This window comes from Streptomyces sp. NPDC058637, assembly GCF_042717325.1.
In the GTDB taxonomy this organism is placed as follows: domain Bacteria; phylum Actinomycetota; class Actinomycetes; order Streptomycetales; family Streptomycetaceae; genus Streptomyces.
Map to the genome: position 1 here is coordinate 92,175 of NZ_JBHXRD010000017.1, position 56,539 is coordinate 148,713.

A 56,539-nucleotide genomic window follows, 5' to 3' on the forward strand; every position below is an offset into this window, starting at 1 on the left:
CCTTGGGGTGTTTTTTGGGGGGGTTGTTTTTTGTTTATATTCGACTGGAGTAGACCGGTCGGGGGGCGGGGCCCGGGGGACTCTTGACCCCCGGGCCCCCTGACCGGACAGCGAGGGGTTGTCAGCCGGCGGAGGTGCGGAGCCGTCCGCTCAGTGACGTCAGCGCGCCCAGAGCCGCACCGAGGGCATCGAGCTCGCCGTCGGTGAGGGTGTGCAGCGCGCCCGCCACATGGCCTTCCTGGAGCAGCCGCGCCTCGGCGAGCCGTCCCCGGGCGGTGGCCGTGGGGTACAGGTGGGCGACCCGCTTGTCGGCCGTGTCCCGCCTGCGCTCCAGCAGCCCCGCCTCGGTGAGCTGGGAGACGAGGGCGCTGACGTTGTTCGGCTTCATCAGCAGCGCCTCGGCGGACTCCCGGACCGTGATGCCCGCACGTTCCTCGACGAGGAACAGCAGGGCGAGCTGGCCCTCCGGGAGCCGCGGATGCGGGAACTCGCGGCCGACGTGCCGCTCAAGACTCCGCTGCAGCACGGGCAGGACGGCCACGAGCGCGGAGGCTACGCGGTCGACGTCCTGGGAGGGTGCGGTGGAGTCGGGCATGCCCAGCAGTATAGGTATGTCGAGATACCTATGTCAAAGTACATAAATGTGCTGTGGGGCCGCCGCCGACCGGATCTCGGCGTCCGGGTGACCGGGAGGCTGACGCGGGGCATTTCGCCGTGATGGTATATCTGCAGTTGAGAGACCCGGCGCACGGTGAAGGCGGTCGAGAGAAGGACCATGGACAAGCCCACGCACTTGATCGAGTTCGAGACCATGCTGCTCGGGCGGCACATACAGCTGAGCGCACCCCGGCTGAGGCGGAACAACCAGAACCTGGACCGCAGCGCCTACACCCTGCTCAGCCGCATCCGGATGGAGGGGCCGATGTCCATCGGGCAGCTCAGCGACGCCTTCGGGCTGGACGCCTCCACCCTGAACAGGCAGACCGCCGCCATGCTGCGCGCCGGACTCGTCGAGCGCATCCCGGACCCCGACGGCGGGATCGCCCGCAAGTTCCGCATCACCGAGGAGGGCGGGCGCAGCCTCGACGCCGAGCGCTCCGCGAACGTCCACGGCCTGGAGAAGGTCCTGGCCGCGTGGGACCCGGAGGAGGTCGCCGCCTTCGCCGCGTACCTCAAGCGCTTCAACACCGACATCGAGCACCTCGACGGGCGCCCCTGGCCCCGCCCCTGAGCGCGCGGAACCCGCTTCGTCACACCCGTGTCCCGCTTGTCGCACCGGCGCAACAGTTCGCCGGATCGTCGTGCGGGGCGGACGGCTGCTCCTATGATCTGAGCGGCGTCCTGGAGACGGGGACCCGACGACGAGGGACTCGAAGATGGGGGACATCGACTCGTGAGGCAGCCAAGGCCGTTACACCGGTACGGCATGACGCTTCTGGCCCCGCTGGCGCTCCTGGCGGCCTGTTCGAGCGGGGGCGACAGCACCTCGGCCGACAGGAGGGCGGACGCCTCGCCAGCAGCGTTACCGGGCGAGGACACCGCGTCCCCGACTCCGGTCCTCGACGCCGATCCCGCCAAGCTCCCCAAGGACCGGGAGGCCGCGCTCGACCTCATCGGCCGGGTCATCGCGGACCCCGAGAGCTTCGGCCCGGGAGTGGTGAAGCGCAGCCCGTACGAGAGCGATCCGGCCACCTGGCCGGTCCTCGGCAGCGACTGCGCCTGGCACCAGGAGAAGCCCGCGAGCAACGTCCTCGCCACCCTCACCCGGTCCTTCGAACTGCCCGCCGCGCAGGGCAAGGGGCCGGTGCGGCTCTCGGCGGTCGTCACCGTCCACCGCACCCGTGACGACGCGCGGTGGGAGATGGCCGAGTCGATCGAGGAGACGATGCGCTGCCCCACCCAGCAGTTGCAGGAGGGTGAGCGGATCGGCTCGATGATCTCGGGCGCGATGCTGGGCGGGGAGGGCGGACAGTCCACGTCGGAGGACTCGCTGAGCGAGGTCGGTCAGTACACCAGCACCGAGCTGGGCGGCCCCCACACCTACGACTGGCAGCAGGCGCAGAGCCTGCAGTTCACCATGGCCGCGACGGGCAAGGGCGCCGAGGGGCGCACCGATGCGGAGATCTCCGGCCTGGTGGCCCAGGGGCTGAGCACCATGCTGGTGCGGATCGAGTCCGCCGTCGAGAAGCAGAGCTGAGGACATCCGATGGACGAGCTCCGGCCCACCGACCCCGCGCGCATCGGCGCCCACCGGCTGCTCGGACGCCTCGGCGCCGGCGGCATGGGGGTCGTCTACCTCGGCCGTACGGACGCGGGGGCGACCGCCGCGATCAAGGTGATCCTCCCTGAGTACGCCGGGGACGACGCGTTCAGGACCCGGTTCCGCCGCGAGGTCGAGGCCGCCCGCAAGGTGCGCAGCCCCTGGGCCGTCGCGGTCATCGATGCCGAGACCGAGGGCGAACGCCCCTGGCTGGCCACCGCGTTCGTCCCCGGCCCCTCGCTCGCCGAGGCGGTCGCCCGCTGCGGCCCACTGCCCCTGCGCGGCGTGCGGGTGCTCGGGAGGCTGCTCTCCCGCGCCCTGACCGCCGTACACGCGGCCGGACTCGTCCACCGGGACGTCAAGCCCGGCAACGTGCTGCTCACCGCCGACGGCCCCCGGCTCATCGACTTCGGGATCGCGCGGGCGGGGGACGCCACCGCGCTCACCGCCACCGGTCTCGTCGTCGGAACCCCCGGCTTCCTGTCACCGGAGCAGGCCTCCGGAGGCGTTACGGCGCCGGGGCCCGCGAGCGACGTGTTCTCCCTCGGCTGCCTCCTCGCGTACGCCGCCACCGGCCGGCCGCCCTACGGCAGCGGGGCCGTGGACGCGTTGCTGTACCGCACCGTGCACGACGAACCCGACCTCGACGGGATCGACGACGCCGAACTGCGCACCCTGCTCGCCGACTGCCTGGTCAAGAACCCCGCCGACCGGCCGACGGCGCGGCAGTTGGACGAGCGCATCGTCGAGGACGCCTCGCCCGGGTCCGTCGAGTGGCTGCCCGAGGACGTCGTACGGCTGATCGCGGACCGGTCCGCCGCGATGCTCACCCTGCCCGGCATCGAGCCCACCATCGCCGACGAGCCCGCGCACGCACCGCCGGGCAGACGCCGGTTCCTCTCGCTGGCGGCCGCCGGAGTGGTCGTCGTGGCGGGCGGCGGCGCCTTCGCCGCCTGGGAGGCGCTGCGCGACGACGAGGGCGCCGGCGCGGCGAAGTCCGGCGAACGCTCCTGGACCATCGGGGTGCAGGCCGATCTGTCCGGGGCACGGAAGGCGGCGGGCAAGGCCCAGGAGCGCGGGGTGCGCGTCGCGGTCGAGCGCTTCAACTCCCGTAAGGACAAGCCCTACACGCTTCAGGTCAAGGTGCTCGACGACGCAGGTGACCCCGCGCGCGCGGTGAGGGCCGCCGAGGAGTTCACCCGCGACCGTGACGTGCTCGCCGTCATCGGTCCGACCGGCGACGCGGAGACCGGCGCCGTCCTGGGCGTCTACGACGAGGCGATGCTGCCCGTGATCACGGTGTCGTCCCTGGCGGTCGCCTACGCCCCCCGGTCCAGGAAGTCCTTCTTCCAGGCGTCCCCTTCGTACCTCGTCCTGACCCAGCCGATCATCACCAGGCTCGTGCTGCGGCCCGACGTCGAACGCCTCGGCGTGCTGCTCGACCGCGCCGGGGGACCGGCCGCCTACACGGGTGGCTACGGCACCAACCTCATGACCCCGGTCCTCACCACCGGGACCACCTATCCGAGGGTCGTGCCGGCCGGCGTGCGGGATCTGGGGCCGGTCATCACCGACATGCTCGCCAACCGGAGCGACGCCCTCTTCTACGCCGGGGACGAGGCCGGTGCCGCGCGCGCCGCACGGGCACTCGCGGCCACCCCGTTCAAAGGGCCCAGGATGGCCATGCACACGGCCATGGGCCCCGGATTCATCGAGGAGGCGGGCGACGCGGCCACCGGGTGGGAGTTCACCGCCCCGTACACCGACGCGACCGCACCCGCCGCGAAGGAGTTCGCCGCCGCGCACCGCGAGACCTTCGGCTCCGCGCCCGCACACTGGGCCGCAGAGGCCTACGACGCGGCCGGGCTCGTCATCGACGCCCTCGCGGCCTTCCCGGAGCGGCCCTCACGCACCGCACTCGTGGCACGGATCGCCAAGTCGACGTACAAGGGGGTCTCCCGGACGTACGCCTTCGACGAGAAGCAGATCCTCGTGGGCAAGGACGCGTATCTGTACCGGGTCGAGAACGGCCGCTACCGCTTCGTCGGTCCGGCGCCGAAGACCGGGAGCTGACGTGCGGCCGCTCACCTCCGAGGACCCCCGGGCCGTCGGCGGGTTCCGCACACTGGTCAGGCTCGGGGCGGGCGGCATGGGCGTCGTGTACCTGGCGCGTTCGCCCGGCGGCGGACTGGCCGCCGTGAAGGTGATCCGCGCCGAACACGCCGCCGACCCCGGATTCCGCGCCCGTTTCCGGCGCGAGGCCGAGGCGGCCCGGCGGATCTCAGGACCCTGGGTGGTCCCCGTGACCGGCGCGGACACCGAGGCCCGTGAGCCGTGGCTCGCCACCGCGTTCGTCCCCGGCCCCTCGCTCGCCGAATCCGTCGACGCGCAGGGGCCGTTGCCCGCCGGCACCGTGCGGGCCCTCGGCGCCCGGCTGGCGGTCGCCCTCGCGGCGGTCCATGAGGCGGGTCTCGTCCACCGCGACGTCAAGCCCGGCAACGTGCTCCTGGCGCTCGACGGACCACGGCTCATCGACTTCGGCATCGCACGCCACGACGGGGCCACCGCCCTCACCGCGACCGGCGCGGTCATCGGCACACCCGGCTTCCTGGCCCCCGAACAGGCGTCGGCGGGAGAGTCGGGACCGGCCGGGGACGTCTTCTCGCTCGGCTGCGTCCTCGTGTACGCGGCGACCGGACAGCGCCCCTTCGGCCACGGCCCGGCCGCGGGCGTCCTCTTCCGGACCGTTCACGAGGACCCGGACCTGGACGGACTGCCCGGTGAACTGCTCGGCACCGTGACCGCCTGCCTGGCCAAGGACCCGGCGGACCGACCCACCGCCGCACAGGTCGCGGAGCGGCTCGCGGACCCGGGGGAGACGGCGTGGTGGGTCCCCGGACTCCCCGCGCTGATCGCCGAACGCTCCTCCGCCGCGCTCACCCTGCCGGACCCCGACCCCCTCCCCACGGTCGTCGACACGGCGCCCGCCCGGCAGCCCTCCCGGCGCCGCGTGCTCGCCGCCGGAGCCGCCGGGGCCGTCCTGCTGACCGGCGGCGGCACCGCCGCGTGGCTGGCGGGCCGGCGTACGGACGCGCCGGGCGGCCGGTCGCCCGCATCCGGCACCCGGCCCACGCACACCATCGGCCTGCACGCCGACATGAGCGGACCCGGCAGGGCCACCGGCCTCGCCCACCAGCGGGGCGCCCAGCTCGCCGTCGCGGCCCACAACGCGCGTACCGACGCGCCCTTCCGGCTGGCCCTGCGCACCGAGGACGACGCGGGGACCGCCGAAGGCGCCCTCCGGGTCGCCGGCCGGCTGGCCGCGGACCCGAAGGTGCTGGCCGTCGTGGGCCCCACCACGGACCGCACACCCGAAGCCGTCGCCACCCGCTACGGCGAGAGCCGCCTCGCCGCGGTCGTCGTCGCGGCCCGCTCCTTCACCGGCCTGGGCACCTCCCGGTCCGTGTGTGTGATCCGGCCGCTCGACAACGCGCTCCCCACGGGCCTGATCCACTACGTCGCCCACGTGAGGCCGGCCCGGCGGATCCACGTCGTCGAGGACGGGGCCGACCCGGCCGGCAGCTGGCCGATCACGGACGCGTTCCGTGGCGCCGCCCCGACCGGAGCCACCCTCACCGTGCACACCGTCGAGGCCGGCGACGGTTTCGGCCCCGCCGCCCGGTCGGCCGTCTCCGCCCGCGCGGACGCCGTCGTCTACGCGGGCGTGTCACCCACCCAGGGCGCCCGCTGCGCCCGCGCCCTGGCCGACGCCGGATTCACCGGGACACCACTGTCCACCGGCCCCGTCCTGGCTCCCGGCTTCCTCCGGGACGCCGGGGACGCCGGAGAGGGCTGGGTGTTCTCGGAGGCCTACACCGACCCCTCGGCCGCCCCGGCCGCCAAGGCGTTCACCGCGGCCCACCGCGCCCGGTTCGACGCCCCGCCCGCCCGCTGGTCCGCCGAGGCGTACGACGCGGTCGCCCTGATCGCCCGCGCCGCCGAGACGACCAGCGCGACGGGCGCGGAGCGTGGCGGCGTCACCCAGCGGCTGTTCCTGCTCGACCACCAGGGCATCAGCAGGCCCATCTCGTTCCGCGGCACCCGCCTGGTGCGGAGCGAAACGGGGATGTTCCTCTACCGGATCGAGGACGGCAGGGCCCGCTGGCTGGGGCCGTACGCGAAGGTCTGAAGTAGATCTACGGTCGCGCTTAAGAAATCCTCGATGGACCTGGAGGGCCGGGGTGCGGCACAGTCTCCGTGACGGCGGAAAAGGACCAGCGGGCCGTGCGCGGAGCCGATCCGAGCCACCCCCGTCCCGTCCGCCGTACCCCCAGTCACCCCGGGCCGCAGGCCGCCTTCGGCATGCCCCCGGCCCGGGGTGTCCACCCGGACCAGGTACAGGGAGCCGCAGCCGTGAAGGCACTCGTGAAGCAGAAGGCCGAGCCGGGACTCTGGCTGATGGACGTGCCGGAGCCCGAGATCGGCCCCGCAGACGTCCTGATCAAGGTCCTGCGCACCGGAATCTGCGGCACCGACCTCCACATCCGTGACTACGACGGCTGGGCGCGGCAGGCCGTCCGCACCCCGCTCGTCCTCGGCCACGAGTTCGTCGGCGAGGTCGCCGGCCTCGGCTCCGACGTCGTCGACATCAAGGTCGGCGACCTGGTCAGCGGCGAGGGCCACCTGGTCTGCGGGAAGTGCCGCAACTGCCTCGCCGGACGACGCCACCTCTGCCGCTCCACCCTCGGACTCGGCGTCGGCCGGGACGGGGCGTTCGCCGAATACCTGGCACTGCCCGCGTCGAACGTCTGGGTGCACCGGGACCAGGTCGACCTCGACGTCGCCGCGATCTTCGACCCGTTCGGCAACGCCGTGCACACCGCCCTGTCGTTCCCCCTGGTCGGCGAGGACGTCCTGATCACCGGCGCCGGCCCGATCGGCATCATGGCCGCCGCCGTCGCCCGACACGCCGGTGCCCGCAGCGTCGTCATCACCGACGTCAGCGAAGCCCGCCTGGAGCTGGCCAGGAAGGTCGGCGTCAGCCTCGCCCTGAACGTCGGCGAGGAGACCATCGCCGACGGCCAGCGCCACCTCGGCCTGCGCGAGGGCTTCGACATCGGCCTGGAGATGTCAGGCCGCCCCGAGGCGATGCGGGACATGATCGCGAACATGACGCACGGCGGCCGGATCGCGATGCTCGGACTCCCGGCCGGTGAGTTCCCCGTCGACTGGTCGCGCGTCGTGACCTCGATGCTCACGATCAAGGGCATCTACGGCCGTGAGATGTACGAGACTTGGTACGCCATGTCCGTGCTGCTGGAGGGCGGCCTCGACCTCGCCCCCGTGATCACCGGACGGTACGGATACCGCGACTTCGAGGCCGCGTTCGACGACGCCGCGAGCGGCCTCGGCGGCAAGGTCCTGCTCGACTGGTCCGCCTGACCCGCACCCCCGGCCCGTACCCACCTGGGAGACATCCTTCATGTTCGACTCCGTACGCGACGACCTGCGCACCACCCTCGACGAGATCCGCGACGCCGGACTCCAGAAGCCCGAGCGGGTCATCGGCACCCCGCAGTCCGCCACTGTCGGCGTCACCTCCGGGGGCCGCGCCGGCGAGGTCCTCAACTTCTGCGCCAACAACTACCTGGGCCTCGCCGACCACCCCGAGGTCGTCGCCGCCGCACACGAGGCACTCGACCGCTGGGGCTACGGCCTCGCGTCCGTCCGCTTCATCTGCGGCACCCAGGAGGTCCACAAGGAGCTGGAGCAGCGGCTCTCGGCCTTCCTCGGCCAGGAGGACACGATCCTCTACTCCTCCTGCTTCGACGCCAACGGCGGAGTCTTCGAGACCCTCCTCGGCCCCGAGGACGCGGTGATCTCCGACGCCCTCAACCACGCCTCCATCATCGACGGCATCCGCCTCTCCAAGGCGAAGCGCCACCGCTACGCCAACCGCGACATGGCCGACCTGGAGCAGCAGCTCAAGGAGGCCTCCGGGGCCCGCCGACGGCTCGTCGTCACCGACGGCGTCTTCTCCATGGACGGCTACGTCGCGCCGCTCGCCGAGATCTGCGACCTGGCCGACCGCTACGACGCCATGGTCATGGTCGACGACTCGCACGCCGTCGGCTTCGTCGGCCCCGGCGGCCGGGGCACCCCCGAGCTGCACGGCGTCATGGACCGCGTCGACATCATCACCGGCACGCTCGGCAAGGCGCTGGGCGGCGCGTCCGGCGGCTACGTCGCGGCGCGCGCCGAGATCGTCGCCCTGCTGCGCCAGCGCTCGCGCCCGTACCTGTTCTCCAACTCGCTCGCCCCGGTCATCGCCGCCGCCTCCCTCAAGGTCATCGACCTGCTGGAAGCCGCGGGCGACCTGCGCGAGCGGCTCGCCGCCAACACCGCGCTCTTCCGCTCCCGGATGACCCAGGAGGGCTTCGACATCCTGCCCGGCGACCACGCCATCGCCCCCGTCATGATCGGGGACGCGGCGAAGGCAGGCCGGATGGCGGAGCTGCTCCTGGAGCGCGGTGTGTACGTCATCGGGTTCTCGTACCCCGTCGTCCCGCAGGGCGCCGCGCGCATCCGCGTCCAGCTCTCCGCAGCGCACTCCACCGACGACGTCGACCGCGCCGTGGACGCGTTCGTCGACGCGCGGGCCGCCCTGGAGGCGCAGGACGCCGTCCTGGAGGTGTAGGCGCGGCCTTGGAGGCGTAGGGCCGTCTCACGATCTGGGACACTGGGCGCATGATCGATGCTCGGCGGCTGCGTATCCTCCGTGCGGTGGCGGACCACCGCACGGTGACCGCCGCAGCCGCCGCGCTCTACCTCACCCCGTCCGCGGTCTCCCAGCAGCTCGCCGCCCTGGAGCAGGAGACCGGCCACCGGCTGGTCGAGCGCGGCGCGCGGGGCGCCCGGCTCACCGCGGCGGGGGAGATCCTGCTGACCCACGCCAACGTGGTGCTCGCCCAGCTGGAGCGGGCCGAGGCGGAGCTCGCCGACTACGGCGCGGGCGTCGCGGGGACGGTCACCGTCGCCGCGTTCGCCACCGGCATCGGCCTCGTCCTCGCCCCCGCCATCGCCGAACTGACCCGCACCGCCCCCGGCATCCGGGTCCGGGTGCAGGACGCCGAGGGCGACGCGAGCGTGCCCATGGTGCTGGACCGGCAGGTCGATGTCGCGGTCGCCGTCGAATACCGTGGCGCGCCCGGTGACGACGACCGGCGGCTGACCCGGGTGCCGCTGTACTCCGAGCCCTTCGACGCGGTGCTGCCGGTCGGCCACCGCCTCGCGGGCCGGGAACACGTCGCCGTCGCCGATCTCGCGGGGGACCCGTGGATCGGCCCGTACCCCGGCAACCCCTGCCATGACGTGGTCGTCCTGGCCTGCGAGTACGCCGGATTCGCACCCCGCCTGGAGCACTCCTCGGACGACTTCCACGCGGTGGTCGCCCTGGCCGGCGCGGGCGCCGGGGTCGCGCTGGTCCCCCGCTCGGCGCTCCGCGGCACGGAGCTCGGGGGCGTCGTCGTACGCCCCGTGGAGGGCAGCGCCCCGACCCGGCGGGTGTTCGCCGCGGTACGGCAGGGAGCCGAGGGGCACCCGCTGATCAAGCCGGTGCTGGACGCGCTGGCGGCGGCGGCCGGACCGGCGTAGGGGCCGCGCCCCCGTCCTCGTGCGGGGGCTGTCGGACCCAGGCGCCCGGGCGCACGCGCCTCACCCCGCGCCGGCCACCCGCACGTCCGGGGCGAAGTGCGCGACCGCGGCGGCCGGCGCGTCCCGGTCGAGGTGGCGGACATTGACGGCCCGTGAGGCCCAGGGCCGCGTCGGCGGCGACGCCCGGTGCCGCACCGTGACCCGACAGCGGGCCCGCGTCCGGGCGGCGGGCGACCACCACTCGGGGGAGGCCCGCGGCCGAATGCCGGCGCCACAGGACGACGGCCGTGATGTCCTCCCAGGGAGCATGCGCCGTGGTCGCCAGGTGGCGCTCGGGCGACCCGCCGAGCAGCACCCCGGTCCCGTCCACCCGGAACGCCGCCTCGCGGCTCGTGGCCGTGAACGCCATGGGTACTCCGTCACCGCCGGACAGGACGAGCCCCGGGCTAGGGCGCGTCCGGGACCGCTTCCACGGCCGCCTCGGCGATCCTCACCGCCTCCCGCTCGCATCCGGAGGCCGGATGCCGCTCGCCGGCGAGGGTGACGTACACGACGAGGTTCGCCGTACGGACGGACAGGGCGCAGGAGCCGCCGACGGGCAAGGGCTCCCAGAACGCCTCGTCGGCGAAGGCGAGACCGGTCGCGGGGCGCCCGGACCGCACGCCGTCCGCGAAGTCCTCCCGCTGGACCTCCGTGGCGTTCTCGGAGCCCCTGGAACGGCGTAGATGCCAGCGGACGTCGGCGTGGGAGGCGACCTCCCAGCCGCTCGCCAGCAGCTCGTTCCTGTCGTACCAGTAGCAACGGGTCTCGGCCGAGGAAGAGCTGTCGCCGGTGGTGTCCAAGTCTTTCCGCCGTTCCGGCAGAGGCAGCCGTGCCGTCGCCTCGGCGCAGGTCGGCATCGTCAGGTACCGGTCCGGCGGCCCGGCGTCGTCGTCCCGGACGTACCACCAGGCCCCGGCGCCCAGCAGGCACAGGGCGACCGCGGCCGAGACCGTGGCCGGAATCCAGCGGCTCCGCCGCTGCGGGACCGGGGCGGACAGCTGGGTGACGACGGCGGTGGCGCCGCCCGGCGGCGGCAGGACCACCGTCCGTTCGGGATCGGGGCCCCCGGCCAGGAGCCCGTCGACGCCCGCTCGCTGTTCGGCGATCGCCGTCCGGACGGCCGGCGGCCACTGCCGGGTGACGGGCGCCGCCGGTCCCAGGGCGGCGAGGAGCTGCGCGGGGGTCGGGCGGGCAGCCGGGTCCTTCGCCAGGCAGGCGGCGACGAGACCGCGTAGTCCGGCCGGTACGGCGTCGAGCGCGGGCTCGGCGTGCACGACGGCGTAGAGCTCCTGGAGTGTCGAGGGCCCGGCGAACGGGCTCGTCCCGGTCGAGGCCAGTACCAGGACCGAGCCGAGCGAGAACACGTCGCTCGCCGGGGTGAGTTCCCGACCCTCCGCCTGCTCGGGCGACATGAACGCGGGGGAGCCGACGACCAGCCCGGTCCCGGTCAGCTCGGTGAGGTTCCCGCTCTCGGCGGCCCGCGCGATGCCGAAGTCGATGACCCGCACCCCGTCCTCCGACAGGAGGACGTTCTCCGGCTTCAGATCGCGGTGGATCAGCCCGGCCCGGTGGATCTCGTCCAGTGCCGTCACCAGGCCCACGGCGAGCCGCCGCACGGTCTCGGCGGGCAGCGTGCCCGAGCGCTCCACGGCCGCGCCCAGCGAGGGGCCGGCCACGAACACGGAGGCGAGCCAGGGCGTGGCCGCCTCCGTATCGGCGTCCAAAACGGCCGCCGTGCAGGCCCCGGACACCAGCCGCGACGCCTCGACCTCGCGCCGGAACCGGGCGCGGAAGCCCTCGTCGGCCGCGAGGCGGGCGTGCACCTGTTTCACGGCGGCGAGCCGCCCGTCCGGCGCGACGCCGAGGAACACCCGCCCCATGCCGCCCCGGCCCAGTTCGGTGAGGAGCCGGTAGGGGCCGGCCCGGCGCGGGTCCGTGGGACCGAGTGGGCGGGTCACCGGGCCTCCACCGCCGCCATGGCCTGCCGCCCGGTGTCCCCGGTGACGGTCTCACAGCGGCCCACCGGGTAGGCGGGGCCCTCGACCACCACGAAGATGTTCATGTTCCCGTCCCGTCCGCGCAGGACGCAGGACCGGCCGAGGTACTTCTCCCGGAGGGCCTCCTCGGCGAACCCGGGCGCGGAGTCGCGCGAGGTGACGCCGCGCCGGTAGAACTCCTCGTAGTGCTCCTTCGCCCGCTCGGCACCGGTCCGGCCCGCGGTGCTGTCGTACTGGTCCCACGTGATGTTGATCCGGTCCCCGGAGCGGGTGATCCACGTGCACTGTGTGGACCGCTGCCCGTTGTGCGGGGTGACGCGGCTCGGCGGGTCCAGGGTGCGCTCCGGGGCGAATCCCGTGGGTGTCCTCACCCGGGCGAACACGTGGTCGCAGGCGGGCAGCGCCCCGGTGTGCCGGTCGGCGACCTGGTCCAGCGGCACGTTCCCCGGCGTCGGGACGGGCTCCGGCACCGCCAGGTAGTACAGGTCCGCCGCCCAGCCCGTCGCCGCGCCCACCGCTCCGGCGACTGTGAGGACGCCGCCCGTGACGATCGTGGCGATCCACTGCCGACGGCGCCGGGACGCCGGTACGGGAGCGGACGGGGGCACGGACGGGGGAGCGGTGGCCGGTGCCGTACGGACGAGTCGGTCGACCTCCGCCCGCTGGGCTGCGATCAGGGCGTGCACGGCCTCCGGCCAGGGCCGGGCGGCGGCGGGCACGGACCCGAGGAGGGCCGACACCTCCTGCGGCGAGGGCCGCAGTGCCGGGTTCTTGACGAGGCAGGCGCCGATGAGTCCCCGCAGACCCCGCGGTACGCCCGTGAGGTCGGGCTCCTCGTGGACGACGGCGTGCAGGACCGCGGGGACCGAACCACCGTCGAAGGGCGGCCTTCCCATGCAGGCCACGGCCAGGGTGGCGCCGAGCGCGAACACGTCGGCGGCGGGCCCGGGGAGCCCTCCCTCGATCTGCTCGGGAGCCATGAAGGCGGGGGAGCCGATGAGGGCGCCGGTGTGGGTGATCCTGGTCGCGTGGTCGGCGGGTCGCGCGATGCCGAAGTCGATGACCCGCACCCCGTCCTCGGTGAGCAGGACGTTCGACGGCTTCAGGTCCCGGTGGACGAGCTCGGCCCGGTGGACGTCGGTCAGCGCCCGGGCGAGCCCGGCGGCGAGTCGCCGCACCGTCTCCTCGGGCAGGACGCCGACCGCACTCAGGGCCTCGCTCAGGGTGGGGCCGGGCAGGAACAGGGAAGCGAGCCAGGGTGCGGGGGCGTCCGCGTCGGCGTCGACAACCGGTGCCGTGTAGGCCCCGGAGACCCGGCGGGACGAATTCACCTCGCGCCGGAACCGGGCGCGGAAGCCCTCGTCGTCGGCGAGGTCGGCGTGCACGCGTTTGACGGCGACGAGCCGCCCGTCCGCAGCCGCCCCCAGCAGGACCCGGCCCATGCCGCCCTGGCCGAGCACGGCGATCGTCCTGAACGGCCCGACATGTGACGGATCGTCGAGTCCCACTGCCTGCATGCCGTCGCCCCCGAGAAGCTTGCCCGAACCAGGACGCGATCCTAAGCGGTGCCCCGCCGATCCTGTCAGGCTCGCGGGGCCCGTCACGCACGCTCGCCGCGCGGTCGTCGGTCGCCGACGCTCCGAGTCGGGGAGATCGCGCGGCGGCCGGCCGAGTACGAGGAGTGCGTGGAGGCCCTCCGGCACCGCAAGGCCGGGGCGGCGCCGCGTGCCCTTGGGCCGGCGGGCAACTCCTGCCCGGAGGAGAAAGCTTCCTGGTCGGAGGGCGTGACCGGCCCGGAGGGAGCGGCCCTGGGTGACGGTCGACCGGTCCACCTGAACCATCAGGCCGGCACGTCGTGAGTAACGCCGCGCCTCGGACGAACGAGAGCGGCCGGGGGCCGGTCGACGAAGACCAGCCTGTGTTTCGCGCCCGCTCCGACCGCACACCGACGCGGTCGGTCAAGCAGCCCGGTATCCTTCCGGGCCTGCCACGCCGGCCCCCCGACTCGCTGTCGGATCGGCGATCACAGCCCCTGAAAACCCGTGACCCGGCGCCGAACCGGCCCTGCGGGGCGGCACCCCGGATTACGCGACTTGCCCCGCAGCCGCTGCGGCGGCGGCAGACTTGATCACTGGTGGTGCCGGGCCACCGAGTACCGTCCCCAGGCAGCCTCGAACTCGTCCGTCCAGTCGAGGGCCTTGGGCGGCCGACAGTTGTCCGCCGGTACGTGCTCGACGAACTCGGCGGGTGTCTCCAGCGGTTGGTGCGTAAGGTACTCGCGGGAGTCGACCCGCCAGATCCAGACGCCGTCCGAGGTCAACGAGGGACCGCCCGGTGTTCTGGGTGGAGTGCTTCGAGCCGGATAGGGTGCCCCCGAAGTCACGCGTGAGGGGGATCGCGGTGGAGCGACGGAAGGTGGTCGGGATCGGGGTGGCGCTGGCTGCCGTTCCCGCCGTGTGGGCCCTGCGGTCGGTGGCGAACGAGGCCGAGGGGGACTGGCACACCGACACCGACACCGCACCGCTGGAGCGGGCGTTCCCGCTGTTGGGTCCGCTCACCGACGCCAAGTGGGTGAGCAGCCGGGACAACGACCGGGACATACCGTCGCCGGAGCTCGTGATCTCGGGCTTCGTCCGGCTGGCACCGGGGAAACTCGTCGAGCTCGCCGCGGCCCACACCTTCGTCTCCGAGGGGCCGGCCGAAGGCTTCTCCTCGTGGTTCGAGCAGCCGCTCGAGGGCGAGGGGCCGAAGAATCCGCGCTGGGTCCGGTCGCACGAACTCGACCGCGACGGCAGTAACTACTCCACCAACCTGTGGTTCGACCGTCGCAGCGACACCGTTCGATTCTGGGCACGCAACCCGTACGGCTGAAGGGCTGCCCCCTGCCGGCGGGTGTCTTCGCAGGTGCATCCGGTCCGCCGAGCGGATCCACCCCGCGCACTCACCGCCGAATCACCCCCGATGGGCGCAGTGCATGAACGGCACATAATCCAGCGATTCCGGATGAAGCAACCGGATGAAATGCCCTCTCGGGCCAGGTTTCCCGCCCGGGTGTCCATTTCGGTGCCGTCTCGGCATGCTGGGGCCGGGCCGCGAGGGTTGTTCGAAAGCCCCTCGACGTCACGCGGGCTGCAGCAGGTCCCAACGGTTGCCGTACAGGTCCTCGAAGACCGCGACCGAGCCGTACACCTCGTGCCTCGGCTCCTCAAGGAAGCGCACCCCCGCGGCCCGCATCCGCGCGTGGTCGCCCGCGAAGTCCTCCGTGTGCAGGAAGAATCCGACCCGGCCGCCCGTCTGCGCACCGACGCTCCCCGACTGGGCCGCGTCCTTGGCCCGGGCCAGCAGCAGCCCCGTGCCCTCCGTGCCGCGCGGACGCACGACGACCCAGCGCGAACCGTCACCCCGGTCGGTGTCCTCCACCAGCTCGAACCCGAGGGCGTCCGTGTAGAAGGAGAGGGCCTCGTCGTAGTCGTGGACGACCAGGGTGACCAGGGCGATGCGGGACATGGTGATCCTTCGGCACGGGGAGAGGACGACGAAGCGTCCGGCGAGGGCTGGTTATACGTAACACTACCCGGCACCGAACCAACACCGCCCGGTGCGCGCAGGGACACTGTGCGCGCCGGGGACAATGCCCTGCATGGACACGACCGATCTCACCGAGCTGACGGCCCGCGCCCGCCGCCTCGCCGTTCCCGGCACCCGCCGCGTCCTCGGCATCGCGGGAGCGCCCGGAGCCGGGAAGTCCACTCTGGCCGCCCGGCTCGTCGACTCCCTGGAGGGACGCGCGGCCCTCGTCCCGATGGACGGCTTCCACCTGGCCGGCGCCGAGCTGGACCGCCTCGGCCGGTCAGGCCGCAAGGGCGCCCCGGACACCTTCGACGCCGCCGGATACGTGGCCCTGCTCCGGCGGCTGCGGAACCCCGAGGGACCCGGTCCGGTGTACGCGCCGGCGTTCGACCGGAGCCTGGAGGAGCCGATCGCCGGGGCCGTGCCCGTCCCCGGCGACATCCCGCTCGTCGTGACCGAGGGCAACTACCTCCTCCTGGACGAGGATCCGTGGACGGCGGTGCGCGGACTGCTCGACGAGGTGTGGTTCCTCGACCCCGATCCGGGCCTCCGGGTGCGCAGGCTCGTGGAACGCCATGTGCGGTTCGGCAAGCCACGTCCGCAGGCCGAGGACTGGGTCGCCGTCTCCGACGAACCCAACGCCCGGCTGGTCGAGCGCGGCCGTGACCGGGCTGATCTCGTCGTACGGGTCGGCGACATGCCCTGAACCTGGTCGCGTCCGGCGGGCCGTACGGGCAGGATGCTGTGTGCCGCTCCGCCCTGCCAGGAGGTCCACATGCCCAGCCCCGGCCAGCCCGTACCCTTCACCGCCGACGACTACCGGGCCCGGATGGTCCGCGCGGCCGAATCGGCCGACGCCGCGGGGCTCGCGGGCGTCCTCGTGGCGCCGGGCCCCGACCTGGTCCACCTCACCGGCTACCGGCCGACCGCGGACACCGAGCGCCTCACCCTCCTCGTCCTGCGGGCCGGCCACGACCCCGTCCTCGTCGTCCCGGCCCTGGAGGCCCCGGACGCCGAACGCGCCACCGGAGCCCCCGCCCTCACCCTGCGGGACTGGACCGACGCCTCGGATCCGTACGCCCTGACCGCCGGACTGCTCGACGGCGAGGGGCGGTTCGGGGTCAGCGACAACACCTGGGCGCTGCACCTGCTCGCGCTGCAACAGCGCCTCCCCGACACCTCCTACGCCTCGCTGACCGCCGCCCTGCCGATGCTGCGCGCCGTCAAGGACGCGGCCGAGCTGGAGCGGCTCGCGGCGGCGGGGGCCGCCGCCGACGCCACGTACGACGAGATCGTCAAGGTCCGCTTCTCCGGCCGCAGGGAGACCGAGGTCGCCGCCGATCTGGCCGGCCTTCTGAGGGAGTTCGGCCACTCGCAGGTCGACTTCACCGTGGTCGGCTCCGGCCCGAACGGCGCCAGCCCGCACCACGAGGCCGGTGACCGGACCATCGAGCGGGGCGACATGGTCGTCCTCGACTTCGGCGGCCTGAAGCACGGTTACGGCTCGGACACCTCCCGCACGGTCCACGTCGGCGAACCCACCGCCGAGGAGCAGCGGGTGCACGACGTCGTACGGGAGGCACAGGAGGCGGGATGCCGCGCGGTGCGGCCCGGGGTGGCCTGCCAGGACATCGACCGGGCGGCGCGGGCAGTGATCACCGAGTTCGGCTACGGCGAGCGATTCATCCACCGCACCGGACACGGCATCGGCGTCACCACCCACGAACCGCCCTACATGATCGAGGGCGAGGAGCAGCCGCTGGTGCCCGGGATGTGCTTCTCGGTGGAGCCCGGTATCTATCTTCCGGGCCGCTTCGGCGTCCGCATCGAGGACATCGTCACGGTCACCGAGGACGGCGGCCGGCGGCTGAACACCACGTCGCGCGAGATGGCGATCGTGGACTAGCGAGGGCCACCGGTCCCGCGGCCCGCGGTCACGGAGGGCGGCGGGACCCTCAGTCCCGCGGTCACGGAAGCGGTGCAGCACGTCGTACGGGTAGGGCAGCGGGCGCGCACCCGCCTCGTCCAGGCGCGTCACCTGATCCGCGTCAGTTGCCGGCCGACCGCACCCGGACTGTCGGTCAGCCGCGGGGCCGTGCGGGCCCCGCCGATCGGCGCCGTCACCCCGGGCCGGCCCAGGAGCCGGCGCGGCGCGGCGCCACCTGCGCGGGGGCGCGCTCCGCCTCCTCGGCCACCCTGACCAGCGCCTCGACGACCCGACGGGTCTCCTCGTTGTCCCCCTCCCGCCAGGCCTCACGGCCCAGCTCCTCCTGGTGGCGGGCCTCACGGGTGCAGGGCGCCACGGCCGTCATGCCCCGCCGGTACTTCCCGGTTCAGCCGGCCGCCCCGAGGTAGCGCACCAGCCGCACGCACCCAGCCCCGCTCCTCCGCCCGCCCCCATCTGCCGGTCGGTCCAGCTCAGTCGTCGGCAAGCACCACGCACGACTCCGGCGGCAGGTGCAGCAGCCCGTCGCCGTCCGGTGCGTCGACCGGATCCCAGGCGGCCAGCACCCGGCCCCCGCCGGTGCGGTGCCGGCCGCCGCCCAGCGCGATGGTGGCCGGCTTCCCGGACAGGTTGACCGCGATCCGCAGATCGCCCCTGCGGAACGCCAGCCAGCGGGCCTCCTCGTCGTACGCCGTCCTGACCGAGGCCAGGTCGGGGTCCGAGAGGTCGGGCATGGCCCGGCGCAGCGTGATCAGCTCGCGGTACCAGGCATGGAGGCGGGCGTGCGGCTCGCGCGCGGGCTCGCTCCAGTCGAGGCAGGAACGGGCCCGGGTGCCGGGGTCCTGCGGATCGGGGATGTCCTCCTCGGCCCAGCCGTGCGCCGCGAACTCCCTTCGCCTGCCCTCGCGTACGGCCCGGGCGAGCGCCGGGTCGGTGTGGTCGGTGAAGAACTGCCAGGGGGTACGGGCGCCCCACTCCTCGCCCATGAAGAGCATCGGGGTGAAGGGACCGGTGAGCACGAGGGCCGCCGCGCAGGCCTGGAGCCCGGGGGAGAGGCCGGCGGCGAGCCGGTCGCCGAGCGCCCGGTTGCCGATCTGGTCGTGGGTCTGGGCGTACCCGACGAAGCGGTGGGCCGGGGTGCGGGTGACGTCGACGGGACGGCCGTGCGTACGGCCCCGGAAGGCGGAGTACGTCCCGTCGTGGAAGAACCCGCCGGTCACGGTCTTGGCCAGGGCGGCCAGCGGGGCGACGGCGAAATCGGCGTAGTAGCCCTGGGACTCACCGGTCAGCGCGGTGTGCAGGCAGTGGTGGAAGTCGTCGTTCCACTGGGCGTGCAGCCCGAGGCCGCCCTTTTCGCGTGGCGTGGTCGTACGCGGGTCGCAGAGGTCGGACTCGGCGATCAGGGAGAGCGGGCGGTCCACCTCCGCCGCGAGGGCGTCGACGGACGTGGAGAGCTCCTCCAGGAAGGTGAGCGCCCTGCCGTCGGCCAGCGCGTGGACGGCGTCCAGGCGCAGCCCGTCCAGCCGGTAGTCCCGCAGCCAGGCGAGCGCGCTGCCCAGGAGGTAGGCGCGCACCTCGTCCGAACCGGGGGCGTCGAGGTTGACCGCCGATCCCCACGGGGTGTGATGCGTGTCCGTGAAGTACGGGCCGAAGGCGGGGAGGTAGTTCCCGGACGGGCCGAGGTGGTTGTGGACCACGTCCAGGACGACCGCGAGACCCAGCCCGTGCGCGGCGTCGACGAAGCGCTTCAGGCCCGCCGGACCGCCGTACGGTTCGTGCACGGCCCACAGCGACACCCCCTCGTACCCCCACCCGTGCGTGCCGGGGAAGGGACAGACGGGCATCAGCGACACATGGGTGATGCCGAGCGCGACGAGATGCCCGAGGCGTTCGGCCGCGGCGTCGAAGGTGCCCGCGTCCGTGAACGTACCGATGTGCAGCTCGTACAGGACGGCGCCCGGCAGTCCGCGCCCCGTCCACGGGTTGCGCCAGGCGTACGCCGTCTGGTCCACGACCGCGCTCTCGCCGTCGGGGCCGTCCGGCTGCCGGCGCGAACGCGGGTCGGGGAGCATGGGGCCGCCGTCGAGCGCGAAGCCGTAGCGGTCACCGTCGGCCGCCTCCGCCTCGGCCGTCCACCAGCCCTCCCGCAGCGGATCGCGCACCATCGGCCGGTGCCCGTCCGCCGTCCGCAGCACGGCCGAACCGGCCTCCGGCGCCCACACCTCGAACTGCATCCACCACTCCTCGTCCATGAACCGGAAGCCCGTCAACGGGCCCATGCCCGGCGGAAGTCGCACTCGGGGCCCCCGAAGACTGGAGCGGCCCGCTACTGGCGATTAGGGTCTGGTCCTGATCATTGCCCTACCGGGTTCTGCTCATACGTAGCGAAGCCGGGCAGTAATCCAAGGTCCCCCTTACGGCTGCTGGAGTCCTAGATGACCGTGCCGACCTTCCCACCCGGTTTCCTCTGGGGAGCCTCCGCCTCCGCCTTCCAGACCGAAGGGGCGATCGACGCCGACGGCAAGGGGCCCTCCGGCTGGGACGCCTTCGCCGCACAGCCGGGCCGGATCAAGGACGGCACCGACACCACCCGGGGCACCGGCTTCCACGAGCACTACCGCGAGGACGTCGCCCTCCTCGCCGGACTCGGCGCGGACGCCTTCCGCTTCTCCGTCAGCTGGCCCCGGGTCGTCCCCGGCGGCAGCGGCGCGCTCAACCCCGCCGGACTGGACTTCTACGACCGGCTCGTCGACGAACTCTGCGCCCACGGCATCACACCGGCCCCCACCCTCTACCACTGGGACACCCCGCTCCCGCTGGACGAGGCGGGCGGCTGGCTCAACCGGGACACCGCCTACCGCTTCGCCGAGTACGCGGGCATCGTCGCGGAGCGCCTCGCCGACCGGGTGCCGATGTGGATCACCATCAACGAACCGGCCGAGGTGACGATGCTCGGCTACGCACTCGGCGAGCACGCACCGGGCCGCGCCCTCCTCTTCGACGCGCTGCCCGCCGCCCACCACCAGCTGCTCGCCCACGGCCTGGCCGTGCGGGCGCTGCGCGCCGCCGGCGCCGACAACATCGGCATGGCGCTCTCCCACAGCCCCGTCTGGACGGCCGGGGACACCGAGGAGGACCGGCAGGGCGCGGAGCTCTACGACCTCCTGACCAACTGGCTGTTCGCCGACCCGGTCCTGAACGGCCGCTACCCCGACGAGGGCTTCGCCGCCCTGATGCCGGGACCGGTCGAGGACGACCTGAAGGTGATCTCCACCCCACTCGACTGGTACGGCGTCAACTACTACAACCCCACCCTCGTCGGCGCACCGAGACCCGAAGCCCTCGGCTCCTTCTCCGGCTACACGATGCCCGCCGAACTCCCCTTCGGGATTCGGGAGATCGAGGGCTACGAGACGACCGACTTCGGCTGGCCCGTCGTCCCCGAGGGCCTCTCCGAGACGCTCGTCGGGCTGAAGGACCGCTTCGGCGACCGGCTGCCGCCCGTCTACATCACGGAGAACGGCTGCGCGGTCGACGAGCCCGTCGCCGACGGCCGCCGCATCGCCTACCTGGAAGGACACCTGGAGGCACTGCGGACGGCCATCGACGCGGGCGTCGACGTGCGCGGCTACTTCACCTGGTCACTCACCGACAACGTGGAGTGGACCGAAGGCGCCAGCAAGCGCTTCGGCCTCGTCCACATCGACTACGAGACCCTGCGGCGCACCCCGAAGGACTCGTACGCCTGGTACCGCGACGTGATCCGCGCCCAGCGGACCGGCGGCACGGACTGACGGGCGCTCACGGCACCGGCGGCACGGACTGACGGGCGCTCACACGCTCACACGAGGTGGACGCGCTCCTGCACGATGCGGTGACCGGCGCGGGCGAACGCGCGGGCCATCGGCGTGTTGCCCCGGTCGGTCGCACCCGCGATCGAGGTCGCGCCCCGCTCGGCGAGGAAGTGCGTGCTCTCGATCAGCAGGTCGTAGCCGTAGCCGTGACCACGGGCCTCCGGGACGACCCCGATGAAGCCGACGCACGGCCCGCCCGGATTCCGGGCGGGCACGTGGATCCCGGCCAGGGCACCGTCCGGGGTGTACGCCAGCTGCCACCAGGAGCGCGGCGAGGGGCACCAGTGGAAGAAGTCGAGCTCCTCCCGGGCGGCCTGCTCCAGACCGCCCGGACCCTCGACGGCCCGCCGGGCATGGGCGTCCAGCGTCACGGTATGGACGCGGCGCAGGACCTCCAGGATCACCTCGTCGTCCGGCTCCGGCCGGAAGACCAGCCGGCCGGGCCGCTCGGGCAGACCGTCAGCGGGCGTCCACTCGTAGCGGTAGCGCTCGACCAGCAGCTCCAGGCCGGCCGCCTCCGCCGCGGCGACCCGGGCCGCGGCGGCGGCCCGCACCTCGGGCAGCTCCCGCCAGCCGGCCGGCACGATCAGCTCGTACTCGACGGACCACGGTGCCCGGCGCAGCAGTTCGGCACCGGCCGCGTCCTCGCCCGGGGCGAAGTCGAAGTAGTTGAACAGCACGGGCTCGGTGTCCTGGGGCCCGCCCCACCAGGCGGCCCTGGCGACGACGACGCCGTCGCGCAGCGCGACCCAGGTCCACTCGGGGCGGTACTCACCGCCGTCCCGCACGGTGGCGTAGCGGTGGCCGAACGCGCCACGGCCCACCAGGCAGGGGTCCTGCAGGGAATCAAAGAGATGTGCGTCGCTCTGGGTGAGCGCGCGAATGACCGTATCGGTCATGGGTGTGTCCTCCGGGACTCGTGACAAGAAGCGTGGCGCTCCCGGTCAGACCGAGTCCGACACCGCCCTGCGGACGGAACGGGAGCGCGGGAAGCATGCGGAACGCATCTCTCTCGCCTCCTTCCGGGTCCGGGGCCTGGCTGTCACACCGACCCTACGGCCTCCGGATCCGGCCGTCCACCGAATAATCCCGGGCCGGGAGGGACCGGCCGCCGCATGACGTACCGAGCCGGCCGGCCCGCTCGAAGCCGAGCGGACCGGCCGGCCCCGTGTACGCGATTCAGTCCCACACCATGTCGAACGAGCGCTCGAAGTTGACGTACCCCAGGCGTGCGAACGACTTCGCCATCGGGACGTTGCCCAGATCGGTCGAGGCCCTGATCCGCTCCACGCCCTGCGCGGCGAGCACCCTGGTGCCCTCGGTGAGGATGTCGTCGATGTAGCCGTTGCCCCGGTGCGCGGGCAGCACCCCGATGTACGCGATCATCGGGTGGTAGTTGTTGCGTGCGGGGACGACGAAACCGACCGGCGAACCGTCCGGCAGTTCCGCTATCCGCCACCACTCCTGAGGCGTCGACAGGTCCGCGAACTCCTCCTCGTACTGCTTCTCCGCCGCCTCGCGGGCGGTGAGCCCCGACGCCAGGTCCGCCTGACCGTGCGCGTCCAGGGTGCCCTCCATCACCGGGGCCATCAGAGCGACCAGGTCCTCACGGCCGGTGACCGGACGGAACGCCAGCCGGCCCGAGTCCCCTGGCACGGGTGTGCCCGCACGCCACTCCAGGCGCAGCCGCTCGACCAGCAGCCGGGCGCCGTTCGCCTCCATCACCCGCATCCGGGCCTCGACGACCTCGCGCGCCGCCGGGTCCTCACGCCAGTCGGGCGGGATGAACCGGCCGTACTCGGGCCGCTCCGCCCCGGCGGGCAGGACCGTGGCGCTCGCCGTCTCCAGCAGCCGGAGCCCGATCGCGCCGCGCTCCGGCTCCGGCAGCGTGTCGTCCAGGTCGAAGAAGTCCAGCAGCTGCGGCGCGGAGCCTTCCTGGCCCGTCCACCAGGCGAGACGGGCCACGACCCGGTCACCGAGCAGCGCCACCCACATCCACTCCGGGCGACGGCGGCCGGTGGCCAGGTCGTCCGCCAGCTCGTGGTCCAGGACGTAGGAAAGACGGCAGAAGAGACCCAGTTCGTCCGCTCCGGCGAGCGGACGAACGGTCAGTTCCGTTGGTGCAGGGGTCACGAAGGCTCCTAGGTGCCATGGGTGCCGGCAAGGGCCGACGGCGGGCGACCCTAACAACACGGCGCTTCCGGCCGCTCGGAATTACGCGCTGCCGCGCAGGTCAGGAGGGGCGAAAGCGCAGTTGTTCTGGACACCCCGGCCCTGTCGGGCCGACAATCGCACTGTGACGTCCTCCTTCGAGTCCCACACGTACCCCGCGCGGCCGTCCGACGCCCAGCGCGACCGTGTCCTCGGTGTGCTCAGAGACGGCGCGGCGCAGGGAAAGCTCTCCCACGACACGTTCCTGCGACGTATGGAACTGGCCCTGACGGCCCGGCGCTCCGAGGAGCTGGCGGCGCTCACCTCCGACCTGGAGAGCCGGGGACGCTGGTCCCGCCGGCTGTACCGCGCGGTGGGCGGCGTCTCCGCCTTTCCCGCGGGGGTGCGAAGGGCCTGGCAGTCCGAACGGCTGCCCAGGCTCCTGCTGCCCGTGCCCGGGCCGCACCCGCTGCGCATCGGCCGCGACCCGGGCAACGGACTGCGGCTCAGCCATGAGACGGTGTCCCGGCTGCACGCCGAGCTGACCGCGCACGGCAGCCGATGGATCCTGCGCGACCTCGGCTCGACCAACGGCACCTGCGTCAACGGCCAGCGGGTCATCGGCGCCGCCGCGGTCCGCGACGGCGACCAGGTGAGCTTCGGCCGGATGGTCTTCCGGCTCTCCGCACCCCTCCCGGCGCCCCCGGCCTGAGCGGCCCCGGGGTCCGGGCGGCTCACCCGTGGTCCGTGCCCCCTCCTCCCGCCGTCCTCACCAGCAGCGCCACCGGCCGCTCCGCGAAGAGCTCCACCACCGCGACCGCCGGACCGGTGAACTCTCGCCCCGGGGACAGGAGATCCCGCCACGGACCCGCGTCCGGCAGCGTCAGCTCCGTATCGCCCCAGCCGCCCTCCTCGGCGAGCCGCAGCGACAGCCGGGTCACCGCGGTGACCGCCTCGCCCGACCGGCAGAACGCCACACAATGGGCCGCCGCACGGCCCCGGGCGGCCAGCGGGGCGTACGTCCCCGACTCGCCGAACACCTCAGGGCGCTCCCGCCGCAGACGCAGCGCCGCGGCCGTGAGGTCCGTCTTCTCGTCGGGGCCCCCGGCGGGCCGGGCGAAGGGCCGCCGGTTGTCCGGGTCGACCAGCGCGATGTACTCCCGCTCCGTGCCCTGGTACAGATCGGGCACGCCCGGCATCGTCAGGTGCACCAGCGCGGCCCCCAGCACATTGGCCCGCACGAACGGGGCGAGCGTCTCCGCGAACCGGGTCAGCGTCGTCCGCGCCTCGCCCGCGTCGCTGCCGGGACCGGCCGCCACGAAGTCCGTCACCGCCCGCTCGTACGCCGGATCCCGCTCGGTCCAGCTGGTGGACAGGCCCGCCTCCCGCACGGCCTTCAGCATGGCCGGCTCCAGGCGCCCCGCCATCTCCCCGGCCGGCACGCCCGCACAGCCGTACGCCGACTGCCAGGCCTGCCAGGCCAGTTGGGGATCCGGGGCGGCGGCGGACGTCGCCCGGGTCAGCTGCGCCACCAGAGAGGACCACCGCTCGGGGCACTCGGACAGCACCGCGATCCTGGCCCGCACGTCCCCGCTGCGCTTGGTGTCGTGCGTGGTCAGCACCGTGCCGGTGGCCGGCCAGTCACGGGCGATCCGCGCGCAGAAGGCGTGGAACTCCTCCGGGCTCACCGCCGGCCGCCCCGGATCACCGCCCACCTCCGTCGCCGAGATCAGCGGGACGTAACGGTAGAACGCCGCGTCCTCCACCGACTTGGCGTGCAGCGCCGACGCCGTCTGCGCGAACCGGGCACAGAAGGCCGTGTGTTCCGGCCCGTCACCGAGCAGGCCCAGCGCCAGCCCGCGCACCACGTCCACGGCCGACGCCTCCTCCGGCACCGGGAACACCGCCTTGGCGTCCCGCACCGCCTCGGGCGGCAGCGCCGACTCCGCGGTCTCCGTGAGCGGACCGCCCGCGGTGACGTACGGACGGTAGACCGGGACCCGGACCAGCAGCTCGCGCACCGCCGTGCGCAGCACCCACGGCGCGTGGTCACGGAGGGCGGGGTCCCCGGCACAGGCCCGGACGGCGAGACGGGTCAGCCAGTCGGTCTCGGCGGCCAGCTCATGGGTGACCACGTGGTACGCCGCCCGGCGGACCGTCGCCGTCCAGTACCCGCCCCGGTCTCCGGGCGGACCCGCGAAGTCCCGGTACCGGCCGAGCAGGTCCGCCGCGCCCATCGGGTCGGTGAACAGCCCGTCGATCCGGTGCAGCGCGTCGTACCCGGTCGTCCCCGCGACCGCCCAGCCGGCCGGCAGCACCTCGGAGCCGGTGAGGATCTTCTCGACCACGGTCCACCGCCCGTCGGTGGCCGCCGCCAGCCGCTCCAGATACCCGGCGGGGTCCGCCAGCCCGTCCGGATGATCGATGCGGAGCCCGTCCGCGACCCCCTCCATGACCAGCCCGAGGATCTTGTCGTGGGTGGCGGCGAAGACCTCCAGGCGCTCCACCCGGACGCCGATCAGATCGGAGACGGTGAAGAACCGCCGGTAGTTCAGCTCCGTACGGGCCAGACGCCACCAGCCGAGCCGGTAGTGCTGGGCGTCGAGCAGCTCCGGCAGCGGCAGGTGCGCCGTGCCCTCGCGCAGCGGGAACACCAGATCGCCGTAGCGCAGCACCGGAGAGCCGTCGTCCCCGGAGCCGGTCCCGAAGCGGCCGAGCTCCTCACCGATCCGCCCGGCGAGGACCGGCAGGAGCACCCTGCCGCCGCCCGCCTCCCAGTCGATGTCGAACCACCGGGCGTACGGGGACTCCGGCCCCTCGCGCAGCACCTCCCACAGCGGCAGGTTGTGCCGGGGCACGGCGGCCATGTGATTGGGCACCAGGTCCAGGACCAGCCCGAGGCCGTGCGCCCGGGCCGTCGCGGAGAGCAGCCGCAACCCCTCCTCGCCACCTAGCTCGGCCCGCACCCGGCTGTGGTCGACGACGTCGTAGCCGTGCCCGGAGCCCGGCACGGCCTCCAGGACGGGGGACAGGTGCAGATGGGAGACGCCGAGCTCGGCGAGATACGGCACGGCATCCGCCGCGGCGGCGAAGGGGAAGTCCGGCTGGAGCTGCAGCCGGTACGTGGCGGTGGGCGTCATGGGGACGTACGTACCCACACCGGCGGCTTCTGTGTCACCGAACGGGTCACCGGGGCACCTGCGCCGCCCCGGTGACCCGTTCGGCCCAAGAGCCCGCCCGGGTGCCCTCACGTCCGGCCCCCTACGCCGGGCGCTGGAGCACCGTCAGGCTGCGCCCGACCAGCGTCACCCGGTCGCCCGCCGACACCTTCGGGCCCGCACCCGGCGGCACCCCGTCCGGAATCGCCGTGTCCACGACGACCCGCCACTGCCGCCCGTGGTGCACCGGGACCGTGAACACCAGGGATTCGGCGCCCGCGTTGAACATAAGGAGGAACGAGTCGTCGGAGATCCGCTCGCCGCGCGGCCCCGGTTCCGAGATCGCGTGCCCGTTCAGGAAGACCGTCATCGCCTTGGCGTGCGCGGCCTGCCAGTCCCGCTGCGTCATCTCCTCACCCCTGGGGGTGAACCAGGCGATGTCGGAGAGCTCGTCGTGGGTGCCCTCCACCGGGCGGCCGTGGAAGAAGCGCCTGCGCCGGAATACGGGGTGGTCACGGCGCAGCCAGACCATCGACCGGGTGAACTCCAGCAGGCTCCGGTCGGAACCGCCGCCCTCCGTACCCTCGGCCTCCGGGTCGCGGGTCGCGACCGGATCGGGCCAGTGGACCCAGGAGAGCTCGTTGTCCTGGCAGTACCCGTTGTTGTTGCCCCGCTGGGTCCGGGCGAACTCGTCGCCGTGGCTCAGCATGGGCACGCCCTGGGAGAGCATCAGCGTGGCGATGAAGTTGCGCATCTGACGGCTGCGCAGCTCCAGCACCTCCTTGTCGTCGGTCTCCCCCTCCGCGCCGCAGTTCCAGGAACGGTTGTGGCTCTCGCCGTCCCTGTTGCCCTCGCCGTTGGCGTCGTTGCGCTTGTCGTTGTAGGAGACCAGGTCGTGCAGGGTGAAGCCGTCGTGGCAGGTGGTGAAGTTGATCGAGGCCAGCGGGCGCCGGCCGTCGTCCTGGTAGAGGTCGGAGGAGCCCGTGAGCCGCCCCGCGAACTCCGCCAGCGTCCGGGGTTCGCCCCGCCACAGGTCGCGCACCGTGTCCCGGTACTTGCCGTTCCACTCGGTCCACAGCGGCGGGAAGTTGCCCACCTGGTAACCGCCCTCGCCCACGTCCCACGGCTCGGCGATCAGCTTCACCTGGCTCACCACCGGGTCCTGCTGCACCAGGTCGAAGAACGACGAGAGCCGGTCGACCTCGTGGAACTGCCGCGCGAGCGTCGCCGCCAGATCGAAGCGGAAGCCGTCCACATGCATCTCGGTCACCCAGTACCGCAGCGAGTCCATGATGAGCTGCAGGACGTGCGGCGACCGCATGAGCAGGGAGTTCCCGGTGCCCGTGGTGTCCATGTAGTACCGCTGGTCGTCCGCCAGACGGTAGTACGAGGCGTTGTCGAGCCCGCGGAAGGAGAGCGTCGGCCCCAGGTGGTTGCCCTCGGCCGTGTGGTTGTAGACCACGTCGAGGATCACCTCGATGCCCGCCTGGTGCAGGGCCTTCACGGCCTGCTTGAACTCCAGCACCTGTTCACCGCGGTCGCCCCAGGACGCGTACGCGTTGTGCGGGGCGAAGAAACCGATGGTGTTGTAGCCCCAGTAGTTGGCGAGGCCCGCGTCGGCGAGACGGTGGTCCTGGACGAACTGGTGCACCGGCATCAGCTCGATCGCCGTGACACCCAGCTCCGTGAGGTGGGCGATGATCTCGGGGTGCGCCAGCCCGGCGTACGTACCGCGCAGCTCCTCGGGCAGGCCCGGGTGAAGCATCGTCAGGCCCTTCACATGGGCCTCGTAGATCACCGTGCGGTGGTAGTCCGTACGCGGACGGCGGTCGTCGCCCCAGTCGAAGTACGGATTGACCACCACCGAGCTCATGGTGTGCGGCGCCGAGTCCAGGTCGTTGCGCGCGTCAGGCCGGCCGAACGGGTAGCCGTACACCTCCTCACCCCACCGGATCTGCCCGGAGATCGCACGCGCGTACGGATCGAGGAGCAGCTTCGCCGAGTTGCAGCGCTGCCCGTGCTGCGGCTCGTAGGGGCCGTGCACCCGGAAGCCGTACCGCTGACCCGGCATCACCCCGGGCAGATAGGCATGACGGACGAAGGCGTCGGTCTCGCGGAGCTCCACCGCCGTTTCTGAACCGTCGTCGTGCAGCAGGCACAACTCGATTCGGTCGGCGGCCTCCGAGAAGACCGCGAAGTTGGTCCCGGCGCCGTCGTACGTGGCACCGAGGGGATACGCCTGTCCCGGCCAGACCTGCATAGATAGGACTCTTCCATTTCTGATCCGGGTGCGGGGGTTATTGACCCGATACTCCCCGAAAGACGGGCCCGTACCTAGTAGGTCGGCCGGTGCGGCCGGGTCCCGTCGCCCGCGGCCGTGGTGCGCCGGTCAACTTCGTGCACCCCGGTGTCGCCCGGAGAGGGGGTGTGAAGGACACATGCGCCCCCTGGTCCGGTATGCGGCATGCGAGAGGGGGCCCAAACGCTATGAATCAGCTCACTCCACCTGTTCTCGCCGCAGGGAACGAGTCTGCGCGATACGGGAGTTGGGTAAGGAGCCTGTGCATCCTGCTGCACCGGCTCCCGCTCCCGGAGTACCCTTCCTTGATCGTTGGTGGGGGAGTGGAAGGCGGTACACGGGTGAGCTCGGGAGGGTTCGAGCTGCCCCCAGGTGACGGGGGTCACGAGGGGGAATCGACCGATGCTCCGCCGGGGGCGGTCTCCCTCGCGCAGCCCATGGAGATCGGCGTGGAGCTGGACTGGGGGGCGGACGCCTGGAACGAGGTCCGTACCCGGGCACAGCGCGCCGGGCGGGCGTACATCTGGCTGAATCTGGTGGAACAACGGCTGCGCGCCGTGGTCTCCGCCGTGATCCGGCCGATCTACGAACCGGTCCACGGCGAGGACTGGGTGGTGGCCGCCGCCGGACCCGCCGGGCAGGAATGGGTGCAGCGCGCCGTCGCCGTCCGGGAGGTCTCGCGCCGCAAGGGCTATCTGCTCGACCCGGCCGACGACAACGTCCTCAGCTTCCTCACACTGCCGCAGCTGCGCGAGCTGATGGTCCAGCACTGGCCGTGCTTCGAGCCGTACTTCGACGACCGCCGCGAGGTGGAGCTCGCGCTGGACGAGCTGGAGGTGGCGCGCAACGTCGTCTCCCGCAACCGCGCGCTCAACGAGGCGGTCCTTGCACAGGCCGAGCGCGCCTCGGCGCGGCTCCTGGAGATCCTCGGCAGCGGGGCGGCGGTCCCGTCCGCCGACCGGCTGCCCGTGGACGCGGTGGAGGAGCTGGTCGGCGACCGGTACGCGGACGTGGTCTCCGTCCACCCCGACCGGGTGAGGCTGCAGCGCCAGCTGCCCGCCGAGGACCTGTTCGGCGGTGCGCGCCGGCTGGACGCGATCGGCATAGGGCTCAACCTCCTCACGCAGAACTTCTCGGGGCGCAGGCTGGTCCGGCTCGCCGAGTCGGGCTGCCGGGTGCGGCTGCTGTTCATCAACCCGGCGAGCAGCGCGGTCAAGCGCAGGGAGCGGGAACTGGGCCTCAAGAAGGGCGAGCTGAGCCGCTCCGTGGAGATGAACATCCTCCACATGCGCCGCGTCCGATCCAAGCTCCGTGACCCCGGCGCCTTCCAGATCCACGTCTTCGACGAGACACCGCGCTTCACGGCCTACCTGGTGGACGGCGACGGTCCGGACGCGGTCGGGGTCGTCCAGCCCTACCTGCGGCGGGCCCGCGGCATGGAGGCACCCGTGCTGGTGCTGCGGGGCGGCGGGCGCGCGGTGGTCCGGGCGGGGCAGGACAGCGAGCACGGTCTCTTCGAGACCTACCGCGAGGAGTTCGAGTCGGTGTGGACGGACTCCCGGCCGGTCTCCTGACCCTGTGTCCCGACGCTCTCCACCGTGTTGTCAGTGGCCCGTGCGAAGGTGGTCGTCACATGGGGGAGAGCACCACAGGAGGAGGTATGCCGATGAGCCGGTACGGGGAACACCCGGTGGGGTTCGTCCGGGAGGCCACAGGCGGGGAGCCGCCGGCCGCGGGGGTCCGGGAGGTCGCGGGAACCCGCCCGCAGGCCGTGGCCCACGCCGGGACGGAGGCGCTGCGATGACCTGGATCAGCGGGCCGCTCGCGGCCTTCGACCTGGAGACCACGGGCACCGACGTCGAGACCGACCGCATCGTCACGGCGGCCGTGGTGCGGCTGGACCCGGACGGGTCCGTCGCGCGGGAGCGGACCTGGCTTCTCGATCCCGGTGTGGTGATACCGGAACAGGCGTCTGCTATCCACGGCATCTCGACGGAACGCGCCCGCAGGCACGGCGCCTCGCCGGCCACCGCGATCGACGAGATCACCGCGGCCGTGGCCGAGGGGATGGTCTCCGGCACGCCCCTCGTGGTGATGAACGCCCGGTACGACCTGTCCCTGCTCGACCGTGAGTGCCGGAGGTACGGCATCGAGCCGCTCGGAGAGCGGCTGGGGGGCGCGCCCCTGCCGGTCATCGACCCGCTGGTGATGGACAAGCACGTCGACAGGTACCGCAAGGGCAGGCGGGCCCTGCACGCGCTGTGCGCCCACTACGGGGTCGCGCTCGACGACGCGCACGACGCGCGGGCGGACGCCGTGGCGGCCGCCCGGGTGGTGCGGCGCATGGGCGAGAAGTACGAGACGTTCGGGGGGATGCCGCTGTCCGACCTGTACGACCTCCAGGTGCGCGCGGCCGCCGAGCAGTCCGTCTCCCTGCAGGCCTATCTCCGGCGCACGGCCGACCCGGCCGCCGTCGTCGAGCCGGCCTGGCCCCTGGTCCCGCGGAGGCCGTGACCGGGCCGGCGCGTCAGCTCGGGGCCGGGGAAGCGGTGTCGTCGGCCTCGATGTCGAAGTTGATCCGGCTGCCGTCGACAGAGGTGACGGTGACCGTCACACCCACGGTGCTGCCGTCGCCCGCGGTGAGTGTGCAGCGGGTGGTCGTGCCGGCCTTCCCGGCGAGGTCCCCGGGGCAGGTGACGTCCGGCACCGGTTGGCCCGTCATGGCGGCGAGCTTCTTCCCGACGGTGGTGGCCGGCTTGTCCGCGGAGAGTTCCGGGTCGGTGTTCCCGATCGAGACCGAACCCGAGCAGCCGGCGAGGAGCGCGCCGGTCATCGCCGCGATGCTCCAAGCCGCTGTGGACAGGCGGGATATGGGCATGGCTGTTCCAGTTGCTGGGATCGGCAACGAGCAGTCGGCAGCATACGTGCCGTGATCACCACCCGCCGGGACGGCCGGAGAGGCCCGTCCCGTGAGATCGCCGTGTACCCCGCGTCCCTCAGAAGGGGTACCAGCGGACCTCGGGGTCGTCCTCGCGCAGTGACGCCACCCGGCGGCGGAATTCCGCCAGTGCCTTCGGGTTGGCCGGGGCGTGCTGGGAGACCCAGGCGCAGCTCGCCGTCTCGCGGGCTCCGCGCAGCACGGCGCAGCCCTCCCATCCGCGTACGTCCCAGCCGTAGGCCTCGGTGAAGGCGTCGTACGCCCCGGCGGGCAGGCCGTAGCGGTCGCGGGAGAGGGCGAGGACCACCAGGTCGTGCTCGCGCAGGTCTGCTGAGAAGGTCTCCAGGTCGACCAGTACGGGTCCGTCGGGGCCCACGTGGACGTTACGGGGGAGGGCGTCGCCGTGGATGGGGCCGGGCGGAAGGTACGGGGCCAGGGCTGCCGCGGCCTTCGCGAAGCCGTCGCGCCGGCCGCGCAGGTAGTCGGCGTCGGCCGGATCGATCGCGTCGCCCGCGAGCCGCAGCCAGCGTTCGACACCGCCGAGCAGCTCGCGGCGCGGCAGTGTGAAGTCCTTGGGGGCGGGCAGGGCGTGCACCTGGGTGAGGAGTGGGGCCAGATCGCGCGGTTCGGTCGGGCGCACGGCCTCGGGGAGCCGGTGCCACAGGGTCACCGGATGCCCCTCGGCCAGCCGGGCCCGGGGCTCGGCGGCCCGTACGGCGGGCACGCCGGAGGCGGCGAGCCACTCGGCGACGGCCACCTCGCGCTCGGCCCGCTCCCGGAGTTCCGGGTGCGCCGTGGCGTCCCGGCCGACCTTGACCACCAGGTCGCCGACGGCGAACACCGCGTTCTCGCCGAGTGCGAGCAGCTCCGCGCCGCCGGGCAGCCCGGCGGCGGTCAGTACCTCGCGCGCACGCTTGTCGTCCATGGCCCGATTTTCTCATCCGGGCAGGCCACCTTGACGAACGGATCCCCCGTCAGCACGATGACGGGGACCGCTCGGGCGGCCATAAGGGTGTGAAACCGATCCAATGACGTAGGGGGGTCGAATTCATGACATCGGTGACCGCGAGGACGCGGTCCGGGCGGAAGGCTCCACCACGACGCGGCGAACGGCGCGGACGGGACGGCGCCGCCTGGTTCCTGGTCCTCCCCGCGCTCATCCCTATCCTGGTCCTGAGCGTCGGCCCCCTGCTGTACGGCATCGCGCTGGCCTTCACCGACGCGCAGTCGGGCCGCACCCGCTCCACCCAGTTCGTCGGCGTGCTCAACTTCCAGGACCTGCTGCACGACACCCTGTTCTGGGACTCCTTCCGGATCGGCCTGCTGTGGGCCGTCGGTGTCACGGTCCCGCAGTTCGTGCTGGCACTCGGCCTCGCCCTCCTGCTCAACGCGAACCTGCGGATGCGCTGGGCGGCGAGGGCCCTGGCGATCATCCCCTGGGCCATGCCCGAGGTGGTCGTCGGCATCATGTGGCGCCTGGTCTACAACCCTGACGCGGGCATCCTCAACGAGACGATCCGCGACCTCGGACTCGGTGACGGACGGGACTGGCTGACCGGCCTCGCCACCGCCCTGCCCGCCGTGATCGTCGTGGGTATCTGGGCCGGCATGCCGCAGACCACCGTGGCGCTCCTCGCGGGACTGCAGAACACCCCGCAGGAACTCCACGAGGCGGCGGCCCTCGACGGCGCCGGGGCCTGGCGCCGCTTCCGTACCGTCACCTGGCCCGCCATCAGGCCCGTGGCACTGGCCATCAGCGCCCTCAACCTCATCTGGAACTTCAACTCCTTCGCCCTGGTCTACGTCCTGACCAGCGGAGGACCGGGCGGCCGCACCAGACTGCCCATGCTCTTCGCCTACGAAGAGGCGTTCCGCTACGGACAGTTCGGCTACGCCGCCGCCATGGGCTGTGTGATGGTCGCGGTGATCTCCGTGATCCTCGCCGTCTACCTCGTCGGCCGGCTCAGGGGAGGCGATGACACATGAGTCCGCGTACCGGCCGGTCCGCGCGCGCGGGACAGTACGCCGCGCTGCTGTGCTATCTCGTCTTCCTGGCGTTCCCGTTCCTGTGGCTGATCTCCACCGCCTTCAAGCCGGCCCGCGAGCTGGGATCACTGCACCCCACCTGGATCCCCGACCAGCCGACCCTCGACAACTTCCGGCAGGCCTTCGACGAGCAGCCGCTGCTCCGGGCGGCCGCCAACTCACTCACCGCCGCACTGTGCGCGGCGGTCGTCGCCGTCGTCATCGCCACCCCCATGGCCTATGTGATGGCCCGCCACCGGGGCAGGCTGTCCACCGCCGCGACCGGCTGGGTCGTGGTCAGCCAGGCGTTCCCCTTCGTCCTGGTGATCATCCCGCTCTTCCTGGTCCTCAAGAACCTGCACCTGATCAACTCCCTGTGGGGGCTGATCATGGTCTACGTGGTGTGGTCGCTGCCGTTCGCCCTGTGGATGCTCGCCGGATACGTGCGGGCCGTGCCGCCGGAGCTGGAGGAGGCGGCGGCGGTCGACGGAGCCGGGAAGGTACGGATCCTCGTCTCGGTCACCGCACCCCTGCTGGCCCCCGGGATCGTCGCCACCGCACTCTTCGCGTTCATCACCGCATGGAACGAGTTCTTCTTCGCACTCGTCCTGCTCAAGACACCGGAGAAGCAGACCTTGCCGGTCGTACTCACCCACTTCCTCGGCGCCGAGGGCGTGGCCGACCTCGGACCGCTCGCCGCCGCCGCGTTCCTCGCCACGCTTCCCTCGCTCGTCCTCTTCGCGGTCATCCAGAAGCGCATCACGGGTGGTCTCACCGCCGGGGCGGTGAAGCACTGATGCGCCGGCCCGCTTTCCGCGCCGCCGTCACCGCCGTCACCGTGCTGGCACTGCTGCTCACCGGCTGCTCGGGCGGCGGGGAGGACGGCGTGGGCGCCGACGGCACGATCCGGCTCAGCTTCCAGTCGCTGGCCTGGCAGAAGGAGTCCGTGGACGTCAACAAGCGGCTGGTGAAGGAGTGGAACGCCACCCACCCCGGCGTCCAGGTGGACTACGTCCAGGGCAGCTGGGACAACGTCCACGACCAGCTGCTCACCTCCTTCGAGGGCGGCGAGGCCCCCGACATCATCCACGACGCCTCCGACGACCTCGCGGACTTCGCGTACGGCGGCTACCTCGCGGACCTGCGTACCCTCCTGCCGGACCGGCTCACCCAGGACATCCCGCAGCGGTCCTGGCGGACCACCACCTTCGGCGACGGGATCTACGGCGTTCCGTTCCTCCAGGAACCCCGGGTGCTCATCGCCAACACCGAGATCCTGGAGGAGTCGGGCGTACGCGTGCCGACCCCCGAGGAGCCGTGGACCTGGCCGGAATTCCGCCGTGTGACCGAGGAGCTGACGGGCGAGGGGAGATCCGGAGTGGCCTGGCCGCTCAAGGAACCGGTCTCGGTCACCCTCAACCTGGGTCTCTCCGCGGGCGGCCGGCTGTTCCACCGCGACGCCGACGGCAAGGTGACCATCCGCTTCGACGAGGGCGACGGGGTCATGCCCGGCACCGTCCGCGACCAGGTCAACTCCGACGGCAGCGCGGCCCGCACCGCCCTGGGCATGAGCGGTTCGGACACCCTGCCCGGCTTCTTCGGCGGCAAGTACGCGATGGTCCCACTCGGCTTCTCCTACCGCCAGCAGGTCGTCGAACAGGCCCCCGAGGGGTTCGAATGGACGGTCCTGCCCGCACCGGCCGGCAACGACGGACTCGCCCAGGGGGTGAGCCCGCAGACCCTCTCGGTCGCCGAGGACAGCCCGCACAAGGAGGAGGCCGTGCGGTTCATCGACTTCCTGCTGCGCCCGGCGAACATGGTGCGCCTGGCCCGCGGCGACTGGATGCTGCCGACCGGCACGGCGGCGCTGGCCGACCCGGCGCTGCACACCGCGGAGAACGGCTGGGCGACCGGCACCGCGCTCGCCCGCGACCTGCGCCCCGCGCCCGCGCAGTCGGTCCGCGGGTATCCCGAATGGAAGGACAAGGTCGCCACGCCGGCCCTCCAGGAGTACTACAGCGGGGCGATCGACACCGAGGAGCTGAGAAAACGCCTGGTCGAGGACGGGAACCGGGTACTGGCCCGCTACCAGCGCTGAGCAGACGGCTCATATAGCTTGCACGAGACGTCTCGTCTCGTCTACGGTGTCGGGATGACAGCCACCCCGCGCGCCCATGTCGCCATGTTCTCCATCGCCGCCCACGGGCACGTGAACCCGAGCCTCGAAGTGATCCGGGAGCTCGTCGCCCGTGGGCACCGCGTCAGTTACGCGATCCCGGCCTCCTTCGCCGAGAAGGTCGCCGCCACCGGTGCCGAACCGGTGATCTACACCTCCGTGCTGCCCACCGAGGACAACCCGGAGGACTGGGGCACCGAACTCATCGACAACATCGAGCCGTTCCTCGCCGACGCGATCCAGGCCCTGCCCCGGCTCGCGAAAGCGTTCGAGGGCGACGAGCCCGACCTCGTCCTGCACGACATCACCTCCTACCCGGCCCGCCTGCTCGCGCACCGCTGGGGCGTCCCCGCCGTCTCGCTGTGGCCCAACCTCGTCCCGTGGGAGGGGTACGAGGAGGAGGTCGGCGAACCGGCGACCGCCGAACTCAGGCAGACCGAGCGGGGCCGGGCGTACTACGCGCGCTTCGAGGAATGGCTCACGGACAACGGCCTGGGCGACGTGCCCCCGGACGACTTCGTCGCCCGCCCGCGCAGGGCCCTCGTCCTGATCCCCGAGGCACTCCAGCCCAACGCCGACCGGGTGGACAAGAGCGTCTACACCTTCGTCGGCGCCTGCCAGGGGGAGCGCGCCGACCAGGGGGAGTGGAAGCGCCCGGCGGACGCCGGGAAGGTGCTGCTGGTCTCGCTCGGATCGTCGTTCACCAACGAACCCGGCTTCTACCGCGAGTGCGTCGGGGCGTTCGGTGACCTGCCCGGCTGGCACGTGGTGCTCCAGATCGGCGCACACGTCGACCCGTCCGAGCTCGGGGACGTACCGGACAATGTCGAGGTGCACTCCTGGGTGCCCCAGCTGTCCGTGCTGAAGCAGGCGGACGCCTTCATCACCCACGCGGGCGCGGGCGGCAGCCAGGAGGGGCTCGCCACCGGCACCCCCATGGTCGCCGTTCCGCAGGCCGTGGACCAGTTCGGCAACGCGGACATGCTCCAGGCGCTCGGGGTGGCCAGACACCTGCCGAAGGAGGAGGCCGACGCCGCGTCCCTGCGTGCCGCGGTCCTCGCCCTGGTGGACGACCCGGAGGTGGCCGCGAGGCTGGCGGCGGTCAGGGAGCGGATGGCGGGGGAGGGCGGGACGAAGCGGGCAGCAGACCTCGTCGAGGCCGAACTGCCCGCCTGAGGTACTGGCGACGCCGCGGGCCCGGTCCGCCGTCCGTACCGCCGGTCCGGCCGTCGGCCGACCCGACCGCCGCCCCTCGGTACAAACCTCTTACCTGTGCCGCACGTTGCGCGGGGCTGTCCGACTTGATCGGGAGGGGTCCGGTTTCCTGTGGAGGGAACCTGGTGACCACGTGACGGCTGCATGAAGGTCTTGATCTGGGCGCGTCAATCGAGCAGGGTTTCGAGGCAGCCCCCGGAGGATCTCCGCCACGGCGCTCACGGACGGGGCCACCCCTGACGCGATCTCCCATGCGACCGAGGGCACGGCGGACAGGCTCCTCAAGATCGTCGAGTAGCAGGTGCGCAGGCCGCCGTGCCCTCCCCCACGGGGCGCGGCGGCCAGGAGCGAGGGAAGACCGTCCTAGGGTGGGGGCATGAGTACGAGGTATGCGGCGCTGCTGCGCGGGATCAACGTCGGCGGCCACCGAAAAGTCCCCATGGCGGAACTCCGGACGCTGATGGGTGAGTTGGGGTACGAAGGCGTGGCCACGTACCTGCAGAGCGGGAACGCCGCCTTCGCCAGCGCGTCGGGTGACGAGAACTCCCTGGCCGCCGAGCTGGAACGGGCCGTCGAGGACCGGTTCGGATTCCCGGTCGACTGTCTGGTCCGCACGGGAGGGTACCTCGCGGCACTGGCCGACGCGTGCCCGTTCCCGGCCGCCGAACTCCAGGGCAGACAACTGCACGTCACCTTCTTCGACGGGCCCGTCGAAGCCGGCCGCTTCGCGCCGGTCGACGCCGCCGCCTTCCGGCCCGAGGAATTCCGGCTCGGCGACCGCGCCCTCTATCTGTACGCCCCCGACGGGCTCGGCCGATCCAAGCTGGCCGAGGCCCTCGCACGGCCCGCCCTCAACCGCGGCCTCGTGGGCACCTCACGCAACTGGAACACCGTGGCCGAACTCGTGGAGATGACGCGTGACTGAGCCCTCGCCCGCCGTGGCGGCAGCCATCGAGGCGGAGCTCCGGCTCCTCGACCCGGTGGTACGGGCCTCGGCGGACCTGCTGGCCACGATGCTCCACCCCGATTTCCGCGAGATCGGCACCAGCGGCCGGATCTGGGACCGGGACACCATCATCGGCGCGCTCACCGCCGCCGACGCGCCGCGACCGGGACCGCTGACCGCGTTCCGGATGCGGGGAGAGCGGCTCGCGGCCGACCTCGTCCACCTCACCTTCGACACCGAGTCCAAGGGGCTGCGCTCCCACCGCAGTTCGCTGTGGCGGCTGACCGCGAGCGGCTGGCTGCTCTACTTCCACCAGGGGACGCCGTTCATCGACGACCCGTTCGCCGAGGTCTGAACAGGCACCGCCCTCCGGGCGCACGCGTGGACCCGTACACACCGAAGACCGGCGCGCGGAGGCGCGCCGGGGCGTTGCACATGCCCCGGCGCGCGCGCAAGAGCGCGGACCCGGTCTGATCCGGGCCTCCTATCCGGCCGGTTCTCGCCGGAAGGACAGATTCTGGCCATCCGGCGGGCCCGGGCAATTCAGCGGTAAGTCGGCCGAAGGGGCGCGCTCCCACGCGGCCCGGTCCGGGCCGTGCGCGGCAGGTTCCCGGGCGGTTGCGGTGTGTGTGATAGCGACGCCCGGTGCCATGACCCGACGTCCCGGCCGACTTCCGCCGTTTGCTGCAATTCACCATCGGCGTCCGTTCGGTGAGCGGACGCCGGTGTTCGGAGCTCACCCGGTCGCGTATCGGAGTCCACCGTCCGCTCTCCGAAGCGGTCCGGAAGCCGACCTTGCCACCGGACCGGGTGGAGTCAAGGATTCGGGGCGTGCGGTTGGCAGGTCCACGACCAGAACCCACGGTCGCGGACAGCCGCACGCCCCCGGCCCGCCCACCCAGCGGACCGTGATTCCCCCCATCGACGGAGGATCCTGTGACCTTCAAGCGCCTCGCCCCCCTCGGCTCCATCTCCAGACGTGCACGGCTCATCGCCGTGACCTCGGGTCTGGTCACCGCCGTCGCGCTTGCGGCCCCGACCGCGGTCGCCCAGGCCGTGCCGGACACCACGGTGACGAAGGCCGAACTCGCCGACGCCAGCTCCGCCGTGCGCGGCGCCGACATCGCCGGAACCGCCTGGTACACCGAGGCGAGCACCGGCAAGGTCGTCGTGACCGTCGACAGCACGGTCTCCGCCACCGAGATCGCCACCATCAGGAAGTCGGTCACCGACTCCGGTGCGAAGATCGACCTCAAGCACACCCCGGGCACCTTCAACAAGCTGATCGCCGGCGGCCAGGCCATCTACGCAGGCGGCGGCCGCTGTTCCCTCGGCTTCAACGTCCGCAGCGGCAGCACGTACTACGCGCTGACCGCCGGTCACTGCACCGAGATCGGCAGCACCTGGTACACCAACTCGGGGCAGACCTCGGTCCTCGGTTCGCGTGCGGGAACCAGCTTCCCCACCAATGACTACGGGCTCATCCGGCACTCCAACTCCGCCAACGCGGACGGCCGGGTCTACCTCTACAACGGCAGCTACCAGGACATCACCTCGGCCGCCAACCCCTCGGTGGGCCAGGCCGTGAAGCGCAGCGGCTCCACCACCGGCTTGCGCAGCGGGACCGTCACCGGCCTCAACGCGACGGTGAACTACGGCGGCGGCGACGTCGTCTACGGCATGATCCAGACCAACGTCTGCGCCGAGCCCGGCGACAGCGGCGGCTCGCTCTTCGCCGGCAGCACGGCGCTGGGCCTCACCTCGGGCGGCAGTGGCAACTGCTCCTCCGGCGGCACCACGTTCTTCCAGCCCGTCGTCGAGGCGCTGAACGCCTACGGCGTCAGCGTCTTCTAACCTCCGGGACAGACCTCCGGACGCAGGGCACCACGCCACGACCCGGTTCACCCCCGACGGGCCGCGCTCCCCGAGCGCGGCCCGTTGCCGTGTACGCCACCCCCTCCGAGTTCCGGAATGGCCCGCCCGGACAGCGGGCGACTGGACCAGAAGGGCGGGCCGACAGATCCCCAGGCTCCCAGCCATGAGCACCCACGAAGCCCCCGCGGCGAGCGGGACGGCCGTCGACTTCTACTTCGACCCCGCCTGCCCGTTCGCCTGGATCGCCTCCCGCTGGATGCTGGAGGTCGAGCGGACGCGGGACATCGAGCTCCGCTTCCACGTCATGAGCCTCTTCCTGCACAACGAGGGCAACGAACTCCCCGCCTGGTACCGCGAGCTGGTCGACAAGTCGATCGGCCCGGTACGCGTCGCAGCCGCGGCGGCACAGGAGCACGGCCCCGGCATCCTCCGCGACCTCTACACCGCCCTGGGCACCCGCATCCACCAGCAGGGCGAGGACGACTACGACGCCGTGACCGCCGGGTCCCTGGCCGAACTGGGACTGCCCGCGGACCTCGCCGACGCCGCGCACTCCGAGGCGTACGACGACGCGGTGCGCCGCAGCCACGACCGTGGCAAGGACCCCGCCGCGGGCTCCTACGTCGGCACGCCCACGATCCACGTCGACGGCACCGTGTGGTTCGGGCCGGTCCTCGGCTCGTCCCCGCGCGGGGAGGAGGCGGCGCCGCTCTTCGACAGCTTCCGCGTCCTGGCCGGCCACAGCGACTTCTTCGAGCTGAAGCGCACCCGCACGGGCCGGCTCGACACGGGCGTGCCGCCCGTCACGCGTCTCGACACGGGCGTGCCGCCCGTTCACGCGCTGAGCGACCGCAGCCCGGCCGCCGGGACGCGCGCCTCGTCGTACCGGTCCAGCAACAGCCGGGCGAGGGCTGGGGACGGGCCGAGGACGGCGGCCAGCACATCGGCCTCCGCCGCGCCCTCGGCGATCCGGTCGGGCAGCCGGCCGGGCGCGATGACGTACGGGGCCACCGCCACCCGCCGTACGCCGTCGGCCCGCAGGGCCCGCACCACGTCGGCGGTGCGGGAGAAGCCCCCGGCAACGACAGCGGAGGCGAACGCAGGCCGCACGGCGCACCAACCGGTGTGCCGCAGCTCCCGCGCGATTTCAGCGATCACTGCGATCGCCTCCGGGTCCGTGGAGCCCGCCGAGGCCAGGACCAGCCCGGTCGAGCCCTTGTCGCCGGGGGTGACCCCGGCCTCGTACAGCCGCTGCTCCAGTGCCGCGTTCAGCAGCGGGGACGGGCCCAGCACCTCGGCCTGGCGGACGGCCAGCCCGGGCAGCCGGGTCCGGGCCTCGTGCAGCACCGACGGGATGTCGGACTTGGCGTGGAAGGCCCGGGTCAGGAGCAGGGGGAGCGCGACGACCTCACCCACCCCCTCCGTGGCCAGGCGTTCCAGCAGCCTGGGCACGGAGGGGGCGTTGAACTCCAGGAAGCCCGTCTCCACGCGCAGCCCGGGCCGCAGCGACCGCACCCGCGCGGTGAGCGCGTGCACGGTCGACGCGTGCCGCGGATCGCGGCTGCCGTGGGCGATGACGAGGAGGACCGGAGCGGGCATGGCGACTCAGCTCTTGACCAGCAGACCGCGACCGCGCAGCACCCGGCGCTCCAGCGGACTGAAGATCAGCAGGTCGATCGCGATACCGACGAACAGGATGAGCAGGATCGCCAGGAAGATCCCCGGCATGTCGAAGTTGTTCCGGCCGTTCTCCAGCAACTGACCGAGCCCCAGCCCCAGATCGGGCGAGGACGCGATGATCTCCGCGGCCATCAGCGAGCGCCAGGAGAACGCCCAGCCCTGCTTGAGCCCCGCCAGATAGCCCGGCAGGGCGGCGGGCAGGACGATGTGCCAGGTCCCGCGGAGCCCGGTCGCACCGAGCGTGCGGCCCGCCCGCAGGAACAGCGGCGGCACCTGGTCGACACCGGAGACCAGTCCGTTGGCGACGGACGGGACGGCGCCCAGCAGGATCACCGCGTACATCATCGAGTCGTTGAGCCCCAGCCAGATCACGGCCGGTGCCACCCAGGCCACCGACGGCAGGGACTGCAGCCCGGACAGGATCGGGCCGATCGCCGCGCGGACCAGCTTCACCCGCGCCACCAGCAGACCCAGCGGGGTGCCGATGGCGACGGCCATCAGGAAGCCGAGCAGGCCACGCGACACACTGGTCCAGACGACCTCCAGCAGCGTCCCCTGCATCCACATGTCGGCGACGCTGTTCCACACCGCGGAGGGCGGCGGCAGCTTGTAGTCCTCGGTGACCTTCGCCCAGACCAGCACCTGCCAGACCAGGACGACCAGGACCACCGCCACGATCGGCGGCAGGACCTTGTTCAGCAGGACCTCACGGGCAGGGGTCCGCCGCACCTGGACGGCGTCCAGCGCGTCCAGCCCGGCTTCGAGCCCGGCCAGATCGTCGGACTTGGTGTCAGTGCTGGCCATGACGGCGGATCTCCCCACGCAGTTGTTCTGTGATCTCGACGGACAGCTCCGCCACGGCGGTGTCCTCGATGCGGCGCGGCTGCGCGATGTCGACCTTCCACTCCCGGGCGATCCGGCCGGGCCGCGACGAGAGCAGGATGACGCGCTGCGCGAGCCGTACCGCCTCGCGCACGTTGTGGGTGACGAAGAGGACCGAGGCGTTCGTCTCGCGCCAGATGCGGGTCAGCTCGTCGTGCAGTACGTCGCGGGTGATGGCGTCGAGCGCCGCGAACGGCTCGTCCATCAGCAGCAGCTGGCTGTCCTGGGCGAGCGCACGGGCCATCGCCACCCGCTGCCGCATGCCGCCCGAGAGCTCGTGCACCCGCTTCCCGTACGCCCCGCCCAGGCGCACGAGTTCGAGCAGCCGCTCCGCCTCCGTACGGCGGTCCGACTTGGGGACTCCGCGCAGCCGCAGGGCCAGTTCGATGTTCTTGCCCGCGGTCAGCCACGGGAACAGGGCGTGCTCCTGGAACATCAGGGCCGGCCGCCCGCCGGGGGTCTCGATGGACCCCGCGGTCGGGCGGTCGAGTCCGGCCACCAGGTTGAGCAGTGTCGACTTACCGCACCCGGAAGCTCCCAGGAGGGTGACGAACTCGCCCGGAGCGACATCGATCGTGATGTCGTCCAGGACGAGCTGCTGCCCCGTGGGTCCGGCGAAGGACTTGGATACGTGCGTGATGCGAGCGGCGTGCTCGACCACGGTACGGTCCTCGGCCTTGGTGAGCGTGTTGGTCGCCATGGTCGTCACCTCCTGGGAATCCTGGGAATCCGATTACGGACCGGGTGGGTTACTTGACGCCGAGAGAGGCGTCGGCGACCTCGGGCTGACCCTCGGCCTCGAGGATCTTGTTCAGCGGCTTCAGGTCGTAGATGCCGTTGAGGTCGGGCTCCTCCAGGAGACCGGCCTTCACCGCGTGGTCGGCCTGCGACTGGAGTGTCGCGGCCAGCGGGTCGTCGGTGATCTGGATGGACTCCCACGCCGGGTCGAGGACCTCGGCCGGCAGCTCCTTGCCGCTCAGCTCCTTGAGTGCGGCGTTGGCCGACGCCTTCGCCTCGTCACGGTTGGCGTTGATCCACTTGTTGGTGTTCACCGTGCCGCGCAGGACCGCCTCGACGACGTCCGGGTGCTCGGAGAGGAACTTCTGCGACACGATGATGTTCGTGATCACGAACTTGTCGTCGGGCCACAGCGTCGACTCGTCGAGCAGGACCTTCCCGCCCTCGGCGACCAGCTTGGACGCGGTCGGCTCCGGGACCCAGGCGCCGTCCAGGGAACCCGACTTGAAGGCGTCCGGTGTCACCTTGTTGTCCGAGCGGACCACGGACACGTCGCCCTTTCCGCTCTGGGCGTCGACCTTCCAGCCCTTCTCGGAGATCCAGTTGAGGAACGCCACGTCCTGGGTGTTGCCCAGCTGCGGGGTGGCGATCTTCTTGCCCTTGAGGTCGTCCAGCGTCTTGATCTTCTTCGGGTTGACGACCAGCTTCACTCCGCCGGACGCCGAACCGCTGATGATCCGCAGGTTCTTGCCCTGGGACTTGGTGAAGCCGTTGATCGAGGGGGAGGGGCCGATGAAGCCGATGTCGATCGACCCCGCGTTGAGCGCCTCGATCTCGGAGGGCCCGGCGTTGAACGTCGAGGGCTTGACCGTGGTGCCGCCCAGTTCCTTGGCGATGAGGCCTTCCTGGATACCGACCAGGGCGGTGGCGTGCGTGAGGTTCGGGAAGTAACCGATCTTCACGCTGTCCGCCGAAAGCTTCTTACCGCCGGAGGAGACGTTCGACGTCCTGGCGTCGTCGTCCTTCGCCTCGGAGCCGTAGCCGCAGGCGGTGAGCGCCACGGCGAGCAAAGGCAGAGCGGCGGCAGCGGCGATGCTGCGGCGAACGGTGGTACGGGGGGCAGACACGGGAGGCTTTCCTCTCGGTGGCCCGGTGCTCACGTCCCTCTGAAGCCAGGGGTCGCGGCCGGGTGGTCGGCAGGTCTTCGTCTCAACTGGTGGTGCGGTTGGTGCGAGCGGGCGCGCAGGCGGTGCGCGTACGTCATCACGCACATCGCCCGACCCCGCCCTGGCCGCTGCCGAGGGCGCCGCTGCCGACACGGCCGCCCTCTTTCGCGAAGGTCGAGAAGAAGTCGGTACCCATCAGAAGTCCCACTCCGCGTCCTCGGCGGCCGTGCCGGCCGTCGCGGTGTCCTCGGCCGTGACGGCGGCGAACGAGGCGCCCGCCATGCCGGCCGTCAGGGTCGTACCGTCGGCCGGGTCGATCAGCAGGAACGAACCGGTGCCCCGGGAGGCCGCGTAGGCGTCGAGCGCGATCGGCTCGGCGGTACGGACCACGACGCGGCCGATGTCGTTGGCGACGAGCTGCCCCGGCGCGGGGTGCTGGGACAGGTCGTCCAGCGTGAGCCGCGAGGGGATGTCCTTCACGATCGCCTTGACCGTGCGGGTGGTGTGCTTGAGCAGCACCCGCTGGCCCACGGTGAGCGGCCTGTCGGCGACGTGGCAGACGGTCGCCTCGACGTCCCGGGTGGTGTCCGGGGCGTCGGCGGCGGGCGCGATCAGGTCACCGCGTGAGATGTCCAGATCGTCGGCGAGGCGCAGCGTCACGGACTGCGGTGCCCAGGCGATGTCGACGCTCTCACCCAGCGAGTCGATCCCGGCGATCGTCGACGTACGGCCCGAGGGCAGCACCGTGACGCTCTCGCCGACCCGCAGCACGCCGGAGGCGATCTGCCCGGCGTAACCCCGGTAGTCGGGGTGCTCGGTGGTCTGCGGGCGGATCACGTACTGGATGGGGAAGCGTGCCGGGGAGTCGGTCAGGTCGTGGCTGACCGGCACGGACTCCAGGTGCTCCAGCACCGTCGGGCCGCCGTACCAGTCCATGTGCTCGGACGGCTCCACGACGTTGTCGCCGACCAGCGCCGAGATCGGGATCGCGGTGATCTCGGGGACGCCCAGCGAGGCGGCGTACGCGGTGAACTCCTCGGCGATTTCGGCGAAGACGGGCTCCGCGTACTCCACGAGGTCCATCTTGTTCACGGCGAGCACGACGTGCGGGACGCGCAGGAGCGCGGCGACGGCGACGTGCCTGCGGGTCTGCTCGACGACGCCGTTGCGGGCGTCGACCAGGACGACGGCGAGCTCGGCGGTGGAGGCGCCGGTGACCATGTTACGGGTGTACTGCACATGGCCCGGGGTGTCGGCCAGGATGAACCGGCGGCGGGGCGTGGCGAAGTAGCGGTAGGCCACGTCGATGGTGATGCCCTGCTCGCGCTCGGCCCGCAGCCCGTCGGTCAGCAGCGCCAGGTCCGGCGCCTCCTGGCCACGGTTGGCGGAGGCCAGCGCGACGGCTTCCAGCTGGTCGGTGAGGACCGACTTGGAGTCGTGCAGGAGACGTCCGACGAGGGTGGACTTGCCGTCGTCGACCGACCCGGCCGTGGCGAACCGCAGCAGGGTGGTGGTGGACAGCTGCTCGATCGTGGTGGTCATCTTAGAAGTACCCCTCGCGCTTGCGGTCTTCCATCGCGGCCTCGGACATCTTGTCGTCGGCCCGGGTGGCGCCCCGCTCGGTGAGCCGGGAGGCGGCGATCTCGGTGATCACGTCGTCCAGCGTGGTGGCGTCGGAGTCGACGGCACCGGTGCAGGACATGTCACCGACCGTGCGGTAGCGGACCTGACGGGTCTCGACCTTCTCGTGGTCCTTGGGGCCGCCCCATTCGCCCGCGGTGAGCCACATGCCGGAGCGGTTGAAGACCTCGCGCTCGTGGGCGAAGTAGATCTCCGGGAGCCTGATGCCCTCACGCTCGATGTACTGCCAGACGTCCAGCTCGGTCCAGTTGGAGATCGGGAAGACGCGGACGTGCTCGCCCGGGGCGTGCCGGCCGTTGTAGAGCTGCCACAGCTCGGGGCGCTGGCGGCGGGGGTCCCACTGGGAGAACTCGTCGCGCAGCGAGAAGACGCGCTCCTTGGCCCGCGCCTTCTCCTCGTCGCGCCGGCCGCCGCCGAACACCGCGTCGAAGCGGTGCTGCTGGATGGCCTCGGTGAGCGGGACCGTCTGCAGCGGGTTGCGGGTGCCGTCGGGGCGCTCGCGGAGCTTGCCCGCGTCGATGTACTCCTGGACGGAGGCGACGTGCAGGCGCAGCCCGTGCTCCTTCACCGTCCGGTCGCGGTATTCGAGGACCTCGGGGAAGTTGTGCCCGGTGTCGACGTGCAGCAGCGTGAAGGGTATCGGCGCCGGCGCGAACGCCTTCAGCGCCAGGTGGAGCATCAGGATCGAGTCCTTGCCGCCGGAGAACAGGATCACCGGCCGTTCGAACTCTCCCGCGACCTCACGGAAGATGTGCACCGCCTCGGACTCCAGGGAGTCGAGGTGGCTGAGCGCGTACGGGTGGACGGTGCCTTCCGGCACGGTGGCGACGGTGCTCACGCCAGGCCCCTTTCGATGAGCAGCGCGTTGAGCGCCGCTGCGGACTCCTGCACGGTCTGCTGGTGCGATTCGATCCGCAGATCCGGCGACTCGGGTGCCTCGTAGGGGTCGTCGACCCCGGTGAGACCACTGATCTCGCCCGCCGCCTGCTTGGCGTACAGCCCCTTCACATCGCGTACGGAACACACCTCGACGGGGGTCGCGACATGCACCTCCAGATACGCGGTGCCCTCGGCCAGATGCCGCTTGCGCACCGCGTCACGGCTGTCGGCGTAGGGCGCGATGACCGGCACGAGCACCTTCACGCCGTTGGCGGCCAGCAGCCCGGCGACGAAGCCGATCCGGGCCACGTTGGTGTGCCGGTCCTCGCGGGAGAAGCCGAGGCCCGCGGAGAGGAACTCCCGGATCTCGTCGCCGTCCAGGACCTCGACCCGGTGGCCCTCGCCCCGCAGCCGGCCCGCCAGTTCGTAGGCGATGGTGGTCTTGCCCGCGCTCGGCAGACCGGTGAGCCAGACGGTCGCCCCCGTCTCCGTCACGCTCATCGATATCTCCTGATCAGTCGTCATCAGCCGTGCAGTCCGCATTCGGTCTTCCCGCGCCCGGCCCAGCGTCCGGCCCGTGCGTCCTCGCCCTCCAGCACCCGACGGGTGCAGGGCGCGCAGCCGACGGAGGTGTAACCGTCCATCAGCAGCGGGTTGGTCAGTACGCCGTGTTCGGCGACGTACGCGTCCACGTCGTCCTGGGTCCAGCGGGCGATCGGGGAGACCTTGACCTTGCGGCGCTTCTCGTCCCAGCCGACCACCGGGGTGTTCGCCCGGGTCGGGGACTCGTCGCGGCGCAGGCCGGTCGCCCAGGCGCCGTACGCGGTCAGGCCCTCCTCCAGCGGCTTGACCTTGCGCAGCGCGCAGCACAGGTCGGGGTCGCGGTCGTGCAGCTTCGGCCCGTGCTCGGCGTCCTGTTCGGCCACCGTCCGGCGCGGGGTCAGCGTGATGACGTTGACGTCCATCACCGCGTCCACCGCGTCCCGGGTGCCGATCGTCTCCTCGAAGTGGTAGCCGGTGTCGAGGAAGACCACGTCCACACCCGGGGCGACACGGGCGGCGAGGTGCGCGACGACCGCGTCCTCCATGGAGGAGGTGACGCAGAACCTCGGACCGAAGGTGTCGGTCGCCCACTTCAGGATGTCGAGCGCGGGGGCGTCCTCCAGCTCGCGCCCCGCCCGCTCGGCCAGTTCCCTCAGGGCCTCGTCGGTGAGCTCGCCCGCTCGCAGCGTGTCCGTCATGTCCCTTCCCCTTCCACGTCGTCGCGCCGGAGTCCGTGGGCCAGCAGACCCAGGAACTTCAGCTGGAACGCGCGGTTGCAGGAAGCACATTCCCAGGCGCCGTGCCCGGTCTCGTGCGGACGCAGGTCCTCGTCGCCGCAGTAGGGGCAGTGGAACGGCGCGGCCCGCTCGCTCATGACAGGGACTCCGCGCTCGCACGGGCCGCCCAGGTGGCGAAGCGCTCGTCGTCCTCGCGCTCCTCCTGGAACCGGCCCAGCACCCGCTCGACGTAGTCGGGGAGTTCGGCGGAGGTGACCTTCAGGCCGCGGACCTTGCGGCCGAAGCCGGCCTCCAGGCCGAGCGCACCACCGAGGTGCACCTGGTAGCCCTCGACCTGGTTGCCCTCGGCGTCCAGCATCAGCTGTCCCTTGAGACCGATGTCCGCGGTCTGGATGCGGGCGCAGGCGTTGGGGCAGCCGTTGATGTTGATGGTGAGGGGTTCCTCGAAGTCCGGCAGGCGGCGCTCCAGTTCGTCGATCAGCGCGGCTCCGCGCGCCTTCGTCTCGACGATCGCCAGCTTGCAGAACTCGATGCCGGTGCAGGCCATCGTGCCGCGCCGGAACGTGGACGGCTTCACCTGGAAGTCCAGGGCCTCCAGGCCGGCGGACAGGGACTCGACCTGGTCGGCCTCCACGTCGAGGATGATCATCTTCTGCTCGACGGTGGTGCGTACGCGGCCGGAGCCGTGCGCCTCGGCCAGTTCCGCGATCTTGGCCAGGGTGGAGCCGTCCACCCGGCCGACGCGCGGTGCGAAGCCCACGTAGAAGCGGCCGTCCTGCTGCTCGTGGACGCCGATGTGGTCGCGCCAGCGGGAGGAGGGCTCGGCGGGGGCGGGGCCGTCCAGCAGCGGGCGCTCGAGGTACTCCTCCTCCAGCACCTGGCGGAACTTGGCGGGACCCCAGTCGGCCATCAGGAACTTCAGACGGGCGCGGGTACGGAGCCTGCGGTAGCCGTAGTCGCGGAAGATGCCGACCACACCGGCCCACACGTCGGGGACCTCGTCCAGCGGGACCCAGGTGCCCAGGCGTTCGGCCAGCCGCGGGTTCGTCGACAGACCGCCGCCGACCCAGACGTCGAAACCGGGGCCGTGCTCGGGGTGGTCGACGCCCACGAAGGCGATGTCGTTGATCTCGTGGACCACGTCCTGGACGGGGGAGCCCGAGATCGCCGTCTTGAACTTGCGCGGCAGGTTGGAGAACTCGGGGCTGCCGATGTATCGCTCGTGGATCTCGTCCACCGCCGGCGTGCCGTCGATGATCTCGTCCGCGGCGATGCCCGCCACGGGCGAACCGATGATCACACGCGGGCAGTCGCCGCACGCCTCGGTCGTGGAGAGCCCGACGGCCTCCAGCTTCTCCCAGATCGCCGGGACGTCCTCGATGCGGATCCAGTGCATCTGGACGTTCTGCCGGTCGGTGATGTCGGCGGTGCCCCGCGCGTACTGCTCGGAGATCTCACCGATCACCCGCAGCTGCGCGGTCGTCAGCCTTCCGCCGTCGATGCGCACCCGCAGCATGAAGTACGAGTCCTCGAGCTCCTCGGGCTCCAGCACCGCGGTCTTGCCGCCGTCGATGCCGGCCCGGCGCTGCGTGTAGAGGCCCCACCAGCGCATACGTCCACGCAAGTCGTTGGGGTCGATGGAGTCGAATCCGCGCTTGGAGTAGATCGTCTCGATGCGTGTCCGCACGTTGAGACTGTCGTCGTCCTTCTTGAACTGCTCGTTCCCGTTGAGGGGGGTGAAGTGACCCATGGCCCACTGACCTTCGCCACGGTGCCGGCCGGCCTTACGGCGGGCCGTGGCGGTAGCAGGCTGTTCAGGGTTGGCGGCCATGGCAAATACGTCCTTCGGGACTGCAGGAGGGCGGCTTTGAACTGCACACTCGCGTGAGGCGCGGCGGTGCGCAGGGGTGGTGCGGGAGATCTGGTTTCGCGGCGGTGCCGGGGTCTATCGGCGGGCCGGACAGATGGCGCTGGACATGCGGCCGAGGTCGACATGCCGCCGACTCACCAAGGCAATTCCAGTTCCAGACATGACGGAAGCGTGTCACGCGAATCTTGGGCGAGTCCACCACGATCCATTATGTGGACGAGATGGTCCCGAAATGTGAGACGTTGTGGTGTCTGTCACGTCCGGAGCGCCGACAGGGCCCTTTCGTCAGTACGAGGGCTCACCGTAGGCACCGGGCCAGGGGCCCGGGTGGACCGTCTCCGGCTCCCGCTCGGTCCGCGTGTCGAAGAGCCGGAAACCGCGGCGCAGGTAGTTGTCCATGGCGTGCGGGCCGTCGTCGGAGCAGGTGTGCACCCACACCCGCTCGGTGGGCATCCGCCCGGGATGACGCTCGGCGAGGTCCCAGGCGCGCGCCACGCCGTACGACAGCAGATGGCCGCCGATCCGGCGGCCACGGAAGGCCGGGATCAGCCCGAAGTAGGCGATCTCGACCACGCCGCCCTCCTGCGAGTCGAGCTCGATGAATCCGGCGGGCGTCCCGTGCTCGTACGCCACCCAGGTCTCGCCGCCCGGCCGCTCCAGGATCTCCTGCCACTGGGTGTACGTCAGACCGAGCCGGTCGGTCCAGCCGACATCGCCGCCGACCGCGGCGTAGAGGAACCGGCTGAACTCGGGCAGCGGCGTACCGGACCGTACGATCCGCACCCCGGCCGGAGGAGCGGACGCGGCGCGCAGATCGGCGGGCGACGTCTGCTCCAGGGACCAGATCGTCACCTCCGAGGTGGGAGCCCCGGAAGCGGCAGCCCCGGGGACCAGGTCCCCGGAGGCGGCACCGGCGGGCTCGGGAGCGGCCGGAGCGGCCGGATGAGGGGGACCGGAGGGGTGCAGGGGGTTGCTCATGGCGCCAGAGAATCATGCCGCCCGCCCGCCGCCCAACCCGGGCGGGCTCACGCCGGGCTCACCGACGTACGTGCCCTGAGCACCACCGGAGCCGTCGAGCGGGGCAGCAGGTCGGCCGGCAGTTCCGGGTGGATCACCTCCACCTCCACGTCCTCGCCGAAGCGGTACGGGCGGTGCGCGAGCACCTCCGCGAGATGGCGCCGTATCCGCGAGATCTCGGCCCGCACCGTCACCGTCCTGGTCGGGTCGCCGAAGAGGTCCTGGGCCAGCTCCGCCGCGGTCCGCCCCTCGCGATGCAGGGCCAGCGCGTACAGCAGCTCCGCGTGACGCGGCGAGAGCCGCCGCGAGACGGTGTCCACCGGCCCCGCCACATGGACCGTGAGCCTCCGCTCGCGGCTCAGGTCGAGCACCACCCGCCGGGGCGGTCCGTCCGGTGAACCGTCCGCCACCTGCACCAGCCAGCCGCCCGGCAGCGGCTCCACCCGGCACATCCCGAGCGACGCCAGCCACACCCGCCCCGGCCGCATCGCCTTCGGCAGCGGCAGCCGGTCCACGGGCGGCATCCCGCTGACCGCGGCCAGCCAGCCGTGGCTGTCCACCACCAGGGCCCGGCCACCCAGCCGGCACAGGATCGGGGCCGCCACCGACCTCAGCCGCTCGATCGCCGTCAGGTGCCGGTTCCGCAGCTCGCCCTCCGCCAGCGCGGCCACCGAGCCGACCAGGGCCAGCGTCGTGGGATGGAAGGTGGACGCCGGACCGCTCATGTCGAGGACACCGATCAGCCGCCCGTCGCGCGGATCGCGCACCGGCGCCGCCGCGCAGGTCCAGCTGTGCAGGGAGCGGACGAAGTGCTCGGCCGAGTGGACCTGGATGGGGGCACGGATGGCGAGCGCGGTACCGATGGCGTTCGTGCCCGTCGCCGACTCCGACCAGGCGGCACCCTCCTCCAGGCAGATGTCCTTGGCCCGGTGCATCACGGCCGTATTGCCCTGGCGCCACAGCACCCGGCCCTCGTCGTCGGTGACGACCATGATCTGGCGCACCGCGTCCGCGATGCCGGCCAGCCCGTCCCGCAGCAGCGGCATCACCTCGCCGAGGGGTGTGCTCCTTCGCCGGTGCTCGATCTCGGCCGTCGCCAGCAGCCTGCTCTGCGCCGACCGCTCGGGATCGACACCGCTGCGCAGCACCCGGTCCCAGGACGCGTCGATCTCCGCGCGCGGTCCGGCCGTCGTGCGCTCACCCGCGAGCCTGGCCTCCCGGGCCCGGTGGACCAGGCGCGTCGTCACAGCCGCATACGGGTCGGCCGCCGGTCGCGGCGCCGCGACGGGGCTTGTTTCCATGACGGATTCCCCCAATGGAACGTGGGCCCGACCCGGAACGGGGTACCGGACCCATAAGACCCATCCTCCCGTGCCGAGGGTCCCGCTATCCGGCAGTCCACACAATGGTTGCAACCCTTTGCAACTCTGGTGACGGGGCGTGGACCGTACGAGAATGTCCGGACACCGTACGCGGAGTCCTCGACCCCGCCGCGCGGTGGTGCAGAAGCGTGGAGGGTGGTGCCGTGTCGGCGCAGCACCACCCTCCGTCGTTTCCCCGCCGGCGAACTACCGCTCCCGGGCCCGCGCCCGCTCCACGACCGAGGCCAGGTCCAGGCTGTGCGGCAGCGTCCCGAAGGCAGAACCCCAGTCCCCGCCCAGCCGTGAGGCGCAGAACGCGTCCGCGACCTCGGGCGGCGCCCAGCGCAGCAGCAGCGAGCCCTGCAGCACGAGCGCCATCCGCTCCACCAGCCGCCGGGCCCGCGCCTCGACCGCGTCCAGATCCGCCAGCTCGGTCAGCAGGTCCTTGATCGCCGCGTCGAGCCGGTGATCGGCGCCACGCGCCTTCCCCACCTCCCGCAGGAACGCGTCGAGCGCCCGCGGCTCACGCCGCAGGGCCCGCAGCACGTCGAGCGCCTGTACGTTGCCCGAGCCCTCCCAGATGGAGTTGAGCGGGGCCTCGCGGAGCAGCCGGGGCATCCCGGACTCCTCCACGTACCCGTTGCCGCCGAGGCATTCCAGGGCCTCGCCGACCACCGCGCCGCACCGCTTCGTCACCCAGTACTTCGCGGTCGGGACCGCGATCCGCAGGAAGGCGCGCTCCGCCTCCGTGTCCGCGTCGTAGGCGGCGGCCAGTCGCAGCGCGAGCGTCGTCGCCGCCTCCGATTCCAGAGCCAGGTCGGCCAGGACGTTGCGCATCAGCGGCTTCTCGATCAGCAGCCCGCCGAACGCGCCGCGGTACGCGGTGTGATGGATCGCCTGCGCCACCGCCTGCCGCATCAGGGCCGCCGAACCGACCACGCAGTCCAGCCGGGTCGCCGCCACCATCTCGATGATGGTGCGCACCCCGCGCCCCTCCTCGCCGACGCGGCGGGCCCAGGTCCCGTCGAACTCGACCTCGGCGGAGGCGTTGGACCTGTTGCCCAGCTTGTCCTTGAGCCGCTGGACCGCGAACACGTTACGGACGCCGTCCGGCAGGACACGCGGCACGAGGAAGCAGCTCAGCCCGCCCGGCGCCTGCGCCAGCACCAGGAACCCGTCGGACATGGGCGCCGAGCAGAACCACTTGTGGCCGGTGAGCAGATACTCACCGTCGGCGGCGAGCGCCTCGGCCCGTGTGGTGTTGGCACGCACATCGGTGCCGCCCTGCTTCTCCGTCATGCCCATCCCGAAGAGCACACCGGTCTTCGCCGTGGCGGGCCGCAGCCCCTCCTCGTACACGTGCGAGGTCAGCAGCGGCTCCCACTCGGCGGCCAGCGCCGGATCGGTCCGCAGCGCCGGGACGGCCGCGTGGGTCATCGACAGCGGGCAGCCGTGGCCCGCCTCGGCCTGCGTCCAGACCAGGAAACCGGCCGCCCGCCGGACATGCCCGCCCGGCCTGCCCCAGGCGTCGGTCAGGCCCGCCCCGACCGCGTGCCCCAGCAGCCGGTGCCAGGCCGGATGGAACTCCACTTCGTCGATGCGGTTCCCGTACCGGTCGTGGGTACGCAGCTTCGGCGGGTTCTCGTTCGCCTGCGCGCCCCACGTCTGGGCCTGCGCGGAGCCCGCGGAGAGGCCGAGTGCCCCGAGTTCCTTCCGCGCCGCGGAGAGGATTCCGGGCTCCAGATGCCGCTCGACGGCCTCCGAAAGGGCGCGGTCGGCGGCGAAGACGTCATAGCCGACCAGCGGCGGAACCTGGTTGGTCACTGTGTGGGTGGTTGCTGCCATGCCGATACGGTAAGGAGGTGCAGGCAGCAAACGAAACACCCGAGCGCCCACCGGGTCGGCTCCACCGGGCTCGAGTCCTCTACCGCAACGTGTCCAAGCGCCAGATGGTGTGGCAGTTGCTCAAGGACACGGTCAACTCGTGCATCGAGTACCGCATCCTCGGCCTCGCCGCCGAGGCGGCGTTCTTCACGCTGCTGTCCCTGCCCCCGCTGCTGCTCGGCCTGATCGGCCTGCTCGGTTACGTCGACGACTGGACGGCCACCACCACGGTCGCCTCCATCGAGCGCAACATCCTGGGCGCCGTGCAGACGGTGCTGTCCGAGCGGGGCGTCAACGACATCGCCCGGCCGCTGATGGACGACGTCACCAACGGCGCGCGCCCCGACGTCATCTCCATCGGCTTCGCGATCGCCCTCTGGTCGGGGTCGCGCGCGGTGAACGTCTTCATCGACACCATCACAGTGATGTACGGGCTCGACGGGCACCGCGGCATCGTCAGGACCCGGCTGCTCGCCTTCCTGCTGTACGTGGTCGCGCTGCTGCTGGGAGCGGTGGTCCTGCCGCTGCTGGTGGTCGGCCCCGACCGGGTGGTGGAGTTCGTCCCGTGGGGCACCGAGGTTCTCGCCGTCCTGTACTGGCCGTTGGTCATACTGCTGTCCATCGCGTTCCTGACGACGCTCTACCACGTGTCCGTGCCCGTCCGTTCGCCGTGGCTGGAGGACGTCCCCGGGGCGCTCGTGGCACTCGCGATGTGGGTGATGGGCAGCTTCCTGCTGCGGATCTACCTCACCAGCACGGTCGAAGGCCCCACGATCTACGGTTCGTTGGCCGCACCCATCGCCGTCCTGCTCTGGATAGGCATCTCCGCCTTCGCCGTACTCGTCGGCGCCGCGGTGAACGCCGCGATCGACCATGTGTGGCCGTCCCTGGCCACGGCCGCGGCACGCGCGGCCACGGACCGGGCGCGCGCTGCGCAGGCCGCCGAACTCGTCGCCCGGGCCCAGACCGCGCACTGGGAGGCCTACGCGGACGACGAGGAGGACGTCTGCATGCCGTCCGAGTTCCCGGAGCGCTGGTCGCGTTTCCTGCCCCCGGACGATGTGAAGTCCCGGCTGCACGCGGGTCAGAACACGAAGAACACGAAGGATCCCCGGGACACGAGGGACGCACGGGACGCGAAGGACGCACGGGACGCGAAGGACACCAAGGACCTCGGGATATCCGGGAGGACCACCGGGGACCAGGAAGGCCGGTAGCCGTGCGACGCACCCCGGCCTCGCGGTCATGAGCGGGCGGTACACCGAGCGGGCGACCGCCTGGAGCGGTGCGCTCGTCTGGACCTGGCACGGGCCACGCGGCCCCGAGCGGCCGGTGCTGCCCGACGGCTGCATGGATCTGGTCTGGACGGCCGGCCGGCTGCTCGTCGCGGGACCGGACACCCACGCCGTCCGGGTGACGGACACCGGCGACGGGCTCCGCGCGGGCATCCGGTTCGCCCCCGGTACGGCGCCCGCGCTCCTCGGCGTACCGGCGTGCGAACTCCGCGACCGGCGGGTCACCCTCGACACGGTCTGGCGGGGTGCGGAGGTCCGCAGGCTCACCGAACGGATCGCGGAGGCCGGCGACCCGGCCGCGGCGCTGGAGGGCGTCGTCCGGAGCAGGGCGGCCGGCACGGACCCGCCGGACCCGCTCATGGTGTCTGTCGCCGCCCGGCTGGAGCGGGGGCACTCCGTCGCCGCCACCGCCCGCGCCGCCGGTCTCGGCGCCCGCCAGCTGCATCGCCGCTCCTTGACCGCGTTCGGCTACGGGCCCAAGACGCTGGCCAGGATCCTGCGGCTGCAACGGGCCCTGGCACTCGTACGGGCCGGGACGCCCTACGCCGAGGCCGCGCACGCCGCGGGCTGCACCGATCAGGCCCACCTGGCCCGTGAGGTGCGGGACCTGACCGGTACGACGCTCGGCGGCTATCTGGCCGGACTGGGTCAGGAGGCGCCGGGTGCGTCCGGTGCGCCGGGTGCGCTCGGTGCGAAGAGTGACACCGCGCAGCCGTCGGGGTCCAGGACGACCGCGTAACGC

The 56,539-nt window shown here is 72.2% G+C and carries 53 protein-coding genes and 1 pseudogene (1 of these 54 running past the window's edge); 26 read left to right on the top strand and 28 right to left on the bottom strand.

The genetic code is table 11. From position 1 onward, the window contains the following. Positions 1-121: 121 nt before the first annotated feature. Positions 122-595: a MarR family winged helix-turn-helix transcriptional regulator gene (locus ACFWVP_RS18985; protein WP_384498009.1), complete on the bottom strand. Its 474-nt coding sequence runs from the start codon at positions 593-595 to the stop codon at positions 122-124. A 180-nt stretch (positions 596-775) separates the two neighbouring features. On the opposite strand from ACFWVP_RS18985, the gene ACFWVP_RS18990 reads away from it, so the two are divergent. The 7 genes from ACFWVP_RS18990 (at position 776) to ACFWVP_RS19020 (ending at position 9,913) form a co-directional block, all read left to right on the top strand. After that, positions 776-1,231: a MarR family winged helix-turn-helix transcriptional regulator gene (locus ACFWVP_RS18990; protein ID WP_384498010.1), complete on the top strand. Its 456-nt coding sequence runs from the start codon at positions 776-778 to the stop codon at positions 1,229-1,231. A gap of 195 nt (positions 1,232-1,426) precedes the next feature. Continuing rightward, positions 1,427-2,197 carry a hypothetical protein gene (locus tag ACFWVP_RS18995; RefSeq protein WP_384498012.1) on the top strand — a complete coding sequence of 257 codons (771 nt, stop codon included), beginning with the start codon at positions 1,427-1,429 and terminating at the stop codon, positions 2,195-2,197. 9 nt (positions 2,198-2,206) lie between these two features. Next, on the top strand, positions 2,207-4,333 hold the full coding sequence (locus tag ACFWVP_RS19000; protein ID WP_384498013.1) for a bifunctional serine/threonine-protein kinase/ABC transporter substrate-binding protein: 2,127 nt from the start codon (positions 2,207-2,209) through the stop codon (positions 4,331-4,333). A gap of 1 nt (position 4,334) precedes the next feature. After that, the gene (locus ACFWVP_RS19005) at positions 4,335-6,449 is read left to right on the top strand and encodes a bifunctional serine/threonine-protein kinase/ABC transporter substrate-binding protein (RefSeq protein ID WP_384498015.1); all 2,115 of its coding nucleotides are present in this window, start codon (positions 4,335-4,337) and stop codon (positions 6,447-6,449) included. Positions 6,450-6,673: 224 nt separating this feature from the next. After that, on the top strand, positions 6,674-7,702 hold the full coding sequence (gene tdh / locus ACFWVP_RS19010) for an L-threonine 3-dehydrogenase (RefSeq protein WP_384498017.1): 1,029 nt from the start codon (positions 6,674-6,676) through the stop codon (positions 7,700-7,702). 40 nt (positions 7,703-7,742) lie between these two features. Then, a complete protein-coding gene (locus ACFWVP_RS19015) occupies positions 7,743-8,957 on the top strand; it encodes a glycine C-acetyltransferase (RefSeq protein WP_384498018.1) in 1,215 nt (404 codons plus the stop codon). A 50-nt stretch (positions 8,958-9,007) separates the two neighbouring features. Next, positions 9,008-9,913, top strand: a complete 906-nt coding sequence (locus ACFWVP_RS19020) for a LysR family transcriptional regulator (protein WP_384498019.1) — start codon at positions 9,008-9,010, stop codon at positions 9,911-9,913. A 446-nt stretch (positions 9,914-10,359) separates the two neighbouring features. Here ACFWVP_RS19020 and ACFWVP_RS19025 read toward each other — a convergent pair whose 3' ends face one another. After that, positions 10,360-11,913, bottom strand: coding sequence for a serine/threonine-protein kinase (locus tag ACFWVP_RS19025; protein ID WP_384498021.1), 1,554 nt, complete (start codon positions 11,911-11,913; stop codon positions 10,360-10,362). Beyond that, entirely contained in the window at positions 11,910-13,469 is a 1,560-nt protein-coding gene (locus ACFWVP_RS19030) for a serine/threonine-protein kinase (protein WP_384498022.1), read from the bottom strand. The genes ACFWVP_RS19025 and ACFWVP_RS19030 overlap by 4 nt, the downstream gene beginning before the upstream one ends. A gap of 168 nt (positions 13,470-13,637) precedes the next feature. Here ACFWVP_RS19030 and ACFWVP_RS19035 point away from each other — a divergent pair, with 168 nt between their 5' ends. Continuing rightward, entirely contained in the window at positions 13,638-13,811 is a 174-nt protein-coding gene (locus ACFWVP_RS19035; protein WP_384498024.1) for a hypothetical protein, read from the top strand. Between the two features lie 269 nt (positions 13,812-14,080). On the opposite strand, the gene ACFWVP_RS19040 is transcribed toward ACFWVP_RS19035, so the two are convergent. Beyond that, positions 14,081-14,272: a hypothetical protein gene (locus tag ACFWVP_RS19040; RefSeq protein WP_384498025.1), complete on the bottom strand. Its 192-nt coding sequence runs from the start codon at positions 14,270-14,272 to the stop codon at positions 14,081-14,083. An 80-nt stretch (positions 14,273-14,352) separates the two neighbouring features. Between ACFWVP_RS19040 and ACFWVP_RS19045 the strand changes: the two genes are divergently transcribed. Further along, on the top strand, positions 14,353-14,823 hold the full coding sequence (locus ACFWVP_RS19045; RefSeq protein WP_384498026.1) for a hypothetical protein: 471 nt from the start codon (positions 14,353-14,355) through the stop codon (positions 14,821-14,823). A gap of 249 nt (positions 14,824-15,072) precedes the next feature. On the opposite strand, the gene ACFWVP_RS19050 is transcribed toward ACFWVP_RS19045, so the two are convergent. Beyond that, positions 15,073-15,459 carry a VOC family protein gene (locus ACFWVP_RS19050; protein WP_384498028.1) on the bottom strand — a complete coding sequence of 129 codons (387 nt, stop codon included), beginning with the start codon at positions 15,457-15,459 and terminating at the stop codon, positions 15,073-15,075. A gap of 133 nt (positions 15,460-15,592) precedes the next feature. Between ACFWVP_RS19050 and ACFWVP_RS19055 the strand changes: the two genes are divergently transcribed. Together ACFWVP_RS19055 and ACFWVP_RS19060 are read left to right on the top strand one after the other, a co-directional pair. Further along, a complete protein-coding gene (locus ACFWVP_RS19055) occupies positions 15,593-16,228 on the top strand; it encodes a nucleoside/nucleotide kinase family protein (RefSeq protein ID WP_384498030.1) in 636 nt (211 codons plus the stop codon). A gap of 69 nt (positions 16,229-16,297) precedes the next feature. Beyond that, entirely contained in the window at positions 16,298-17,428 is a 1,131-nt protein-coding gene (locus tag ACFWVP_RS19060; RefSeq protein WP_384498032.1) for an aminopeptidase P family protein, read from the top strand. Positions 17,429-17,642: 214 nt separating this feature from the next. Here ACFWVP_RS19060 and ACFWVP_RS19065 read toward each other — a convergent pair whose 3' ends face one another. Both ACFWVP_RS19065 and treZ read right to left on the bottom strand, forming a co-directional pair. Further along, positions 17,643-17,834, bottom strand: a complete 192-nt coding sequence (locus tag ACFWVP_RS19065; protein ID WP_384498033.1) for a hypothetical protein — start codon at positions 17,832-17,834, stop codon at positions 17,643-17,645. A gap of 106 nt (positions 17,835-17,940) precedes the next feature. After that, complete coding sequence (gene treZ, locus ACFWVP_RS19070) at positions 17,941-19,701, bottom strand: malto-oligosyltrehalose trehalohydrolase (protein ID WP_384498099.1); 1,761 nt, start codon at positions 19,699-19,701, stop codon at positions 17,941-17,943. Positions 19,702-19,902: 201 nt separating this feature from the next. On the opposite strand from treZ, the gene ACFWVP_RS19075 reads away from it, so the two are divergent. Next, positions 19,903-21,261, top strand: a complete 1,359-nt coding sequence (locus tag ACFWVP_RS19075; RefSeq protein WP_384498034.1) for a GH1 family beta-glucosidase — start codon at positions 19,903-19,905, stop codon at positions 21,259-21,261. A gap of 47 nt (positions 21,262-21,308) precedes the next feature. On the opposite strand, the gene ACFWVP_RS19080 is transcribed toward ACFWVP_RS19075, so the two are convergent. Continuing rightward, entirely contained in the window at positions 21,309-22,220 is a 912-nt protein-coding gene (locus tag ACFWVP_RS19080) for a GNAT family N-acetyltransferase (protein WP_384498036.1), read from the bottom strand. Between the two features lie 280 nt (positions 22,221-22,500). Beyond that, positions 22,501-23,454: a GNAT family N-acetyltransferase gene (locus ACFWVP_RS19085; protein ID WP_384498037.1), complete on the bottom strand. Its 954-nt coding sequence runs from the start codon at positions 23,452-23,454 to the stop codon at positions 22,501-22,503. A 163-nt stretch (positions 23,455-23,617) separates the two neighbouring features. Here ACFWVP_RS19085 and ACFWVP_RS19090 point away from each other — a divergent pair, with 163 nt between their 5' ends. Beyond that, positions 23,618-24,184, top strand: a complete 567-nt coding sequence (locus ACFWVP_RS19090; RefSeq protein ID WP_384498039.1) for an FHA domain-containing protein — start codon at positions 23,618-23,620, stop codon at positions 24,182-24,184. A gap of 22 nt (positions 24,185-24,206) precedes the next feature. Here the strand turns inward: ACFWVP_RS19090 and treY are convergent, their stop codons facing one another. Further along, positions 24,207-26,612 (bottom strand): malto-oligosyltrehalose synthase, encoded by a 2,406-nt coding sequence (treY, locus tag ACFWVP_RS19095; RefSeq protein ID WP_384498040.1) that lies wholly within the window; start codon positions 26,610-26,612, stop codon positions 24,207-24,209. A 121-nt stretch (positions 26,613-26,733) separates the two neighbouring features. Beyond that, positions 26,734-28,890, bottom strand: a complete 2,157-nt coding sequence (glgX, locus tag ACFWVP_RS19100; protein WP_384498041.1) for a glycogen debranching protein GlgX — start codon at positions 28,888-28,890, stop codon at positions 26,734-26,736. A gap of 380 nt (positions 28,891-29,270) precedes the next feature. Between glgX and ACFWVP_RS19105 the strand changes: the two genes are divergently transcribed. The 3 genes from ACFWVP_RS19105 to ACFWVP_RS19115 all read left to right on the top strand — a co-directional run bounded on the left by ACFWVP_RS19105 (position 29,271) and on the right by ACFWVP_RS19115 (position 31,443). Further along, positions 29,271-30,503, top strand: a complete 1,233-nt coding sequence (locus ACFWVP_RS19105; RefSeq protein WP_384498043.1) for an SAV2148 family HEPN domain-containing protein — start codon at positions 29,271-29,273, stop codon at positions 30,501-30,503. Positions 30,504-30,595: 92 nt separating this feature from the next. Then, a complete protein-coding gene (locus ACFWVP_RS19110; protein ID WP_384498045.1) occupies positions 30,596-30,733 on the top strand; it encodes a hypothetical protein in 138 nt (45 codons plus the stop codon). Beyond that, the gene (locus tag ACFWVP_RS19115) at positions 30,730-31,443 is read left to right on the top strand and encodes a 3'-5' exonuclease (RefSeq protein WP_384498046.1); all 714 of its coding nucleotides are present in this window, start codon (positions 30,730-30,732) and stop codon (positions 31,441-31,443) included. Before ACFWVP_RS19110 ends, ACFWVP_RS19115 begins: the two co-directional genes overlap by 4 nt. Before the next feature lie 13 nt (positions 31,444-31,456). On the opposite strand, the gene ACFWVP_RS19120 is transcribed toward ACFWVP_RS19115, so the two are convergent. Both ACFWVP_RS19120 and ACFWVP_RS19125 read right to left on the bottom strand, forming a co-directional pair. Next, positions 31,457-31,807 (bottom strand): DUF4333 domain-containing protein, encoded by a 351-nt coding sequence (locus ACFWVP_RS19120; protein ID WP_384498047.1) that lies wholly within the window; start codon positions 31,805-31,807, stop codon positions 31,457-31,459. Positions 31,808-31,925: 118 nt separating this feature from the next. Continuing rightward, entirely contained in the window at positions 31,926-32,792 is an 867-nt protein-coding gene (locus ACFWVP_RS19125) for a phosphotransferase enzyme family protein (protein WP_384498049.1), read from the bottom strand. Positions 32,793-32,917: 125 nt separating this feature from the next. Here ACFWVP_RS19125 and ACFWVP_RS19130 point away from each other — a divergent pair, with 125 nt between their 5' ends. From ACFWVP_RS19130 to ACFWVP_RS19165, 8 genes and pseudogenes are all read left to right on the top strand, one after another. Continuing rightward, the gene (locus tag ACFWVP_RS19130) at positions 32,918-33,853 is read left to right on the top strand and encodes a carbohydrate ABC transporter permease (RefSeq protein WP_384498050.1); all 936 of its coding nucleotides are present in this window, start codon (positions 32,918-32,920) and stop codon (positions 33,851-33,853) included. Then, positions 33,850-34,689 (top strand): carbohydrate ABC transporter permease, encoded by an 840-nt coding sequence (locus ACFWVP_RS19135; protein WP_384498052.1) that lies wholly within the window; start codon positions 33,850-33,852, stop codon positions 34,687-34,689. Before ACFWVP_RS19130 ends, ACFWVP_RS19135 begins: the two co-directional genes overlap by 4 nt. Beyond that, entirely contained in the window at positions 34,689-35,990 is a 1,302-nt protein-coding gene (locus tag ACFWVP_RS19140; protein ID WP_384498053.1) for an ABC transporter substrate-binding protein, read from the top strand. Before ACFWVP_RS19135 ends, ACFWVP_RS19140 begins: the two co-directional genes overlap by 1 nt. A 54-nt stretch (positions 35,991-36,044) precedes the next feature. Next, entirely contained in the window at positions 36,045-37,244 is a 1,200-nt protein-coding gene (gene mgt / locus ACFWVP_RS19145; protein ID WP_384498054.1) for a macrolide-inactivating glycosyltransferase, read from the top strand. 415 nt (positions 37,245-37,659) lie between these two features. Then, complete coding sequence (locus ACFWVP_RS19150; protein WP_384498055.1) at positions 37,660-38,208, top strand: DUF1697 domain-containing protein; 549 nt, start codon at positions 37,660-37,662, stop codon at positions 38,206-38,208. Then, positions 38,201-38,584 (top strand): DUF4440 domain-containing protein, encoded by a 384-nt coding sequence (locus ACFWVP_RS19155; RefSeq protein WP_384498056.1) that lies wholly within the window; start codon positions 38,201-38,203, stop codon positions 38,582-38,584. The genes ACFWVP_RS19150 and ACFWVP_RS19155 overlap by 8 nt, the downstream gene beginning before the upstream one ends. Before the next feature lie 581 nt (positions 38,585-39,165). Beyond that, entirely contained in the window at positions 39,166-40,083 is a 918-nt protein-coding gene (locus ACFWVP_RS19160; protein ID WP_384498057.1) for a S1 family peptidase, read from the top strand. Between the two features lie 184 nt (positions 40,084-40,267). After that, positions 40,268-40,888: pseudogene (locus ACFWVP_RS19165) on the top strand (DsbA family protein); the annotation flags it as partial. Between the two features lie 50 nt (positions 40,889-40,938). On the opposite strand, the gene ACFWVP_RS19170 reads toward ACFWVP_RS19165, so the two are convergent. The 14 genes from ACFWVP_RS19170 to ACFWVP_RS19235 all read right to left on the bottom strand — a co-directional run bounded on the left by ACFWVP_RS19170 (position 40,939) and on the right by ACFWVP_RS19235 (position 54,463). After that, the gene (locus ACFWVP_RS19170) at positions 40,939-41,703 is read right to left on the bottom strand and encodes a sirohydrochlorin chelatase (RefSeq protein ID WP_384498059.1); all 765 of its coding nucleotides are present in this window, start codon (positions 41,701-41,703) and stop codon (positions 40,939-40,941) included. Between the two features lie 6 nt (positions 41,704-41,709). Further along, positions 41,710-42,588: an ABC transporter permease gene (locus tag ACFWVP_RS19175; RefSeq protein WP_384498061.1), complete on the bottom strand. Its 879-nt coding sequence runs from the start codon at positions 42,586-42,588 to the stop codon at positions 41,710-41,712. Next, entirely contained in the window at positions 42,575-43,366 is a 792-nt protein-coding gene (locus ACFWVP_RS19180) for an ABC transporter ATP-binding protein (RefSeq protein WP_384498062.1), read from the bottom strand. The genes ACFWVP_RS19175 and ACFWVP_RS19180 overlap by 14 nt, the downstream gene beginning before the upstream one ends. A 49-nt stretch (positions 43,367-43,415) precedes the next feature. Beyond that, positions 43,416-44,531, bottom strand: coding sequence for an aliphatic sulfonate ABC transporter substrate-binding protein (locus tag ACFWVP_RS19185; protein ID WP_384498064.1), 1,116 nt, complete (start codon positions 44,529-44,531; stop codon positions 43,416-43,418). A gap of 234 nt (positions 44,532-44,765) precedes the next feature. Then, the gene (locus ACFWVP_RS19190; RefSeq protein WP_384498065.1) at positions 44,766-46,112 is read right to left on the bottom strand and encodes a sulfate adenylyltransferase subunit 1; all 1,347 of its coding nucleotides are present in this window, start codon (positions 46,110-46,112) and stop codon (positions 44,766-44,768) included. A 1-nt stretch (position 46,113) separates the two neighbouring features. Continuing rightward, positions 46,114-47,049, bottom strand: coding sequence for a sulfate adenylyltransferase subunit CysD (gene cysD / locus ACFWVP_RS19195; RefSeq protein WP_384498066.1), 936 nt, complete (start codon positions 47,047-47,049; stop codon positions 46,114-46,116). Further along, positions 47,046-47,615, bottom strand: a complete 570-nt coding sequence (gene cysC / locus ACFWVP_RS19200; protein WP_384498067.1) for an adenylyl-sulfate kinase — start codon at positions 47,613-47,615, stop codon at positions 47,046-47,048. Before cysC ends, cysD begins: the two co-directional genes overlap by 4 nt. After that, a complete protein-coding gene (locus ACFWVP_RS19205) occupies positions 47,615-48,331 on the bottom strand; it encodes a phosphoadenylyl-sulfate reductase (protein WP_384498069.1) in 717 nt (238 codons plus the stop codon). Before ACFWVP_RS19205 ends, cysC begins: the two co-directional genes overlap by 1 nt. After that, entirely contained in the window at positions 48,328-48,507 is a 180-nt protein-coding gene (locus ACFWVP_RS19210) for a hypothetical protein (protein WP_384498070.1), read from the bottom strand. The genes ACFWVP_RS19205 and ACFWVP_RS19210 overlap by 4 nt, the downstream gene beginning before the upstream one ends. Then, positions 48,504-50,201 carry a nitrite/sulfite reductase gene (locus ACFWVP_RS19215; protein WP_384498072.1) on the bottom strand — a complete coding sequence of 566 codons (1,698 nt, stop codon included), beginning with the start codon at positions 50,199-50,201 and terminating at the stop codon, positions 48,504-48,506. Before ACFWVP_RS19215 ends, ACFWVP_RS19210 begins: the two co-directional genes overlap by 4 nt. A gap of 114 nt (positions 50,202-50,315) precedes the next feature. Next, the gene (locus ACFWVP_RS19220; protein WP_384498101.1) at positions 50,316-50,402 is read right to left on the bottom strand and encodes a putative leader peptide; all 87 of its coding nucleotides are present in this window, start codon (positions 50,400-50,402) and stop codon (positions 50,316-50,318) included. A gap of 123 nt (positions 50,403-50,525) precedes the next feature. Continuing rightward, the gene (locus tag ACFWVP_RS19225) at positions 50,526-51,218 is read right to left on the bottom strand and encodes a GNAT family N-acetyltransferase (protein WP_384498074.1); all 693 of its coding nucleotides are present in this window, start codon (positions 51,216-51,218) and stop codon (positions 50,526-50,528) included. Between the two features lie 47 nt (positions 51,219-51,265). Then, positions 51,266-52,558, bottom strand: coding sequence for a GAF domain-containing protein (locus ACFWVP_RS19230; protein ID WP_384498076.1), 1,293 nt, complete (start codon positions 52,556-52,558; stop codon positions 51,266-51,268). 267 nt (positions 52,559-52,825) lie between these two features. Then, the gene (locus ACFWVP_RS19235; protein WP_384498078.1) at positions 52,826-54,463 is read right to left on the bottom strand and encodes an acyl-CoA dehydrogenase family protein; all 1,638 of its coding nucleotides are present in this window, start codon (positions 54,461-54,463) and stop codon (positions 52,826-52,828) included. A gap of 17 nt (positions 54,464-54,480) precedes the next feature. On the opposite strand from ACFWVP_RS19235, the gene ACFWVP_RS19240 reads away from it, so the two are divergent. Together ACFWVP_RS19240 and ACFWVP_RS19245 are read left to right on the top strand one after the other, a co-directional pair. Next, complete coding sequence (locus ACFWVP_RS19240; RefSeq protein WP_384498080.1) at positions 54,481-55,719, top strand: YihY/virulence factor BrkB family protein; 1,239 nt, start codon at positions 54,481-54,483, stop codon at positions 55,717-55,719. Positions 55,720-55,747: 28 nt separating this feature from the next. Continuing rightward, positions 55,748-56,536, top strand: coding sequence for a DUF6597 domain-containing transcriptional factor (locus ACFWVP_RS19245; RefSeq protein WP_384498081.1), 789 nt, complete (start codon positions 55,748-55,750; stop codon positions 56,534-56,536). Here ACFWVP_RS19245 and ACFWVP_RS19250 read toward each other — a convergent pair. Beyond that, positions 56,446-56,539: the final stretch of a VOC family protein gene (locus ACFWVP_RS19250; RefSeq protein WP_384498083.1), read on the bottom strand. The gene runs 332 nt beyond the window's last position; only the last 94 of its 426 coding nucleotides appear in the window; the start codon falls outside the window, past its right edge; its stop codon occupies positions 56,446-56,448. The genes ACFWVP_RS19245 and ACFWVP_RS19250 overlap by 91 nt on opposite strands.

Coding starts and splice junctions, on each gene's coding strand:
- mgt (WP_384498054.1), top strand. CDS start 36,045: ATGACAGCCACCCCGCGCGCCCATGTCGCCATGTTCTCCATCGCCGCC.
- ACFWVP_RS19140 (WP_384498053.1), top strand. CDS start 34,689: ATGCGCCGGCCCGCTTTCCGCGCCGCCGTCACCGCCGTCACCGTGCTG.
- ACFWVP_RS19030 (WP_384498022.1), bottom strand. CDS start 13,469: ATGCAGGCAGTGGGACTCGACGATCCGTCACATGTCGGGCCGTTCAGG.
- ACFWVP_RS19130 (WP_384498050.1), top strand. CDS start 32,918: ATGACATCGGTGACCGCGAGGACGCGGTCCGGGCGGAAGGCTCCACCA.
- ACFWVP_RS19125 (WP_384498049.1), bottom strand. CDS start 32,792: ATGGACGACAAGCGTGCGCGCGAGGTACTGACCGCCGCCGGGCTGCCC.
- ACFWVP_RS18985 (WP_384498009.1), bottom strand. CDS start 595: ATGCCCGACTCCACCGCACCCTCCCAGGACGTCGACCGCGTAGCCTCC.
- ACFWVP_RS19020 (WP_384498019.1), top strand. CDS start 9,008: ATGATCGATGCTCGGCGGCTGCGTATCCTCCGTGCGGTGGCGGACCAC.
- ACFWVP_RS19230 (WP_384498076.1), bottom strand. CDS start 52,558: ATGGAAACAAGCCCCGTCGCGGCGCCGCGACCGGCGGCCGACCCGTAT.
- treY (WP_384498040.1), bottom strand. CDS start 26,612: ATGACGCCCACCGCCACGTACCGGCTGCAGCTCCAGCCGGACTTCCCC.
- treZ (WP_384498099.1), bottom strand. CDS start 19,701: ATGCAGTTCGAGGTGTGGGCGCCGGAGGCCGGTTCGGCCGTGCTGCGG.
- ACFWVP_RS19120 (WP_384498047.1), bottom strand. CDS start 31,807: ATGCCCATATCCCGCCTGTCCACAGCGGCTTGGAGCATCGCGGCGATG.
- ACFWVP_RS19215 (WP_384498072.1), bottom strand. CDS start 50,201: ATGGCCGCCAACCCTGAACAGCCTGCTACCGCCACGGCCCGCCGTAAG.
- ACFWVP_RS19190 (WP_384498065.1), bottom strand. CDS start 46,112: ATGACCACCACGATCGAGCAGCTGTCCACCACCACCCTGCTGCGGTTC.
- ACFWVP_RS19055 (WP_384498030.1), top strand. CDS start 15,593: ATGGACACGACCGATCTCACCGAGCTGACGGCCCGCGCCCGCCGCCTC.
- ACFWVP_RS19015 (WP_384498018.1), top strand. CDS start 7,743: ATGTTCGACTCCGTACGCGACGACCTGCGCACCACCCTCGACGAGATC.
- ACFWVP_RS19000 (WP_384498013.1), top strand. CDS start 2,207: ATGGACGAGCTCCGGCCCACCGACCCCGCGCGCATCGGCGCCCACCGG.
- ACFWVP_RS19080 (WP_384498036.1), bottom strand. CDS start 22,220: ATGACCGATACGGTCATTCGCGCGCTCACCCAGAGCGACGCACATCTC.
- glgX (WP_384498041.1), bottom strand. CDS start 28,890: ATGCAGGTCTGGCCGGGACAGGCGTATCCCCTCGGTGCCACGTACGAC.
- ACFWVP_RS19060 (WP_384498032.1), top strand. CDS start 16,298: ATGCCCAGCCCCGGCCAGCCCGTACCCTTCACCGCCGACGACTACCGG.
- ACFWVP_RS18990 (WP_384498010.1), top strand. CDS start 776: ATGGACAAGCCCACGCACTTGATCGAGTTCGAGACCATGCTGCTCGGG.
- ACFWVP_RS18995 (WP_384498012.1), top strand. CDS start 1,427: ATGACGCTTCTGGCCCCGCTGGCGCTCCTGGCGGCCTGTTCGAGCGGG.
- ACFWVP_RS19170 (WP_384498059.1), bottom strand. CDS start 41,703: ATGCCCGCTCCGGTCCTCCTCGTCATCGCCCACGGCAGCCGCGATCCG.
- ACFWVP_RS19235 (WP_384498078.1), bottom strand. CDS start 54,463: ATGGCAGCAACCACCCACACAGTGACCAACCAGGTTCCGCCGCTGGTC.
- ACFWVP_RS19065 (WP_384498033.1), bottom strand. CDS start 17,834: ATGACGGCCGTGGCGCCCTGCACCCGTGAGGCCCGCCACCAGGAGGAG.
- ACFWVP_RS19245 (WP_384498081.1), top strand. CDS start 55,748: ATGAGCGGGCGGTACACCGAGCGGGCGACCGCCTGGAGCGGTGCGCTC.
- cysC (WP_384498067.1), bottom strand. CDS start 47,615: ATGACGACTGATCAGGAGATATCGATGAGCGTGACGGAGACGGGGGCG.
- ACFWVP_RS19050 (WP_384498028.1), bottom strand. CDS start 15,459: ATGTCCCGCATCGCCCTGGTCACCCTGGTCGTCCACGACTACGACGAG.
- ACFWVP_RS19220 (WP_384498101.1), bottom strand. CDS start 50,402: ATGTCTGGAACTGGAATTGCCTTGGTGAGTCGGCGGCATGTCGACCTC.
- ACFWVP_RS19210 (WP_384498070.1), bottom strand. CDS start 48,507: ATGAGCGAGCGGGCCGCGCCGTTCCACTGCCCCTACTGCGGCGACGAG.
- ACFWVP_RS19205 (WP_384498069.1), bottom strand. CDS start 48,331: ATGACGGACACGCTGCGAGCGGGCGAGCTCACCGACGAGGCCCTGAGG.
- ACFWVP_RS19225 (WP_384498074.1), bottom strand. CDS start 51,218: ATGAGCAACCCCCTGCACCCCTCCGGTCCCCCTCATCCGGCCGCTCCG.
- ACFWVP_RS19110 (WP_384498045.1), top strand. CDS start 30,596: ATGAGCCGGTACGGGGAACACCCGGTGGGGTTCGTCCGGGAGGCCACA.
- ACFWVP_RS19175 (WP_384498061.1), bottom strand. CDS start 42,588: ATGGCCAGCACTGACACCAAGTCCGACGATCTGGCCGGGCTCGAAGCC.
- ACFWVP_RS19150 (WP_384498055.1), top strand. CDS start 37,660: ATGAGTACGAGGTATGCGGCGCTGCTGCGCGGGATCAACGTCGGCGGC.
- ACFWVP_RS19075 (WP_384498034.1), top strand. CDS start 19,903: ATGACCGTGCCGACCTTCCCACCCGGTTTCCTCTGGGGAGCCTCCGCC.
- ACFWVP_RS19135 (WP_384498052.1), top strand. CDS start 33,850: ATGAGTCCGCGTACCGGCCGGTCCGCGCGCGCGGGACAGTACGCCGCG.
- ACFWVP_RS19180 (WP_384498062.1), bottom strand. CDS start 43,366: ATGGCGACCAACACGCTCACCAAGGCCGAGGACCGTACCGTGGTCGAG.
- ACFWVP_RS19115 (WP_384498046.1), top strand. CDS start 30,730: ATGACCTGGATCAGCGGGCCGCTCGCGGCCTTCGACCTGGAGACCACG.